Origin of the sequence: Halalkalibacter sp. AB-rgal2 (assembly GCF_041821005.1) — a bacterium.
Lineage (GTDB): Bacteria > Bacillota > Bacilli > Bacillales > Bacillaceae_D > Halalkalibacter.
Map to the genome: position 1 here is coordinate 1 of NZ_JBGUAV010000005.1, position 57,671 is coordinate 57,671.

At 37.8% G+C, this 57,671-nt stretch carries 50 protein-coding genes (1 of these 50 running past the window's edge); 44 read left to right on the forward strand and 6 right to left on the reverse strand.

The features are described from left to right. Positions 1-142 precede the first annotated feature (142 nt). Entirely contained in the window at positions 143-1,048 is a 906-nt protein-coding gene (locus ACERJO_RS05745) for a LysR family transcriptional regulator (RefSeq protein WP_247105787.1), read from the reverse strand. A 149-nt stretch (positions 1,049-1,197) separates the two neighbouring features. On the opposite strand from ACERJO_RS05745, the gene ACERJO_RS05750 reads away from it, so the two are divergent. From ACERJO_RS05750 to ACERJO_RS05765, 4 genes are read left to right on the forward strand one after another with little or no spacing between them, the layout of a single operon-like run. After that, on the forward strand, positions 1,198-2,313 hold the full coding sequence (locus ACERJO_RS05750) for an extracellular solute-binding protein (protein ID WP_373646859.1): 1,116 nt from the start codon (positions 1,198-1,200) through the stop codon (positions 2,311-2,313). A 21-nt stretch (positions 2,314-2,334) separates the two neighbouring features. Next, entirely contained in the window at positions 2,335-4,104 is a 1,770-nt protein-coding gene (locus tag ACERJO_RS05755) for an ABC transporter permease (protein ID WP_373646861.1), read from the forward strand. After that, complete coding sequence (locus tag ACERJO_RS05760; protein WP_373646863.1) at positions 4,088-5,179, forward strand: ABC transporter ATP-binding protein; 1,092 nt, start codon at positions 4,088-4,090, stop codon at positions 5,177-5,179. The genes ACERJO_RS05755 and ACERJO_RS05760 overlap by 17 nt, the downstream gene beginning before the upstream one ends. Beyond that, positions 5,176-5,802, forward strand: coding sequence for a metallophosphoesterase family protein (locus tag ACERJO_RS05765; RefSeq protein ID WP_247105783.1), 627 nt, complete (start codon positions 5,176-5,178; stop codon positions 5,800-5,802). The genes ACERJO_RS05760 and ACERJO_RS05765 overlap by 4 nt, the downstream gene beginning before the upstream one ends. A 90-nt stretch (positions 5,803-5,892) precedes the next feature. Here ACERJO_RS05765 and ACERJO_RS05770 read toward each other — a convergent pair whose 3' ends face one another. Next, positions 5,893-6,258 (reverse strand): DUF4870 domain-containing protein, encoded by a 366-nt coding sequence (locus tag ACERJO_RS05770; protein ID WP_373646865.1) that lies wholly within the window; start codon positions 6,256-6,258, stop codon positions 5,893-5,895. Positions 6,259-7,064: 806 nt separating this feature from the next. Between ACERJO_RS05770 and ACERJO_RS05775 the strand changes: the two genes are divergently transcribed. The 10 genes from ACERJO_RS05775 (at position 7,065) to ACERJO_RS05820 (ending at position 16,695) form a co-directional block, all read left to right on the forward strand. Next, positions 7,065-7,754, forward strand: a complete 690-nt coding sequence (locus ACERJO_RS05775; protein WP_373646866.1) for a PspA/IM30 family protein — start codon at positions 7,065-7,067, stop codon at positions 7,752-7,754. 288 nt (positions 7,755-8,042) lie between these two features. Continuing rightward, positions 8,043-9,068 (forward strand): TFIIB-type zinc ribbon-containing protein, encoded by a 1,026-nt coding sequence (locus ACERJO_RS05780; protein WP_247105780.1) that lies wholly within the window; start codon positions 8,043-8,045, stop codon positions 9,066-9,068. Then, positions 9,069-9,842 (forward strand): TPM domain-containing protein, encoded by a 774-nt coding sequence (locus ACERJO_RS05785; RefSeq protein WP_373646868.1) that lies wholly within the window; start codon positions 9,069-9,071, stop codon positions 9,840-9,842. It abuts the gene before it with no gap. 33 nt (positions 9,843-9,875) lie between these two features. Beyond that, the gene (locus ACERJO_RS05790; RefSeq protein WP_247105778.1) at positions 9,876-10,895 is read left to right on the forward strand and encodes an SPFH domain-containing protein; all 1,020 of its coding nucleotides are present in this window, start codon (positions 9,876-9,878) and stop codon (positions 10,893-10,895) included. A gap of 404 nt (positions 10,896-11,299) precedes the next feature. Beyond that, a complete protein-coding gene (locus tag ACERJO_RS05795) occupies positions 11,300-11,731 on the forward strand; it encodes an Rrf2 family transcriptional regulator (RefSeq protein ID WP_247105864.1) in 432 nt (143 codons plus the stop codon). 112 nt (positions 11,732-11,843) lie between these two features. Further along, complete coding sequence (locus ACERJO_RS05800) at positions 11,844-12,746, forward strand: NAD(P)/FAD-dependent oxidoreductase (protein ID WP_247105777.1); 903 nt, start codon at positions 11,844-11,846, stop codon at positions 12,744-12,746. Between the two features lie 82 nt (positions 12,747-12,828). Then, entirely contained in the window at positions 12,829-13,614 is a 786-nt protein-coding gene (locus ACERJO_RS05805) for a MerR family transcriptional regulator (protein WP_373646869.1), read from the forward strand. 277 nt (positions 13,615-13,891) lie between these two features. Next, positions 13,892-14,692 (forward strand): polysaccharide deacetylase family protein, encoded by an 801-nt coding sequence (locus ACERJO_RS05810; RefSeq protein ID WP_373646870.1) that lies wholly within the window; start codon positions 13,892-13,894, stop codon positions 14,690-14,692. A 193-nt stretch (positions 14,693-14,885) separates the two neighbouring features. After that, positions 14,886-15,125 (forward strand): glutaredoxin family protein, encoded by a 240-nt coding sequence (locus ACERJO_RS05815; RefSeq protein WP_247105774.1) that lies wholly within the window; start codon positions 14,886-14,888, stop codon positions 15,123-15,125. Between the two features lie 91 nt (positions 15,126-15,216). Next, complete coding sequence (locus ACERJO_RS05820) at positions 15,217-16,695, forward strand: family 43 glycosylhydrolase (protein WP_247105773.1); 1,479 nt, start codon at positions 15,217-15,219, stop codon at positions 16,693-16,695. 215 nt (positions 16,696-16,910) lie between these two features. On the opposite strand, the gene glf is transcribed toward ACERJO_RS05820, so the two are convergent. Then, a complete protein-coding gene (glf, locus tag ACERJO_RS05825) occupies positions 16,911-18,017 on the reverse strand; it encodes a UDP-galactopyranose mutase (RefSeq protein ID WP_247105863.1) in 1,107 nt (368 codons plus the stop codon). Positions 18,018-18,407: 390 nt separating this feature from the next. On the opposite strand from glf, the gene ACERJO_RS05830 reads away from it, so the two are divergent. The 6 genes from ACERJO_RS05830 (at position 18,408) to ACERJO_RS05855 (ending at position 24,379) form a co-directional block, all read left to right on the forward strand. Next, positions 18,408-19,424, forward strand: a complete 1,017-nt coding sequence (locus ACERJO_RS05830) for a glycosyltransferase family 2 protein (RefSeq protein ID WP_373646873.1) — start codon at positions 18,408-18,410, stop codon at positions 19,422-19,424. A 146-nt stretch (positions 19,425-19,570) separates the two neighbouring features. Continuing rightward, a complete protein-coding gene (locus tag ACERJO_RS05835; protein WP_247105771.1) occupies positions 19,571-19,747 on the forward strand; it encodes a hypothetical protein in 177 nt (58 codons plus the stop codon). 160 nt (positions 19,748-19,907) lie between these two features. Beyond that, positions 19,908-20,819 carry a DoxX-like family protein gene (locus tag ACERJO_RS05840; protein ID WP_373646875.1) on the forward strand — a complete coding sequence of 304 codons (912 nt, stop codon included), beginning with the start codon at positions 19,908-19,910 and terminating at the stop codon, positions 20,817-20,819. Between the two features lie 5 nt (positions 20,820-20,824). Further along, the gene (locus ACERJO_RS05845; protein WP_247105769.1) at positions 20,825-21,505 is read left to right on the forward strand and encodes a DUF4166 domain-containing protein; all 681 of its coding nucleotides are present in this window, start codon (positions 20,825-20,827) and stop codon (positions 21,503-21,505) included. 13 nt (positions 21,506-21,518) lie between these two features. Next, positions 21,519-23,213, forward strand: coding sequence for a YndJ family protein (locus tag ACERJO_RS05850; protein ID WP_373646876.1), 1,695 nt, complete (start codon positions 21,519-21,521; stop codon positions 23,211-23,213). A 242-nt stretch (positions 23,214-23,455) separates the two neighbouring features. Then, positions 23,456-24,379: an iron-hydroxamate ABC transporter substrate-binding protein gene (locus ACERJO_RS05855; RefSeq protein ID WP_247105767.1), complete on the forward strand. Its 924-nt coding sequence runs from the start codon at positions 23,456-23,458 to the stop codon at positions 24,377-24,379. Positions 24,380-24,457: 78 nt separating this feature from the next. Here the strand turns inward: ACERJO_RS05855 and ACERJO_RS05860 are convergent, their stop codons facing one another. Next, positions 24,458-25,189: a GntR family transcriptional regulator gene (locus ACERJO_RS05860; protein ID WP_373646877.1), complete on the reverse strand. Its 732-nt coding sequence runs from the start codon at positions 25,187-25,189 to the stop codon at positions 24,458-24,460. A 248-nt stretch (positions 25,190-25,437) separates the two neighbouring features. On the opposite strand from ACERJO_RS05860, the gene ACERJO_RS05865 reads away from it, so the two are divergent. From ACERJO_RS05865 to ACERJO_RS05955, 19 genes are all read left to right on the forward strand, one after another. Continuing rightward, complete coding sequence (locus tag ACERJO_RS05865) at positions 25,438-26,397, forward strand: ABC transporter permease (RefSeq protein WP_373646878.1); 960 nt, start codon at positions 25,438-25,440, stop codon at positions 26,395-26,397. Continuing rightward, a complete protein-coding gene (locus ACERJO_RS05870; protein WP_373646880.1) occupies positions 26,397-27,263 on the forward strand; it encodes a carbohydrate ABC transporter permease in 867 nt (288 codons plus the stop codon). The genes ACERJO_RS05865 and ACERJO_RS05870 overlap by 1 nt, the downstream gene beginning before the upstream one ends. Before the next feature lie 104 nt (positions 27,264-27,367). Then, complete coding sequence (locus ACERJO_RS05875) at positions 27,368-28,924, forward strand: type 2 periplasmic-binding domain-containing protein (protein ID WP_373646882.1); 1,557 nt, start codon at positions 27,368-27,370, stop codon at positions 28,922-28,924. 15 nt (positions 28,925-28,939) lie between these two features. Beyond that, a complete protein-coding gene (locus tag ACERJO_RS05880; RefSeq protein ID WP_373646883.1) occupies positions 28,940-29,692 on the forward strand; it encodes a PHP domain-containing protein in 753 nt (250 codons plus the stop codon). Beyond that, positions 29,692-31,080 (forward strand): sulfatase family protein, encoded by a 1,389-nt coding sequence (locus tag ACERJO_RS05885; RefSeq protein ID WP_373646884.1) that lies wholly within the window; start codon positions 29,692-29,694, stop codon positions 31,078-31,080. Before ACERJO_RS05880 ends, ACERJO_RS05885 begins: the two co-directional genes overlap by 1 nt. A 169-nt stretch (positions 31,081-31,249) precedes the next feature. After that, on the forward strand, positions 31,250-32,767 hold the full coding sequence (locus tag ACERJO_RS05890) for a glycoside hydrolase family 43 protein (protein ID WP_247105760.1): 1,518 nt from the start codon (positions 31,250-31,252) through the stop codon (positions 32,765-32,767). Positions 32,768-33,232: 465 nt separating this feature from the next. Next, positions 33,233-33,802 carry an RNA polymerase sigma factor gene (locus ACERJO_RS05895; RefSeq protein WP_373646885.1) on the forward strand — a complete coding sequence of 190 codons (570 nt, stop codon included), beginning with the start codon at positions 33,233-33,235 and terminating at the stop codon, positions 33,800-33,802. Beyond that, on the forward strand, positions 33,777-34,577 hold the full coding sequence (locus ACERJO_RS05900) for a hypothetical protein (RefSeq protein ID WP_247105758.1): 801 nt from the start codon (positions 33,777-33,779) through the stop codon (positions 34,575-34,577). Before ACERJO_RS05895 ends, ACERJO_RS05900 begins: the two co-directional genes overlap by 26 nt. After that, complete coding sequence (locus ACERJO_RS05905) at positions 34,561-35,439, forward strand: ABC transporter ATP-binding protein (RefSeq protein WP_373646886.1); 879 nt, start codon at positions 34,561-34,563, stop codon at positions 35,437-35,439. The genes ACERJO_RS05900 and ACERJO_RS05905 overlap by 17 nt, the downstream gene beginning before the upstream one ends. Continuing rightward, positions 35,432-36,577 carry a hypothetical protein gene (locus tag ACERJO_RS05910; RefSeq protein ID WP_373646887.1) on the forward strand — a complete coding sequence of 382 codons (1,146 nt, stop codon included), beginning with the start codon at positions 35,432-35,434 and terminating at the stop codon, positions 36,575-36,577. The genes ACERJO_RS05905 and ACERJO_RS05910 overlap by 8 nt, the downstream gene beginning before the upstream one ends. A 1,327-nt stretch (positions 36,578-37,904) precedes the next feature. After that, the gene (locus ACERJO_RS05915) at positions 37,905-39,266 is read left to right on the forward strand and encodes an ABC transporter substrate-binding protein (protein WP_373646888.1); all 1,362 of its coding nucleotides are present in this window, start codon (positions 37,905-37,907) and stop codon (positions 39,264-39,266) included. A 198-nt stretch (positions 39,267-39,464) separates the two neighbouring features. Further along, positions 39,465-42,392, forward strand: coding sequence for an extracellular solute-binding protein (locus ACERJO_RS05920; protein ID WP_373646889.1), 2,928 nt, complete (start codon positions 39,465-39,467; stop codon positions 42,390-42,392). A gap of 93 nt (positions 42,393-42,485) precedes the next feature. Beyond that, positions 42,486-43,379 (forward strand): carbohydrate ABC transporter permease, encoded by an 894-nt coding sequence (locus ACERJO_RS05925; RefSeq protein ID WP_373646890.1) that lies wholly within the window; start codon positions 42,486-42,488, stop codon positions 43,377-43,379. Positions 43,380-43,382: 3 nt separating this feature from the next. Further along, the gene (locus ACERJO_RS05930; RefSeq protein WP_247105752.1) at positions 43,383-44,258 is read left to right on the forward strand and encodes a carbohydrate ABC transporter permease; all 876 of its coding nucleotides are present in this window, start codon (positions 43,383-43,385) and stop codon (positions 44,256-44,258) included. 11 nt (positions 44,259-44,269) lie between these two features. Then, positions 44,270-45,739 carry a gluconolactonase gene (locus ACERJO_RS05935; protein WP_373646891.1) on the forward strand — a complete coding sequence of 490 codons (1,470 nt, stop codon included), beginning with the start codon at positions 44,270-44,272 and terminating at the stop codon, positions 45,737-45,739. Further along, on the forward strand, positions 45,726-46,349 hold the full coding sequence (locus ACERJO_RS05940; protein ID WP_373646892.1) for a Yip1 family protein: 624 nt from the start codon (positions 45,726-45,728) through the stop codon (positions 46,347-46,349). The genes ACERJO_RS05935 and ACERJO_RS05940 overlap by 14 nt, the downstream gene beginning before the upstream one ends. A 20-nt stretch (positions 46,350-46,369) precedes the next feature. After that, positions 46,370-49,021, forward strand: a complete 2,652-nt coding sequence (locus tag ACERJO_RS05945; RefSeq protein WP_373646893.1) for a DUF5696 domain-containing protein — start codon at positions 46,370-46,372, stop codon at positions 49,019-49,021. Then, a complete protein-coding gene (locus ACERJO_RS05950; RefSeq protein WP_247105749.1) occupies positions 49,005-49,904 on the forward strand; it encodes a carbohydrate ABC transporter permease in 900 nt (299 codons plus the stop codon). The genes ACERJO_RS05945 and ACERJO_RS05950 overlap by 17 nt, the downstream gene beginning before the upstream one ends. A gap of 117 nt (positions 49,905-50,021) precedes the next feature. Then, positions 50,022-50,933: a carbohydrate ABC transporter permease gene (locus tag ACERJO_RS05955; RefSeq protein ID WP_247105861.1), complete on the forward strand. Its 912-nt coding sequence runs from the start codon at positions 50,022-50,024 to the stop codon at positions 50,931-50,933. A 124-nt stretch (positions 50,934-51,057) separates the two neighbouring features. On the opposite strand, the gene ACERJO_RS05960 is transcribed toward ACERJO_RS05955, so the two are convergent. Together ACERJO_RS05960 and ACERJO_RS05965 are read right to left on the reverse strand one after the other, a co-directional pair. Beyond that, the gene (locus tag ACERJO_RS05960) at positions 51,058-51,651 is read right to left on the reverse strand and encodes a YesL family protein (RefSeq protein WP_373646894.1); all 594 of its coding nucleotides are present in this window, start codon (positions 51,649-51,651) and stop codon (positions 51,058-51,060) included. 47 nt (positions 51,652-51,698) lie between these two features. Then, positions 51,699-52,535 carry an AraC family transcriptional regulator gene (locus ACERJO_RS05965; protein ID WP_247105747.1) on the reverse strand — a complete coding sequence of 279 codons (837 nt, stop codon included), beginning with the start codon at positions 52,533-52,535 and terminating at the stop codon, positions 51,699-51,701. 168 nt (positions 52,536-52,703) lie between these two features. Here ACERJO_RS05965 and ACERJO_RS05970 point away from each other — a divergent pair, with 168 nt between their 5' ends. From ACERJO_RS05970 to cydD, 5 genes are all read left to right on the forward strand, one after another. After that, positions 52,704-54,164 carry a protein adenylyltransferase SelO gene (locus ACERJO_RS05970; protein ID WP_373646895.1) on the forward strand — a complete coding sequence of 487 codons (1,461 nt, stop codon included), beginning with the start codon at positions 52,704-52,706 and terminating at the stop codon, positions 54,162-54,164. A gap of 570 nt (positions 54,165-54,734) precedes the next feature. Beyond that, positions 54,735-56,075 (forward strand): cytochrome ubiquinol oxidase subunit I, encoded by a 1,341-nt coding sequence (locus ACERJO_RS05975; protein WP_373646896.1) that lies wholly within the window; start codon positions 54,735-54,737, stop codon positions 56,073-56,075. Then, entirely contained in the window at positions 56,072-57,088 is a 1,017-nt protein-coding gene (locus tag ACERJO_RS05980; RefSeq protein WP_373646897.1) for a cytochrome d ubiquinol oxidase subunit II, read from the forward strand. Before ACERJO_RS05975 ends, ACERJO_RS05980 begins: the two co-directional genes overlap by 4 nt. A 14-nt stretch (positions 57,089-57,102) precedes the next feature. Beyond that, on the forward strand, positions 57,103-57,204 hold the full coding sequence (gene cydS, locus ACERJO_RS05985; protein WP_373646898.1) for a cytochrome bd oxidase small subunit CydS family protein: 102 nt from the start codon (positions 57,103-57,105) through the stop codon (positions 57,202-57,204). A gap of 3 nt (positions 57,205-57,207) precedes the next feature. Further along, positions 57,208-57,671, forward strand: partial view of a thiol reductant ABC exporter subunit CydD gene (cydD, locus tag ACERJO_RS05990; protein ID WP_247105743.1) — the start only. Its footprint extends 1,252 nt past the window's final position; only the first 464 of its 1,716 coding nucleotides appear in the window; its start codon is at positions 57,208-57,210; the stop codon falls past the right edge of the window.

Here is a 57,671-nt window from a genome sequence, read left to right on the forward strand (position 1 = left end):
CTGTTTTCCTTTTTGAATGATCTCTAAGCAATGAGCGTAGTTACTACATCTTTTAAAAGTCTTGTGGTGAGTGGTTTTCTGATCACAAGACGTGTAACGAACGGAGCCATTGCGGTGTTTTTTTGGCACTTTTTGAACATAATCACTTGTGAGATGTCGTTCGAAAATATTGAATAGTTGTATCGATAAAATCTTGAATTAATGGTGTGATAACTCTATTTTTTTGATGGATAAGGTGAATAAAACGATCCTGCTGAAAGTATGGGATTTCTTTGTAAACTAACTCTCCTTGCTCGACTTCTCTTAATGAACATCTTTCTGATACGATCGCGACCCCCATATTTTTCTTTACTGCTTCCTTCATTGTTTCAGTCGCAGAAACCTCCATAACGATTGAAAGAGTAATGTCATGCTCATGTGCCCAATTATCGATGAGCAGTCTAGATGTTGACCCTTGTTCATGCATAATAAACGTTTCTTTTATTAAGTCGTCTATTTCGATGTTCATTTTAACTGCTAGAGGGTTATTGGGATGTAGGAGAAGCTTTAAATCATCTTTAAAAATCATACGAGAAGTGAAATGCTTTCCTGGAATAGATCCATACGAAATAATACCGATATCGAGCTCATAGTTTTTTATTTTTTCCATTATGATTGTTGCGGGTTTTACTTCTAGTGACAATGTTATTTCTTCATGCAATGATTTAAATGAGACAAGCTGTTCCGGTAAGAGGAAGGTTGCTGGAGTATAGGTAGAGCCAATGCGTAAAGTGCCGCGCTGCCTTTCATTAAAGCCGGCTATTGTAGACTCGATTTCTTCTGAAAGCATTGTAATTTGCATAGCAAGAGGGTAAAGAGATTCTCCTGCTTTTGTAAGTTTTAACGTCCTAAGAGAGGATGGTTTGAACAGCGGAATACCACATTCCTCTTCGAAACGCTGGAGGTGAAAGGTAACAGTGGGTTGTTTAATATTAAGACGTTCCGCAACAAGCTTTAGCTTTTGTAATTGTGCAGTTAGAACAAAAATTTTTAATTGCTGTAGATTCATTATGGATCATCCCTTCATGTCAATTTATTTATCAATTATAGATATCATCTATTTTATATTAAATAAAATAGATGATATTTAATATTTTCTTTAAGTTTGTAACAATCTGCATTTACAAAGCCCTGATACGATTTAAGTGAGAAAGAAATATGAAGAAAGAGGGTGAAGAGATGTTAAAAGAAAACCTGTTTAAGGATTTAATGTTTTTGGTTGTCTTTTTATTAGGTCTATTAATAATGTTTGGGTGTGGAAGTCAAGTGAATACGGATGAAGCTGTAGCAGAAAAGGAAGATTCCCCTAATATGAAAAGTAGTAGTGCTGAAAGTATCACTTCTGAAGAGCCTTTAATTGTCTATGCTAACGACTTTACAGATGAAATCGGTCCACTATTTGAAGAAGAAACTGGCTATCAAGTCGAAGTCATTCATGGTGGTGGTGGTGAAATTCTAGCAAGAGTAGAAGCGGAACAAGGCAATCCGCAATGGGATGTTATTTGGATGGATGGACATGCTTCATTACATAGTCTTGCTGATAGGGGAATGTTTCTAGAAGGCTGGGAGCCTGAGAATCTTTCGCAGCTTTCGACAGAAGGAGAGAGTTTCTTGCCTAGTACGAATGCTTATTTTCCAACAGGTATTCACGCTGCAGCAACGCTAGCTTATAACAAAGATGCGTTTACTGCGGAAACAGCACCGACAACATGGGAAGAGTTTTTCCAATTAAGTGACATAGTCGGTATGGCTGATCCTGGTGTGGCAGCACCAGCTTATCCAGTTGCTTCTTGGTTCTTCTATGATATGGGGATGGACGAGGCGAAAGCCATGTTTGATGAGATGTTTCAAGAGAATCGATTACGTGTTTATCCGAAAAATGGGCCACTCGGAAGTGCGCTAGTAAATGGGGAAATAAAAGCTGCTGCTCTGCAGGAACACAATTCCTATGGTTTAAAGCTAAATGGGGAAAATATTGAAATTATTTGGCCTGAAGAAGGAGTTCCAGGATCAGTTCGCGTTGCTGCAATTGGAGAGCATTCGGAAAACATCGAAATAGCGAAAGCGTTTGTTGAATTTCTATTAGATATGGAAACTCAAAATCAATTAACACAAATGGATGATACGGATAGTTTTTTTACGCCATTAGCAGAAGGGGCAACGGTTAGGCCTGATCGAGAAGTTAATCCTAACATTGTCGTTCCAGATGTCGAGTGGGCCTCAGAACATGAAGCAGAAATTAAACAATGGTTTGCTGATCGAGCTGTACAATAATGCTGGAAAGGGATTTATATGATGGATGAAAAGATACAAAATTTTAAAAGAGTGAAAAGCTGGACATCTCTTTTCCGAGCAAATTATTTAGGAGTAGGGGTAACCCTGCTTCTGTTTGTTCTCATCTTACTCCCGCTTATAGCGGTATTAATTCAAATTTTTCTACCGGGTGTTTTTTGGGGAGAAAGAGACTTTATTGGATTTTCAAGTGTTCTAGAAATTTTTGATCGGCCACTTTGGTTATATTCATTGAGGAATTCACTTGTTTTAGCATCAGGGACTGCCTTTTTTGCAACAATACTTGGCGGTTGCTTAGCTATAGTACGAACATTTTGGGCCTTTCCAACAGCGAGGCTGCTTGATATAGCCGTGTGGGCTTTGCTTATTACACCATCTTTTATTATCGCACAAGGATGGATCTTATTTGCAAATGGAAATGGATTGGCCTATCAATGGTTGGGCTGGGAGTGGGTGTCGGCTTTCGTGTTTCAACCATTTGGTCTCATAATTGTTATGACGCTAAGTAAGTTTTCTTTAGCATATTTAGCAGTGGCTGCAGCACTTGAATGGAATGTGAAGCGTTATGAGGATGCGGCAAGGCTATGTGGTGCAAATTCCTTTGTACTATGGCAGAAGGTCCATATTCCAATGATATTTCCCGCCTTTTTAGCAGGGTGGGCACTTGTTTTTATGGATACTATCGGGGATTTTGGCTTACCATCTGCATTAGCTACTGTTTATCGTTTTCCGACACTTCCTTATTCTATTTATACGGCGATTCATACGTCACCTACTCGATTTGATCAAGCTGGAGTATTGGCATTTTATTTAGTTGTAATCCTTATTTTGGCGCTGTTTTTTTTATTTCTTTTTATGAAAAAGGCAAGATTCGATTTTTTAAATGCTCAAGCTGTGAGGTTTCAACCGAGGAAATCGAAGCATGCTATGTGGTTAATGGCAGGGAATTTGCTGTTTCTTCTTATTATAATAGGGGTTCCCATCGGTTCGAGCTTTTTCATCTCAATAATGGATAGTATGAGTGGAGGCTTAGCTATTAATAATATTACATTTCATAACTATTATATGGTTCTTTTTGAGGATTCGCAGTTTCTAATGAGCTTAAAAAATTCCATATGGATTGCATTTGTCGCAGCGATCATAAGTGTGATCATTGGCTTTTTTGTTTCTTATGTTTTGTTTTTTACAAACTTTCGTTGGAAAGGATTTATCCAATCAGTATCACTAATCTCATTAGTAGTTCCGGGCGTCGTTTTAGGGATAGGATATATTTTTATTTGGAATCAGGCGTGGTTAGAAACAATTAATCTTCATCTATACGGTACACCATGGATTGTCGTATTAGCAGCTATTGCTGGAGCCATCCCATTTGCGGTTCGATTACAAGCTGGAGCTTTTGCAAAGGTACCTGCGAATATGATGCACGCAGCGGCCCTTCAAGGAACCTCGAAAGTGCAAAGGATGAGATTCATTATTTTACCGCTAGTACGTAGCTCCCTCATCGCAGCGGGATTAGCATCGTTTGGTACAAGTATATTTGATTTAGCCATAACGAAAATGCTATATCCACCAAATTATCAATTAATTCCGATCACAATTGATAAGTCGTTTGAACAGCTTAAGTATGGTTACAGTACAGCAGCAACGATTATTAGCGGAACGGTTGTTTTGTTATTAATCGTGCTTGCCGATCTTTTGTTGAAGAAATGGCTTGTAAAAGATATTGAAAGCCAAAAGACGAAAGGAGAACTTGAACATGACTATGCTTCTTAAAGTATCCAATCTTAAACAACGCTATGGTAATGTATATGCTTTAAATGATGTTACTTTTACTATTTCAGAAGGAGAAATTATTGCGATACTAGGTCCATCAGGTTGTGGGAAATCCACTTTGCTACAACAAATTGCAGGAATGCAACAACCATTTATGGGAGAAATAAAAATGGATGAAGTTGTGTTTGCAACGAATCAATATCAACTGGCATCAGAAAAAAGAAAGGTTAATATGGTCTTTCAAGATTATTCATTATGGCCACATATGACTGTTTTTGAGAATATTGCCTTTGGTTTAAAAAGAAAGAAGCTATCGAAAAAGGAAATAAGAGTTAGAGTGGAAGAGTTAGCTACTTTAATGAAGCTTGATGGATTGTTGGAAAGATTACCAGCTCATTTGTCAGGTGGACAACAACAGCGAGTAGGAATTGCACGTGCATTAGCTACAAAGCCTCGTCTCTTGCTTATGGATGAACCACTTTCGAATTTAGATGTTAAGCTTCGGATTGAAATGAGGCATGAACTCTCGTTTTTATTAAGAAAGTTAAATATTTCTGTACTTTATGTAACACATGATACGGATGAGGCCTTTGCGATTGCGGATCGAATGATGATACTTAAGGATGGTCAGATTGAACAGTTCGATACACCAAGAAACGTGTTTGAAGCACCAGCTTCACCTTGGGTAGCCCAGTTGTTGGGCTATATTAATGGTCTTCAAGGAGAAGTAGCTCCTGCTATTGAAGGGAAGGTGAGCTTGCTTGCCAAAGTGCATTCACAATTCGTTTCTGGTAATCAAATTGGGGATATCGAGCAGGGGGATGTTGAAATTTTCTTTCATCCAGAAGAAGTGAAGCTATATGCTGAGAAACCGAATGTAGATCCTGAATTAAATCTATTAATGGGCCAAGTACATCATGTTGTCTATGAAGGTTTGCGTTGGCGTGTGTTTGTGAAGGTTACGGAAGGACTAATCGTAACGGCACATTATGATACGCCTATAGACTCTAACACGGATGTATGGATGACTTTTCCTACAAATAGAACTTTTCTATATAGGAGCACATATATTTGAGCGGTCGTTTACTCGTTATGTCCGATATTCATGGGCATAAAACGATGCTACATCGGTTATTGCAACTAGCAAACTACGATCCTGTAGAGGATACTTTCGTGCTACTTGGAGATTATGTACATAAAGGCCCAGAATCATTAGAAACACTACATTACATTCGTCAATTAAAAGATAATGGTGCGATTGTTATAAGGGGAAACCATGAAGATAAGCTGATAAAAGGGATTAAAAATGAGCTTGAGTCCCCATTAAGTCCAGAGTGGTACCGCTTTTTATCTACTCTTCCATATTATTATGAAGACCGTCAATTCATCTATGTACATGCAGGTATACGGCCAGGGATTCCTTTAGAGTTTCAAGCAATTGAGGATTTGACAACGATTCGAGAGGATTTTTTCTTCAATAGAAGTAAATTACCGAAGCCTGTTATATTTGGTCATACACCAACGTATCGATTAGGGGCATCGATAGGTGAAATTTGGATTGATGAAAATAAAGTTGGAATTGACACGGGGGCTGGGGAAGGATTATTTTTATCATTAATTGATTTAACGTATCATGTGATCTATCAGGGTAATTTAGCAACTAAGCAAATCGTTAAAAATGCTATCACAATAGCTTAAGTCTTAGTCTTGAATGTGTAAAAAAAACTGATTAGGCATTTAAGTCTAATCAGCTTTTTTCTTCATCATTATGAATAGTCGATCATTCTACTACACTGACTTCTCAATTTGATCGTTAGCCATTTGTCCTACAAAAGGCAGTTGGAAGTCACTTCCTTGGTACGCCTTATACATGCAATAAAGCCAAAGGAATAAACAAAGGGGTGTGAAAAATATCGGTAAGATCACTCCTAGAATTGGAATCATCCCTACAACGAAGCCGAAAATGAATAAAATGGCCCATAAAAAAATAGATTGAAATGCATGGTAACGTATAAATTTGTTCTCTTTTTCAATGAATAAAAAAATAATTCCCGTAACAAAACCAGCTAGATAACATAGTGCACCAGATACATTTTGTGTCATACCTGTGGACGTCTTCTCTTCCTTGTCATTCATTTGTTTCTCTTCTTCCATTTTAATCCCTCCATAATTGAATGTTGAAGAATAAATAATAATGTTTAATCGGTGTGTCTGGAATGATTGTATATGTATCCATCACTCACCTATGTAAAACAATATTATGTAATGTTCTTCATAATAGTATGGTAGTGTATGTATTGTCAAATATCGCCTTAATCGTAAAAGAGGTGCAAATATGGTTCTTAAGTCCTGATTATTGGCGAATGTCTTAGCTGTCCATTCACGGAAAGATTACGATTTAATTTATTGAGTTCGATTCATTGAATAGTAGTTGTATTCACTGTTTGTGATTTTTTCCCATTAGAGGCTGTTCAATGCAATGTACGAAACCGTTATCTGTGTTGAAAGCTTGAGACGAGTGGATTTCTCGTATCAAGCACTCAACGAGTGAAGCCATTGCTAGTCTAAAAATGGATTTGTACTTTTTCAGTGGACTTCAGGTTTTCTTACACAAGACGCTTAGAGAACGGAGCCATTGTCACATTTTTTTGGTAGTTTTTGAACATACTCTATTCAAATGTTGAATGTTTGAGTTATGAAACCAGAACAAATTTGAAAACGTAAGAAATGATATAGGTATCTTGAGCATGAGCGAGCAAAAGGGAATCTGAGTGTGTAAAGGTAGACTGTTCGACCTAATGACTCTTTCTTAAATATGTTATACAATTTATCGAGTGGTGGTAATTGATAACAATGTCGCTTATATTTTGTGAATTGACTAGAATATAACATCTTTTAATGACTAGTTGTTGGCACGAATTGGTTCACTATGTCAATAAGATTATAGGGAGGTATGTTAAATGAATATTTTAGTGAGATTTCGGGAGATTATGGCAAGTAATATTCATGCAATGTTAGACAAAGCTGAAGATCCTGAAAAAATGATTGATCAATACTTACGTAACTTGAACAATGATTTAGGGAAAGTGAAGTCGGAAACTGCGACGATTATGGCTGAGGAGCAGCGCGTACAAAGAGACCTTGATGAGTGCGTCGCTGAAATGGATAAGATGCAAAGCTATGCTGTGAAAGCGTTGGAGGCAGGAAATGAAGACGATGCTAGAAAGTTTCTGGCTCGTAAATCTTCAATGTCCGTCCGGGAAACAGAGCTAAGAAATGCTCATGCTGCAGCTGCTTCTAATGTTGTCAAGATGCGCGAAATGCATGATAAGTTAATAGCAGATGTGAAGGAATTAGAAGAGCGCAAAACATTAATTAAAGGAAAGCTTGCAGTTGCAAAGGCACAAGAAAGAATCAATAATATACATTCTTCAGCAGGAAGTGCCAATCGCTCAATCTCTGCCTTTGAACGAATGGAGCAAAAAGCCAATGCAGCATATGATAAGGCTAATGCGATGGCTGAGTTGAATGTCCAGCCAAAGGATGACATCGATGATTTAATGGCTAAGTATAGTACCGGTAGTACAGGGTCAGGATCTGGTGTAGATGATGAACTTGAAGCGTTAAAAAGAAGTTTAGATGATAAATAGATAGAAGGTAATGAGAAGAGGCTGGGACAAAAGTGGTTTAACTAAAAGAAAAGCCGAACAATGATAGATGGAGGACGTAAACCGCTCCTGAAATATACTTCGCTTTCCGCGGGAAGCCGGTGAGCCTCCTCGTGCTTCGCACTGCGGGGTCTCACCCTTGGCTTTTCATCCCGCAGGAGTCTACGTATATTTCATCCGCTACGTTCATCTTTTGTTCGGGTTTCCAGATAGACACTTTAGTTATGTCCCAGCCTCTTCTTCTGAAATGGCTGAAGAGGAAGTGAAAGAATGGTTATACATTATAAGTGTCCTAGCTGTGGTGCAGATATGAAGTTCGATAGTGCATCAGGGAAGTTATCATGTGGAAGCTGTGGAAGGCATGATGACATTGAGTCGTTTCCAAAAGAAAACGTGTTACATAAGTTTGAAGAAGGGGAAGCGATTCAATATCATTGTAAGAATTGTGGTGCTGATATTTTGACAGATTCAGATACAACAGCGACGACATGCTGCTTTTGTGGGGCGGGTGTTGTGCTCGCTGATCGTCTATCGGGTGATCTGGCACCAGCGTTCGTGATTCCATTTCAAATTAATAAAGATGAGGCGAAGGAAGCTTTTAAGAAATGGTGCAAGAAGGGCAAGTTAACACCTAAAGGCTTTATGACAGCAGACCGTATTAAAAACATTACGGGTATGTATGTACCTTTTTGGCTGTATGATTTAAATAGTAAAGGCGATGTTGACGCGGTTTGTACGAAGGTACGTAGGTATACAAGAGGAGACTATATTTATACAGAGACAAGATATTTCGATGTGTCTCGTAGTGTGGATCTCCAATATGTCAAAGTTCCAGTAGATGCTTCTGAGAAAATGGATGATGAATTAATGGATAAGCTTGAGCCCTACAATTATAGCAATCTTAAAGAGTTTAATACCCCTTATTTGGCTGGCTATATTGCTGAGAAATATAATTATGATGACAAAGAGCTACTACCTCGTGTGCAAGCAAGGGTAGAGAATTATGTAGATACGTATATCAAATCAACAACTTCTGCATATCATACGACAACGATTAAGAGAAAACGCTTGGATACGAAGCAGAATCAAGCCTATTATACCCTTATTCCGGTATGGATGGTCTATTATGATTACGGAAACAAGGAGCATATTTTTGCGATGAACGGACAGACGGGTAAGGTAGTTGGAAAGCCACCGATTAGCTTTGGTAAAGTTACTGCATGGTTCTCAGGGATCGCTGCAAGCACTTTTATTGTGTTAAGGACGCTTGCATGGCTTATGGGAGGCGACGTTTAAATGAAAAGGTCTTTTTTAATCGTTATTTCTATCGTGCTATTATTTATGTTTATCCCTTTATATCCTATTTTTGCTGAAACGGAGCAAAAGCTCTATGACTTTGCCGAGTTGTTAAATAACGAGGAAGCTGCTCAAATTGAGGCGCTTGCTGATCAGTATAGTGATAAAAATGAAGTCGACATATTGATCGTAACGACGAACGATACGGAAGGTAAGGGTGTGACTCGATATGCGGATGATTTCTATGACGAACATAGTCCAGGATATAACCAACCGAACGGTGATACGGCCCTATTAACGGTGGACCTTGAGGGGCGTGAACTTCAGATTCAAGGTTATTATCGAACTGAAGAGTATATTGATGATCATCGTGCGACGTTAATTCGTGAGGAGATTACACCTAATTTGTCAGACGGCAATTATTTCGATGCTTTTTCGATGTATATCGAATTAGTCGATCGGTATTTGAATATAGAACCGGATTCGGATTATGAGGAAGCTACTTTCTTTTCAGCTTGGTGGTTCCATTTGATCGTTTCGTTAGGAGTAGCGGGACTTGTTGTTTTTATCATGGCCTATAATGCTGGGGGGAGGAAGACGACGAATGATAAAACCTACCTCGATGCTAATAGTTTAGGTGTCACTCATAGGAAGGATCGTTTTGTTAGAAAATCTGTGACGAAGACGAAGAAGCCGAGCAAGAATAATAGTAGTGGTGGTGGCGGTCGGACAGCAGGTGGACATTCTCGTAGTGGAAGCCGAGGAAGCTTCTAAAGTGTACAGCTTATTTAAAGAGAGGGGAATTCGATGTTTTTTCGAAATCAATTTGCTAATGTGGTCGAGTGGGAAGAATTTCGTGATGATATGATTTTTTGGAAGTGGAGTAACAAAGAAATTAAGAAAGGAAGTAAGTTAATAATTAGACCAGGACAGGATGCGATTTTTTTACATTCTGGACGAATTGAAGGGATTTTCAAAGATGAAGGAAGCTATGATATCGAGTCAGAAATCATCCCGTTTTTGTCAACGTTAAAAGGGTTTAAGTTCGGTTTTAATAGTGGGATGCGTGCTGAGGTTCTATTCGTTAATACGAAAGAATTTACGGTGAAGTGGGGAACGAGAAATGCGATTAATTTGCCACATTCGCAGTTACCTGGTGGGCTACCGATCCGCGCAAATGGGACATTTAATTTCAAAGTCAACAACTATATTGATTTAATAGATAAAATAGCTGGAGTGAAAAGTAGCTATCACGTTGAAGACGTGAAGCTCCGAATTACTTCTGTATTGGATCAATATTTAATGAAATGGATTAGCCGTGAAGGGAAGGATATGTTTAACCTTCAAGCGAATGCCTCTGATATTTCCAAGGGGATCAAAGAAGATTTAGATATGAATATTATTGAAGATGGTATGACGATTACGCGTTTCAATGTGAGGAGCTTTAACTATCCAGAGGAAATCCAGCAACGTATTACGAAATCAGCCTCTCATTCTATGATTGGCGACCTAGGTAAGTACCAGCAAGTCGAAATGGTTGATGGCATGGCTTCTGGGAAAGTTCAAGGTGGTGGTACAGCCTCTGATATGACTGGTATGATGATGGGAATGAATGTAGCGAATGAAATGATGAAGAATATGAATCAACATCAGCAACCTTCTCAACAACCCCAGCAAATTAATCAGCAACAGGCGCAACCACAACAGACATCATCTAATGATCAACCACAAGCAGGAGCAACTGAAAAGCCCAACTTCTGCCCGAACTGTGGGACGAAAGCAGCAGGCGGAAACTTCTGTACAAATTGTGGATTTAAGCTAGTATAAGGTTTTATCAGCAGTGAGGCTGGGACATAACTAAAGTGTCTATCTGGAAACCCGAACAAAAGATGAACGTAGCGGATGAAATATACGTAGACTCCTGTGGGATGAAAAGCCAAGGGTGAGACCCCACAGTGCGAAGCACGAGGAGGCTCACCGGCTTCCCGCGGAAAGCGAAGTATATTTCAGGAGCGGTTTATGTCCACCATCTATCATTGTTCGGCTTTTCTTTTAGTTAAACCACTTTTGTCCCAGCCTCTTTACGGAGTTATTGCGAATCTAATTCAGAGGTCTAAGATTTGAACAATAAATTAGGGCAAAACAAAAAACTTGAAACGAAGTTTATGATCAAATATAATCAATTAAAGATATTAAAGATCTGTAATAGTCCTAGTTATGAGGTGACAACTATGAAATATTCAAAAGCGACTAATTATGCTCTACACACGATGGTTTACTTGACGTTAGCTCCGAAAGGGAAATCTGTTGGAGTTGAGCAGCTAGCAACTGTTCAAAATCTTTCAGCAACTTATTTGTCTAAAATATTGACCAAGCTCGTGAAAGCAGGGCTCATTGAATCGACTCCAGGGGTGAAAGGTGGGTATAGTCTTGTCAAAAGGTCTAGTGAAATTTCCTTTTTAGATGTCATTTATGCGATTGAGGGAAATACGACTTTGTTTACTTGTTCGTTAGAGCATGAAACGTGGTCTAGGAATGAAGCCTGCGTAATTGAAAATGTGATGATAGAAGCAGAAACAAAAATGAAGGATGAACTAAGTAAAAAGAAAATTGTCGATATTGCGAATAAGATCGCTGTTAAGACGAAGCACTATGCTACTTGAACATTATCGTAAAGTGGCTCATCATGTGATTGATACTTAAGGATCAAAAAAATTTAGGTTAATTGCAGATATTAAAACTCTATAATAGATTTAATAATGAGGAGGAATAAGTATGTTATTAGATTGTGTCATTATTGGTGGTGGGGCAGCTGGTTTAAATGCTGCACTTGTACTTGGAAGAGCGAGAAAGGATATCGTTCTCATTGATGAGGATAAGCCTAGAAATGCAGTTACACAAGAATCGCATGGGTTTATTACGAGAGATGGAATTCATCCATCTGATTTTAAAAAGATAGGAAAAGAAGATTTAAGTAAGTATACGAATGTTAAGATTCTAAATAATCGAGTGATCGATATTAAGAATGATAATCAAGCGTTTTTGATTGAGACAACAGCAGGCGAACCTCTCCGTTCTCGGAAGGTAATATTGGCTACGGGTCTTAAAGATATTCTACCTACTATAGAAGGAATTGAACAATTCTATGGTAGTAGCTTATTTAGCTGTCCATTTTGTGATGGATGGGAGTTAAAGGATCGTGCATTAGTTGTCATAGCAGAAAATGATCATGCCTTTCATATGATAAAGATGATTTATAACTGGAGTGAAGACTTAGTTATTTGTACGAATGGGAAAGATATTTTAACACAAGAGCAAAAGGAGCAACTAGAAACGAAGAATATTCAATTAATAGAGAATGAGATTGTAGCTTTACGAGGAAGCAATGGTCAGTTAAAAACGGTACAATTTAAAAATGGTCGTGAAATAAAAAGGGAAGGTGGGTTTGTTGTCACTGGATTAAAGCAATCGTCAGCATTAGTAGAAGCGCTAGGCTGTAAAATGAATGATAGAGGTGGGGTGGAAGTCGACCCATTTGGACGAACGAATATTGAAGGTGTGTATGCATGTGGAGACATGACAATTTCAAATCCTGCACAATTAATTATTGCTGCAAGTGCAGGGAGTAAAACGGCTAGTGGTGGTGTTGTTGCTGATTTGGTGAATGAAGATTTTTAAGTTTTTTGTTTTGTGCTCTTGCGCCTTCCGTTACGTTCCATGCTAATCTTGAATTATGACATGGAGAAAGGGTGTAATTATGATGAATGAAGAGCAGACTTTTACGATTAGTGAGTTTGGACGGCGTGCGAGAATTACAGTGAGGACGTTACGATTTTATGAAGAGTTAGGTTTACTTGTTCCGACTAAGCAAAATCATTCGGGTCATCGATTGTATGGTATGGAAGAGTTAGCGAGACTACAGCAGATTCAGTCGTTAAAATTTTTAGGCTACTCTTTACAGGATATTAAGAGTATTCTAACGGATGAAACGATTTCTGAAATAGAAGAGTCTTTACCGTTACAGCATAAGCTATTAGTCGAAAAAAGAGATGAATTAAACCGAGCGATTGAAGCAGTGGAACGAGTTCAATCCTTAATTGAAGAAGAAAAGCCTATTACGCCAACTGTTCTCACTTCATTATTGTATCAAATCGAGCACGAGGATGATCAAAAAGAATGGATCAAAGAAAACTTTTCAGATGATGTGGCTGATCGATATTTATCTCTTTCGAAGGAGCAACGAAATCAAATGGATACGGAGATGTTAGATGTACTAGCATCCATTAAGAAATTGATAAAAGACGGTATCGCTCCACAATCACAAGAGGCATTTGATGTTCTAATTAAGTTAACAGATGTAGCAACAAAGCATGTAGAAGATAAAGAGGAGCTTGCTTTGCAGCTTGAACAAATCGAAGACTTAACGGAATCGGACATGATAGATTTTCAATTCCCTAGCTTTTGGACAAAAGAAGAAGAGGCTTATTTAATGGAGATTGGAAAGGCGATGGAAGCTATGTATCGTGAGAAAGGTGGAGAAGTTTAGAGTTCAGTTATTTTAAAAGGTAATAATGTAATGAATTAGGCTCGTTACACGTTCCACTACTTAAAAAACTTAAAAACGCTGTAAAGGCTCCGCGCAATGCTTATAAGAAAAGGCCGCTACGAGGTTGACTAGCAATGGCTTCGCTCATTGCTCTCATGATACGAGAATCAAATTTTTTTAGTTCTCATGATAGGAAGTTTTTCTTATATAAGCAGGGAAATGAGAGAACTCTATCGAATAGTTTGATGCATGTTTATTAACAATCGAGGTGATCTCTATGCCGAAAGTAATGTTGGTATTTCCAGAAGGGAAGCATAAAGTGTTAACGATAAGCTATGATGATGGGAAGGGGGCTGATCGAAGGCTCGTTTCACTATTTAATCAATATGGACTAAAAGGAACGTTTCACCTGAACTCAGGTTTAATGGGTATTGATGATCGAATTGCAATAGATGAAGTAACTGAACTTTATGAAGGCCACGAGATATCGGCACACACGGTGACTCATCCTACTATTGCTAGATCTCCGAAAGAGCAGCTTATAGAAGAAGTCATGAATGATCGTAAAGCGTTAGAGACTGTTACCGGCTATACGGTTAGAGGGTTGTCATATCCAAATGGGTCGTATAATCAAATGATTAAAGAATTATTGCCGCATCTAGGGATTGAATATGCCCGTACAGTTCATAGTACGGGTACATTTTCGATGCCTGATGATTTCCTCGAATGGAATCCAACCTGTCATCACAATCATCATTTAATGAAGTTTGCTAAAGAATTTATAAGCCTTCATAAGCAACAATATTTGTATATGTTATATGTTTGGGGTCATAGCTATGAGTTTGATAACGATAAGAATTGGGATATGATTGAATCGTTCTGTAAGCTGATTGGCGGACGTGAGGACATTTGGTATGCAACAAATATTGACATTATTGACTATTTAAAAGCTTTTCGGAATCTGAAATTTTCAGCTGGTAGTCAATTTGTCTTTAATCCTAATGCACGGTCTGTGTGGTTGAATGTTGACAGCACCATTTATGAGATAAAAGGCGGGGAACAAGTAAGGTTAAATTAGTTGCGAATATTTATAAAAAGTGATCAATCCATTTAGGATAGTTGAATCCTAAGAAAGGCACTGAAAAAATTGGGGTTTCAACTTTTTTGCTGATCTTAGCCTAAGAGCTTCTTCTGTGAGCACTAGGATTAACATTCTTTGATTCGTTCCTGTATAATACTCACTACATAACAAAAGAGAGGTGGCAGTTTAAGTGAGTAAACAAGTGATCGTCTATTCAGCTGATGGCTGTGTAGAATGTACGTATGTGAAACAAATGCTAGAGAATGAAGGGATCGCTTTTGAAGTAAGGGATGTACTAAAGAATCGTGAGTATCAAAAGGAAGTTGAAAAGTTTGGGTTTATGGGAATCCCTGTTACGGTGTTGGGTGATAGAGCAGTGAAAGGGTTTAATCCTGAATTAAAGGAAATTGTAGAGTTAGCTAAAGGATAAAGACACTTATTAGTATGTTACATGGCCCTTCATGTAAGGTAGTCCCTTTCATGAAGGGTTTAAAGTGATGGAGAAAAGGTGGTGAGGAGAAATGAAGAAACGTCAGGCGTTTAATCCATATTTACCGAGCTTTGAGTATATTCCAGATGGTGAACCTTATGTATTTAATGACCGACTGTATGTTTATGGATCACATGATCGGTTTAATGGGAAGCTTTTCTGTTTAAATGATTATGTTTGCTGGTCTGCACCTGTAGATGATTTAAGTGCTTGGCGATATGAAGGGACAATTTATCGAAAAAAACAAGACCCGATGAATCGACTAGGCTTGTATCAAATGTTTGCACCTGATGTAGCGAGAGGGGCAGATGGAAGGTATTACTTATATTATACGTTAGGTTTTCGAAGTGTGATTGGGGTAGCTGTGTGTGATGAGCCTGCTGGTGAGTACGAGTTTTATGGGTATGTCAGCCATAGAACCGATGGTCGGAAATTATCAGAAGAGTGGGGAGCTCCTTATTTGTTTGATCCTGCTATCTTTGTTGATGATGATGGGAGAGTCTACTTATATTATGGTTTTGCACCGAAGAAGCCTGTTCCGTTTTTTCTTACAGGCTGGAAGAAGAAGGTCTTTAATGGAGGATATGTTATTGAGCTTGATTCTGATATGAAAACTGCTATATCGGAGCCTAAATTAATTTTTTCAAAAGTCGGTCATGCAGACGGTACGGGATTTGAAGGACATGAATTTTTTGAAGCAAGTTCAATGAGGAAAATAAACGATACGTACTATTTTATTTATTCCTCGATAAATGGTCATGAGCTTTGTTATGCAACGAGTAAAAGTCCAACTCGTGATTTTGTTTATGGGGGAACGATTATTAGTAATGGCGATTTATACATTAATGGCTCAAAGAAGGACCAAGACGCGTTAAATTATATCGGGAATAACCATGGAAGTATTGTTGAAGTTGAAGGGCAATGGTATGTATTTTATCATCGACAAACGAATCGTCATCATTATTCAAGGCAAGCGGCTGCGGAACGTATTGAAATAGAAGATGATGGTTCTATTGAGCAAGTAGAAATGACAAGTTGTGGCCTGAATCAAGGTCCTTTACGTGGGGAAGGTAAATATGAGGCAAGGATAGCTTGTCACTTAATGTCTCGTAATGGAGCAGGTCGGTATGGCGTTTATTTTGGTCATGTGACTTTTAAAGACCACCCTTATTTTACCCAAAGTGGTAAGGATCGTGAAAGTCGGCCAACACAATATATAGCAAATATGAGAGATGGTGCGAAAGCAGGGTTTAAATATTTTCAACTAGATCATTTAAAAGGAATCTCTGTAAAGGTTTGTGGTCAGGCAGTTGGATTTATATATGTGTCAGATTCAATGGATGGGGAACCATTTGCGAAAATAGAAATTGAACCAAGTAAAGAATATCGCCAATTTCGTACGAATACAAAAGTTGAAAATGGAGTGAAGGCGCTGTATTTTACCTTCAAAGGAGAAGGTGCGCTCGACTTTTATTCATTTGAGTTAATAGCATTGGAGGCCTCCTGCTAGGTCTCATCAAGAGAAGAAAGACGAGATAACGTAAAAGCGAGGCTGGGACAAAACAAAAGTGTTTAGCTGAGAATCCGAACATTTAGATAACGTAGCGAAGTATATTTCAGGAGCGGTGAATGTGCTCCACTCTAGATTTATTCGGTATCTCACTTATGAAAATACTTTTGTCCCAGCCCCATTTGTTTTTCCTTTTCGATCTTACCTTCATCTTGTTAATCAGTGATAAATTCCTTTTGTACGGTAGTTAAAGCAGCAGCGATCACTTGATGCATGTCATAGTATTTATAGGTCGCGAGTCGACCACCGAAAATAACGTTTGCTTCTTTGTCAGCTAATGCTTTGTATTTTCGGTATATCTCGTTATTACGGGCATTATTAATGGGGTAGTAAGGTGTATCACCAGGCTCCCATTCTTTCGGGTATTCCTCTGTAATGACAGTTGTGCTTTGTGTGCCAAATTCAAAATGCTTATGCTCAATAATTCTTGTATAAGGTGTTTCTCTATCTGTGTAATTAACGACGGCATTCCCCTGATAATTCTCTACATCCTTTAACACTCTCGTTTCAAAGTGCAAGCTACGGTAGTCTAAGATACCATATTGGTAGTCATAATATTGGTCAATCATGCCAGTAAAGACGACTTTATGTGCTAATGATTCTAATTCATCTCGAGTTTGAAAAAAATCGATGTTTAATTTAACGTCGATTCCTTTTAACATTTTTTCAATGATAGAAGTGTAGCCTCCGATAGGAATTCCTTGAAAGCGATCATTGAAATAATTATTGTCATACGTAAAGCGAACAGGAAGCCTTTTAATGATAAAGGCGGGGAGCTCAGTCGCAGCTCGTCCCCATTGCTTTTCCGTGTAGCCTTTAATGAGCTTTTTATAAATGTCCGTACCGACTAAAGAAATGGCTTGTTCTTCTAAATTGCTAGGCTCTGTTATGTTAGCAGCTTCCCGTTGCTCCTTGATTTTACGTTTTGCTTCAGCAGGAGTCGTTACACCCCAAAGCTTATTAAATGTATTCATATTAAAAGGGAGATTGTACAATTCCCCTTTGTAATTTGCGATCGGAGAATTGGTGTAGCGATTAAATTCAGCGAATTGATTAATGTACTCCCAAGTGGCTTTGTCATTTGTATGGAAAATATGTGCTCCGTACTTATGTACGTGAATATCCTCGATTTCCTCTGTATACACATTACCTCCAATATGATCACGCTTGTCTATGACAAGGCATGATTTTCCTTTCTTTGTAGCTTCGTATGCGAATACGGAGCCGAATAGTCCAGCTCCGATAATTAAATAATCATACATGCGAATGTCCCCTTTATTTTCTGGTTGAATGTCTGCATTTGTTTGCACATCTTCATTTCTTTCTTATTATATCAAATATCCTTTTGTTTAAAATAGCAAGCTTATTTATGTTTAACAGGTTATACAATCTAATACGTACCAAGCTTTCAAGCGTACATATGAGAAATGAGTCAGTGATTATGATAGAATCGCCATCATACGGCTTTTTTAATCTTAATAATGTCTTAAGTTTGTTATGAATTTGTAAAAAAGGTGGTTATTAAACATAAAAAACTAAGAAAGCCTCTATCTTAAGTGATAAAGGGGTTGTAAAATGAATGAAGAAGTTGTAGAAATTTTTCTTAGTTTAGCTAGAGCCTGAAAAGGACGAAATGTAAAGGTAGTGTGCATATGAAACTATTATCAGTAGTTATACCGTGCTATAATTCAGCAGAGTATATGAGGCATTGTATTGAATCTCTATTGCCTGGAGGAGAATATGTAGAGATACTGATAGTGAATGATGGCTCAGTGGATCAAACGGCTGCGATTGCAGATGAGTATGCGAAACGACATCCAACGATCATCAAAACAATACATCAGGAAAATGGTGGGCATGGTGAGGCTGTTAATACCGGTATTAGACATGCAACTGGGGTGTACTTTAAAGTGGTTGATAGTGATGATTGGGTTGATATTAGAGCCTATTTGAAGTTACTAGACACACTTCACAGTCTTGTAGAAAAAGAGAAGCAAGTTGATATGATTGTCAGTAACTTTGTTTACGAAAAGGAAGGTGCCACTTATAAAAAAGTTATTAAATATGATAAGGTACTTCCAGAAGGTAGAGTGTTTACTTGGAATGAAATGAAGAAGTTTCCAAAAGGGAAATATATCTTGATGCATTCCGTAATCTATCGAACTCAGCTGTTACGAGAGTGTGGATTAGAGCTACCTAAGCATACTTTTTACGTAGACAATTTATATGTGTATACACCACTTCCATATGTGAAGACTATGTATTATGTGAATGTTGATTTCTATCGATACTATATTGGTCGGGAAGGACAATCTATTCAGGAAAGCATCATGATTAAAAGGGTGGACCAACATATTAAGGTGAATAAGCTTCTTATTGAGACCGTGCAAATCGATGAAATTAAAGACGAGAACCTCCGACATTATCTGTTAAAGCATTTAGAAATTGTAACGGTCATTTCAACCTTCCTGTTAATTAAGTCGGGAACAAAGGAAAACCTTCGTAAGAAAAAGGAGCTTTGGAAGTATATTAAAAATAATGATGCTCATTTGTATGGTTTTTTAAAATATGGTTTATTAGGGCCAATTGTTCATCTACCTGGTCGCCCAGGTCGGATGGTTTCAGTTGGGGTTTATAAAGTCTCGCAGAAATTAATTGGATTTAATTAATGAAGATTTTGTACTTTACCGGCTACGATCGATGAAATTTGCCGAAATGATCAGTTACAGGGTAAAACCGTATTGAAACCACGCACTGTTGTTTTCATAAGCGCCTCCTAGTACGTCAAATGTTCAAATGAAGGAGGTGCTTACCTATGTCAGAAACTCCATTAACCATTGTACCTTTCCAACTTCATAAAGAAGCTTCTTCATATTTGCTATCTGCTTTACAGATGTTTGCATATTGTCTTAATCAAGAAGGTGATAACGTATTTGCTGAGTATCCTAGTATTTATACGGCTCTTGGGATGATTTTATTAAATGAGCGGTAATGTCACTTTGTTCGTTTATACGGTGATTGATATCCGGTCTGTTATTCTATAGTTCGGTTGTGGGTTACGGATGTATAAGCGTATTCAGTCAATGAAAAGAATGTATGTTACAATCGCACTAACAAATAATCCTTTTTGATTATTTAATAAGGAGATGGATATGTCAAAGTCAAAGCCAATTTATGTGGAGACACTTATTAATACTGAAATGGAGAAATTGTGGGACTATACACAAAAACCGGATGTACATCAGCAGTGGGATTTGCGTTTTACGAACATCACCTATTTACCGAAAGAAAATGAAGGTGACCCGCAGCATTTTCTATATCAAACGAATATAGGCTGCGGATTAACGATTAATGGAACAGGTGAAAGTGTTAAAACAGTTATGAAAAAAAATGAGCGCGTTTCATCATTGAAATTTTGGGCGAATCATCCGCTTTCTTTAATTGTGGAAGGGAGTGGCTATTGGAAATATACACAAACGAGTGATGGGATTGTTTTTCTTACGCAATATGATTATGCTACTCGTTTTGGCTATTTGGGTAAATTAATGAATGTTGTATTTAAACCCCTTATGGGATGGGCGACTGCTTGGAGCTTTGACTGTTTACGATTGTGGCTGGAGAAGGGGATTTCGCCACAAATGTCGATGATGAGAAGTCTTTTTCATATCATTGCTAGCTTTGTGCTTGCTTTTATTTGGATATACCAAGGGTTAGTACCGAAAGTATTGTTTCAAGATGCGGGAGAGTTAGAGCTGTTACAAGGTACTGGTTTGTTTCAAGGACAAGAGGAGTTGTTCCTCTATATATTAGGAGTGCTACAAATAGGTTTCGGGTTATCGTTTTTATGGTTAGGTCGGTATTGGTGGTTGCATGTTATTAATATTGTAGCGCTGATTTGTTTAGGAGTAGGTGCTCTAACGAGCAGTGCTTATCTGTTGGCGGCGCCATTCAATCCGCTAACATTAACAATGGCTATGATTGGATACTCAATACTAATGATTTTGAATCTGAAGGATTTGCCGAGTGCTGATCATTGTAAGAGAAAACGAGATCGTAGTAGGTGAAGAAAATGCCATCAATCTATGAAAGAGCTTTGGGAGAAGATTACCAATACTTACATCCGAAAATTCAGCGTAAGTTTGCATTGTCGAGTGGACAAGCTGTGGCAAGCAGAGCCGAGGGAGTCATGAATGAAATATGGGGTGGCCGCTTCTGGATGCGCCCATTTCTTCATTTTGGGGGAATGAAACATTTGACTTTCTCAGAACGTGGACAAAATATTCCATTTTCCTTAGAGAATTATGCATATATGAACTCATTTGGACAGGACTGCATGTCTTGGATACGAAGATTTCATTTTAAGCAAATTAGACATTTTGACGCAACGATGGTTTATAGTGAAAAGCAGAAGAAGGTTATAGATTACTTAGGTTCTGATCAGGACTTAGTTACAAAACTTGATATAGACGTTTTGTCAAATGGAGGAATAAAGCTCGTATCTGGGCCACTGTTTATTAATAGAGAGCAAAAAATTTTGAAACTTCCAAGTCTTTTCTCAGCAAAAGCAACTGCGAAGGAATGGTTTAATGATGAACAAAATAGGTATCACATTGAAGTGGATGTGAAAAATCGTTATTTCGGAACGATTTTTGGCTATAAAGGAACGTTTACGGTTCAATATTATGACTTTAATGGGAATCTTCCGAGTGAGGTGAAACCACGTAAAGAAAAACCATTGAACTTGCTTTAAAAAGGAGAGAACGATGACAATAACGATCATGATACAAGCAATAGCTGGACTTGCCGTTTGGCTTGCGTCTTTTTTTATTGTTGATATCGGACTAATTGAACGACTGTTATTATTTTCCATTCTTGTGCTCGTACCGTTGATTCTTTACTTGACAGAAACGAAGGATCGTCATGGCGAATACTTTAAAACGTACAGAATCGCTGTTCATTTATTTCCGGTTGGTTCACTAATGGCATTTATATCTTTTTTCTTTTCACCAGGGGTACTAGCTGGGATGGTATCTGTTGGTTGGTTATTGTGGACAGGTATAGTGTTTGTCTATGGATTCATTAGGTTGGCGGCAAGGGGATTGGCACTTCTTGAGGAGATGAGTATTGACATTGGCTTAATGTATCTCTTGCTCGGCGGTGGCTGGTTTACGTTGTCTCAATTTGGAATCGATGTGATGAATTTTGGTTCATTAATTATCCTATTAACAGCCATTCATTTTCATTATTCAGCCTTTGTGACTCCTATTTTTCTTGGGTTGTTAGGAAGAGTGCTTAGGGAGAATGAGTATATGCCTATAACCTATCGGCTGGCAACGATCGGGGTCATGATTAGCCCGATAGGTGTGGCAGTTGGTATTACATACTCTCGTTTGGTTGAATTTACTTTTGTTGTATTGTTTGTACTATGTTTATGGATGTATACACTTCTCGTTATTAAATATGTACGAAAGAAACAAGCACATTTGGTCGGGTATCTTTTAATTAGTTTATCGGGTTTGATTCTTCTGTTTACGATGTTTCTTGCCTTTTATTATGGACTTGGTCGCTTATTGCGAGTTGACCTGATCCTTATCCCTGATATGGTGACATTACACGGAATTGGTAATGCGTTTGGCTTTGTGTTAATTGGTGTATTAGGCTGGCTAATAATCTTGCCTAAAATGTCTATGAACATATATGGAATCCCATTTAGCCACATCACAGGAAAGTGGAAAATAGGAGCAAATTTTTTTGAGAGGAATCAATTAAAAGCTGATAGTCGTTACCAAGGGCTAATGGATGATTTAAGTTTATTCGATCAATATGATTTTGATCCTCATCGAGTGAATGATGAGATTAGACAGTTCTATGAGAATCCCCTTTCCTTCAAGCTAGTATCAAAAACATATTGGCATAAGGGATTTCGATTGTTATCGAAGCTATATAAATGGATCAGTAGAAAAATGGAGCAAATTGATTTGCCATTACATGATCAAAAGGAAGAGCTTGAAGTAAACAGTAAGCTGATTGCGATAGATCCTAATGAAGATGGAAGAGAGCGACCTCGCGCGTGGATACGAACTGATAAAGAGTCGGGAAAGGCTGTTTTTGTAGCCTCATACTCTTATCATACTTATGGAGAGAAAAAATATTTAAACATCGCACTGCCTCTTCCACTCGGCCAAATGACAGCCGTTCTTCGCTTTGAAAATAACGAGTTTGAACACGGAGACGATGGTCTTGTGTTGACGAGTCAACCGAATAAATTTGGGAATGGTGATGAAGGCATTTATTATGTCACAAAATGGTTTGTGATTCGCTTGCCTCTTGATGAACGTTTTCAGTTAAGGGTGGAAGACGGTAGTGAGTCGATATTGAAAGCGAACCATCGTATGTGGTTGTGTGGAAAACATTTTTTAACGATTGATTATTGGATTAGTAGAAATAAATATGAATAATGTCTGTTCCTCAATTGTTAGTAGCAGCTAACGATTGAGGTTTTTTTATAAATAGAAACTATAAAGATCAGAGGAGTTTTAAGTCTGATGATGAGAAGAAAGCTATTTATTTTTCAAAGATTCAATTGACAATGATTCTCATTGTTATATACTATATGAAGCTCTTATCATAGATATTGATGATCATCGATATCTATTCGATAGATGACAAACGATTAAAATTATAAAAAGGGGAAGTACAAATGAAAAAGCTATTAATTTCATTGTTGTTAATTTTCATACTCGTTCTAAGTGCTTGTGGAAGTGACGAGTCAACAGATGTAAGTAATTCGAAAGAAAGTGATCCAGAGGCTGATGCTGAAATGATAACGTATGAGTCAGAGCTAGGACCAGTTGAGGTTCCTGCTAATCCGCAGAGAATAGTTGCCCTTACTAACGGACCGAATGTTCTTGCATTAGATGGAAACATCGTCGGAATTGATGAATGGACAGAAGCTAATCCTCTATTTACAGAACGACTTAAAGGCGTTGAAATCGTATCAGATGCAACCTTGGAGAAAATTCAGGAACTAAATCCGGATTTAATTATTGCCGGATCTTGGCAAGAGAATCTTGATAGCCTAAGTAAAATTGCACCGACTGTTGTTTACACTTGGGGTGCATTAGACTATTTATCGCAGCAGCTTGACATTGGGAAGCTCTTGAATAAAGAAGAAGAAGCGGCAGCATGGATAGAGGATTTTCAAAATCGCGCTCAATCAACTGGAGATGAGGTTAGAGCGCTAATCGGTGAGGATGCGACTGTTTCTGTTTTTGAAAATGGAAATGATGAGCTTTATGTATTTGGAGATGATTATGCACGTGGGACAGAAATTCTTTATCAAGAAATGAAACTGAACATGCCTGAACAAGTAGAAGAAATGGCTCTGGAATCGGGTGTTTATACACTCTCTTTAGAAGCTGTTCCTGAGTTTGCTGGAGATTATATAGTCTTAAGTAAAAATCCGGATGCTGATGATTCAATGTTTGAACTGAATACATGGCAGAACGTGCCGGCTGTTCAAAACGATCAAGTCATTGAAATTAATAGTAAAGCATCGACCTATAGTGACCCGATCACACTTGAGTATTTACTTGATATATTTGAAGGTTACTTTTTAGATTAAAAAAGCATCAAGCATTAGTATTAATACCCTCAACTGTTAGTGATTCTAATAGTTGAGGGTATTTCATTCCTAATGGTCTTAACGCGTTCTTCTAATCCTGAATTTGAAAATGTCATTGCGCAAGTAGTCGTAGCTCAGCATTACTGGTCTGTTTAGCTCATCGTAATGTAACTGTATCATTTGCATAACCGTCGTATGAGGGTGGATGAGTAGCTTTTGACAATAGCGGTCAATATGAAGAGGGACGGTTAGCTCAGTATCGCTACGTACGGTTCTAATGTGACAGTTATTCTCTAGGAACTCTGTTAAGGAACCATGTAGCTCCTCTTGTTCGAATACATTTCCTACAATGGATTTTGGCATAAGGTTCAATGAGCAGACGACAGGTTCGCCGTTTGCAGTACGAATACGTTCATGTTGGACAATGGGTTCTCCCTCATTAATAGATAAATAGTCTGCCCATTCTCTTGTAGCCGGTACGACATCGGAATACTCCTTTTTTTCTCCTTCGATTAATCCTGCTGACTGGATTAATTCTCCGATCTTCGTTAGTTTTTCTAAACTGTTATCAATGTTTGGTAGAGGTGTTGTAACAAATGTACCAACGCCATGCTTCACATTTACTTTTCCTTCTTGTTCTAATAACTTTATCGCGGAACGAAACGTTTCTCTGCTAACGTGAAAGGATTTGGCCATTTGCATTTCTGAGGGTAGTTTTCCCCCAATTGCTAATTGGCCAGATGTGATCATGTCTTCTATCTGTTCTTTAATCACTAAATAACTAGGTTTGTCTAATGTTTTCTTTGACATTTTATCCACCTCTAGACCTCTTTTTATTTTGAGTATACCATTCTTTGAACTATTAAATGATTTTAATTTATAGAAAGAGATTATTTTTTTATATCGAAATCGGTATAATGCAAGGGTTTAATGCTATTTGTAAAAAGTGTATTAAGAAAATTTCATAGAAAATTTACACGTTTTAAACAATAGCTTAATGAAAGTCTAGTACGATCAAATCACGAAGACGTCTATACAACATAAATGAGGAGGTCTGTATGTCTCAAGCAAACACAGAATTACATAGCAATAAACATGTAAGAATAAATAAGAAGAACGAACGAATCAGATTGATAAAAAGAGGGATTCCTCTTTATATCATGATGTTACCTGGTGTACTGTTCTTCCTCTTGTTTAAATATGGACCGATGGTTGGCTTGTCCGTTGCCTTTATGGAATATGATCCGTTTAAAGGCTTCTTCCAAAGTGAGTGGGTAGGAATTGAACATTTTATTCGACTGTTTGAAGAGCGTGTTTTCTTAAGTTTATTATGGAATACATTTGTGTTGAGTATTTATGATATTATCTTTTATTTTCCTGCACCTATTCTATTAGCTCTACTATTAAATGAAATTCGGTTACGTTTTTTTCGGACAACCATTCAAACGATTTTATACACACCGCACTTTGTATCATGGGTTGTTATCGTTGGGATCACCGTTATGATGTTCTCGACACAAAATGGAAGCATCAATAACCTGCTTGTTGATCTTGGATTTGATCGGATTGAACTTATGACAGATCCAGGTTATTTTCGACCGTTATGGGTCATTCATAATATTTGGAATGGGATGGGTTGGGATGCGATCGTTTATTTGGCGGCGATGTCTTCTATTAATCCACAGTTGTATGAAGCTGCTAGGGTGGATGGGGCAACTAGATTGCAAATGATTTGGTATATTACACTTCCTTCAATTATGTATTTAATTGTGATTATGTTGATCTTACGCTTTGGTGGGTTTATGGATTTAAGCTTTACTCATATTTACTTACTTCAAAATTCCTTGAACATGAGTGTTTCAGATGTATTTGATACATATGTGTATCGTGCAGGTGTTATTGGTGGGCAATTTAGCTATACGACTGCAGTTGGTTTATTTAAATCAGTGATAGCACTTAGTATGGTCATGGTCGCAAATACGATTGCAAAGAAGATGGGGAAGGAAGGGGTTTATTAATGAGGAAGCTTAAGCTAACAGAGGATAAACTATTCGATCTTATTGTCTATACGATGATCTCTCTCATTACATTAACAGTTCTATTACCGTTGCTCTATGTGTACGGTAGTTCAATCGCAGAACGAAGTGAATTTGTAACTAGAGGCTTTTTTATCATACCGAGAGAGCTTACGTTTGATGCTTATATCTATTTAATGAATAACAAGGAGTTTCTAAATGCCTTTAAAAACGCGGTAGTGATTACAGTGGTAGGGACGTTTTTGAATGTTTTACTCACTACGTTGATGGCATATGGCCTATCAAAAAAATGGCTACCAGGACGCACAGTGATCAATTTTATGGTTTTATTTACAATGCTTTTTAGTGGTGGGATGATTCCACTTTACTTAATTGTAAATAGCTTAGGGCTGCTTGATTCGTATTGGGCGATCTGGTTAACGAGTGCGATTTCTCCGTTTTATTTAATCGTTATGCGTGGCTTGTTTGGTAATATTCCACGTGAGTTAGAGGATGCAGCAAGAATTGATGGTTGTGGGGAGTGGCGTTTACTACTGACGGTTGCCTTACCATTAGCGAAGCCGGCGATTGCAACCTTTACGATTTTTTATATGGTTGCGCATTGGAACTCTTATTTTGAAGCAATTTTGTATTTACATGATCAAAGTCTAATGCCGTTACAAGTCATGCTTAGGCGGTTGATCATACAGGATGAAGAATTATTAGGAAGTGAAACAGCAGACATTTTATTTAGTCCAGCTGTTCCGATGGCTGCGATTGTGATTACGATTACGCCTCTTATTATCGTGTTTCCTTTCTTTCAGAAGTATTTTAATAAAGGTTTTTTATTAGGGTCTGTGAAGGAGTAGGAGGAGAAAATGAACAGAAAGGAGTTGGTTGATGAACCGTTTGTTATTCATAAGATTATGGTGATGTTTGTCTAAGGTAGTTAAAAAAGGAGGATGGAATAAGAATGAAGAAATATGGATGGTTTGTATTGTTATTGCTGTTCGTTTTAGTTGTCGTAGGTTGTGCTACTAATAGTGAAGAGACTATGCAAACAGAGGAAAATAAAGAATTATTAGATGCAGAGGTAGTAGATGACTTTGAACCATATAACTTTGATGAACATTTAACGATTTCGATGCTAACAACTGGTTCACCCATTCAATATGAAGGTAACGCAGTATTTGAATACATTGAAGAAAAATTTAATGTCACGTTTGATATCCACTATTATGATCGTGATGATTTTGATACGTATTTAAGTACTCTTGCAGCAAGTGGTGATTTACCAGATATTTGGCGCTTCGGTTATAATGATCCACGAATGTTTAATGATTGGGCAGAACGCGGTGCTTATTATGATGTGAAACCTTTGCTTGAATACCATCCGGAGCTTGAAGCTGGAATACCGACGTGGGCATGGGAAGTGTTAAATCCACCAGGGCACTATTTTGGGGTGCCTGAATACCGCTTGCAAACAAGAAATGTACTTGCGATCCGTCAAGATTGGCTCGATAATCTTGGATTAGACGTACCGGATACATTGGAAGAATTTTATGAGGTGGCTCATGCGTTCGCTAATCAAGATCCAAATGGGACTGGTCGGAATGATACAATCGGCTTTTCTGCTCTAGGCTTGTTTGCAGAAGAAGGAACAGCATGGAGAGGCGGAGCATTCGGGCTTGCGCGAGAATGGAAAGAAATTGACGGTGAGCTTGTGCCATATCAAGCGCAATTGGATGAGTTAACAGAATATATTACATTTATGAGGAAGGCTTATGAGGAGGATGTGTTAGATAAGGATTTCATGCTGCATAGCGATTGGCGTGATGCTAATGAACGCTTGAGTGAAGGAATTGCTGGTATTGAATACGTGAATCCAAATAGTGTTCATAGGAAAGAAGCAGAGGATATTAAAGCTCATGATCCGGATGCGGCGTTGACGTTCCTTCCCCCTCCAGCTGGTCCAGATGGGGAAAGAACGACACCGACAAGGCCTAGTTATTTTAAAAAGGTGATTAATGCTAATGTTACTCAGGAAAAGGCGCATCGAATTCTAGCGATCTATGAATGGAACATAACTGAAGGCTATGAAATTACGCGTCATGGTTTAGAGGATATTCATTATACGGTTCATGAAGATGGTACGGTTGAACAATTAGATGCATGGGAAGAGCATGAGCCGGCATCAATTGGAACGGATATATTAAGAGCATGGAATCCGTTGCATCGTGCTTACTGGTGGTTAGGTGAAGAGTTTGAGCAAGAGTTAGCTGCTCAATATGAAATGAATGAAAAGTATATTTGGGAGGATGATAACCCCGGATTAGTCTCGGACAAAAATGTTGAAATCGGTGCGCAGCTAAATGCGGAGTTCGAGCAAATGTTAACAGAGGTTGTGGTCGGTAGAAGAGGGATGGAGGCTGTTCAATTAGCTGTTGAACAATGGCTTGAGAATGGTGGACAAGAAATCATCGATGAAGTGAATCAATTATATTTTGAATATAACACTGCGCGTCAATGAAAATGGAGGTATATAATGAAGATTGATTTGCATACACATGGAAAGTTGAGTAAAAAAGCAGAATTTACGTTAGATGGGTTTCGTGAGCATGTTCTACAAGCGAAAGAAATTGGTTTAAGTGGCTTTGCGTTAACAGAGCATTTTAATACGATTAACTTTGAATTTATCTATGATACATTAGATGCCCATTATTCTTATATGAATGACTACTATGATGTGGAGGGCTTGCGAGTATTTCCTGGGATGGAGGTTGATATTCAAGAGGTCGGTCATATTCTCCTCATCGGAAAACGTCAAGACATGAAAGAGATAAATGAATTCTTAGTTCCGTATCGTGCAAAAGAGAGCTTTATTCCTTTTGATAGCTTATTAGCATTCGTTCGTCCTTATCATGTCTTGAAAATCGGTGCACATCCATTTAGAGAATCCAAAGGGCTAGCTCATCTTGATAAGGGGCGTTTAAAGCAATTAGATGCTTTAGATTTAAATGCGACAGATTTATACCATCAAGGCCTGAAAATGAGAATGGAATTAGTTATTTTTGCAAATGAATTACAGCTTCCTGTTGTTGCGGGAAGTGACACTCATCACTCTCTTCAATTTGGTAGTGTTTATAATGATTTGAGAGAAGAAGTCTCTACTATTCAAGAATTGAAAGATGTGATTATGAGAAATGCTTATGATATCGAGATTTCACCATGTTTAAAGGAAAAGGTAAAGGCAGCCCGTTTAGTTAAAAAAACATTAAAGAAAAGTTTGAGTGTTTAATGAGTAGTAAGGAGAGACGGCCGAATATTTTACTCATTTTACTTGATCAATTGCGGGCTGATTACCTTGGGTATGCACAAACGGTTGTGCATACCCCACATATTAATCGCTTGGCGAAGCGGGGCGTGACATTTACTCAGGCAGTTTGTAATAGCCCAGCGTGTGTTCCTAGTCGCGCATCAATGATGAGTGGTCGATATCCGCATCGGATCAATGTGTTAAGTAATGATCAGCATTTTCCTTTAAATCAGAAAACGTATATGCAGGAATTACGCCAGGCTGGTTATCAAGTTGCGGGAATTGGAAAGCTTGAGTTACATAAATCAGACCTTCAATATGGAGAAAAAGGAAATAAACCGATTAATTATCATTTTGGATATACACATCCATTTGAAACGGAAGGGAAGATGAGCTCAGCGAAATCTCATATAAAAAATGGTCAAGGACAGTTGTTGACAGGACCATATCAATATTACCTTGAAGAAAAAGGGTTGCTGCAAACCTACATAGAAGACTATCGTGGCAGAGAACGACGGCCACCGTGGTATTCGTCCTGTTCTATCCTAGAAGAACAAGATCGTATTGATTCTTTTGTGGGGAGGCAGGCGTGCTCCTTTATAGAAGAGGCTTCATCTGAGAATCCGTGGTTTTGTAGTGTGAACTTCTTAAGCCCTCACGATCCGTGGGATGCACCAAAGCGTTATTATGATATGTATAAGGATACTCTGTTCCCTCTATCTATTCCTAAAAAACAAACAGGTAAGCCGTCTTGGATTATTAGAAGACAAAAGGATCATAGTGCGAATCTGACAGAAGAGGCATTAAATGAAGTGAAAAGGCATTATGTAGCAATGATTACACATTTAGATGAATGGGTAGGAGCATTGGTTGATCGTATAAATGAACGCCATGAGGAACGAGAGACGATTGTTCTATTTGCTTCTGATCATGGCGAAATGCTAGGTGATCATGGATTGTTTAGAAAAAATGTGATGTATGAAGGAGCTGTACGTGTTCCGTTAATTATTTCAGATCCAACTGAAAATCATATTGCTGGAACGAAGAATGACGAATTAGTGGAACTGATCGACTTGTTTCCGACCATTTTGGAAATGGCTGGTATTGATTGTACCTCACATAATATAGATGGAAAAACATTGTATCCGATCATTAAAGGGCAAGCAAGAGGCAATCATAAAGCATTTCAATATGCTCAATGGAATCAAATTAAAATGGTTCGTACTCATCAATATAAATTGATAGAACATGGTGAACAGGGAATGGAATTATACGACCTACAAGCGGATCGTAAGGAACTGAATAATCTAGTCAATGAGAAAGAAGATATTGTCTACTCATTGACTCAATTGTTAAACCAACTAGCATAAATATAAAAAATCCTATGACGAATTCAATTGAATTCGTCATAGGATTTTTTACGTATAATGATAATATAATTATGAAATAATTAATAGTTATATTTCTATTTTGTGTTTATTTTGTTATAGTGTTAAATAAAAGGTTTATCAATACAGGTGAAAAAGGGAGATAGATCGTATGACAAAAACAATGATAAGGAACCCCATATACTGGGCTGATATTCCCGATGTTGATGTGATTCGGGTTGACTCTGTTTATTATATGGTGAGTACGAGTATGCATACAGTACCAGGCTGTCCGATTATGAAGTCAGAAAATTTGGCTGATTGGGAGATAGTTGGTTATGTGTTTGATACGTTAGAGGACAATGATGCTCATTGTCTGTTAGATGAGAAAGGAATTTATGGACAAGGGTCGTGGGCGGCTAGCTTACGCCATCATAATGGAACATTCTATGTTTGCTTCTCTAGTAATGATATGAATCAATTTTACATTTATCAGACTAAAGATATTGAAAAAGGTGAGTGGGAGCGTTCAACGATTGAAGGCATTTACCATGATCCCGCTCTGTTATTAGATGAGGAGCGCGTCTATGTGATCTATGGCTGTGGTGATATCCGAATGACAGAGCTAACAGAGGATGTAAAAGCAGTCAAAGAGGGTGGAGTGAACGAGCTGCTGCTAGAAACTGAAAAGGAAGGGATCGGTCTTCGATGCGAAGGGTGCCATGCTTACAAACTGAACGGTTACTACTACTTACTATTTATTGAATGGCCAACAGGAGGAAATCAGAGAAGACGGCAAATCGCATATCGTTCTAAGGAGCTACTTGGAGAATATGAACGTAAAGTTATTTTGGATGACGATATGGGATATTTTAATAAAGGGATTGCTCAAGGTGCTATTTTCGATACACCGACTAATGAGTGGTTTGCGATGTTGTTTCAAGACCATGATGCGGTTGGAAGAATTCCATACATACTGCCTGTAAGCTGGGAAGATGATTGGCCGATGATTGGAATCGATGGAAAGGCACCGGAAGAGTTTGAAATCGATTTGCAAACAACGACAATGAAAAAGCCTCTTGTCATAAGTGATGAATTCTTTTATGAAGACAATGAACTAGCATTGAATTGGCAGTGGAATCATAATCCTGATCATGATAAATGGTCTGTGAAAAAGCGTCCAGGTTATTTGCGGCTAGAAACGTGTCAGCTAGTAAGTAGTGTGTTACAGGCACGAAATACGTTAACACAACGGACAGAAGGGCCAAAATGCTCGGCTTCAATTAAGCTTGAGCTAGCTCATATGGAGGCAGGTGACCATGCAGGGATGGTTGCTCTTCAAAGTCATTTCGGTACGGTTGGTGTTAAGGCTTTGGGTCGTAACGACTATCGTGTTGTGATGACGATGAACGAAGACGGACATAATGAAAGAGAAATCGAAAATATCCCATATGAACAGGAAGTAATCGATCTCAAAGTTGATTTCAACTTTATTGATAGTCAAGATTTAGCGACATTTTATTATTCATATAACGGACAAGAATGGAATCAAATCGGGGAGCCTTTACGGATGAAATATACGTTAGATCATTTTATGGGCTATCGAATTGGAATCTTTAATTATCCGACAAAGAGAACCGGTGGGTATGTAGATGTTGATTATTTTCATTATGAAAAAATTAAACGATAAGTGTGCTTGTAATAGAATGTTCTAAAGGGTAAAGACCTTTTAGGGCATTCTTTTTTGAAGAAGTATGAGGAGTAGTCAAGTTGGGTGTGTAAGCCGGTTCAGGGGTGGCGTCGGCTTCATACGTTACATGTTAGTCTGAAAGAAGGATCCCTTCAGATTAACTCAAGCACTTGTAACGATTACGACGTAATTAAGAAAAGACTGTTGCTCAGCTTTCCTTATTGTATAGCTAGAATGTCATCATTATTCAGAACGTAGACAAAAAAATTCTCAAAGGCATTTTTACGTTACTTCTTCTATTCAAAGCGTGCCCCCATTCCAGTCAAAGCGACGTATCGTAGCAACGAATCAAAAAGCCTGTCGACTGTTTCGATTTTGCGAGACAGTTGACAGGCTGAATGATTATGAATATGTTAAATCCTTATTTCTTTTTATTTCGTTATGATAAGTAGAGGTGGTGAGAGAATGCCGACTGATCAAGAATTAATAGAGGAAATTATAAATGGTAGTCAAGCTGCGATGGAAGTACTAGTCAAAAGACATTATAAGCTTATTTTTTCATACGTTTATCGAAAAGTTGGCGACTATCATCTCGCATATGATATGACGCAAGAAGTGTTTATTAAGCTGATGAAATCAATTACCAGCTATCACAATAGTGGAGAGTTTAAGCATTGGCTGCTTAAAATTGCGGTTAATCAGTGTCGTGATTATTTTCGAAGTAGCGCTTATAAGAAGAGAGCTGGTGAAGAAGAGTTGGGTACTCATGTGCCAAGTCATCAGGAGTCAGTATGGGATTTAGTTAGCAAAAAGGCTGATAGTGAAAAAGTAAAGGCAGCCGTTGCGCAGTTACCTGATTACCAGAGAGAGGCCATTATTTTACGGTTCTATCACGGTTTGAAGGTGAAGGAGATTTCTGAAGTAACCAATAGTAAGGAAGCAACGGTAAAATCAAGGGTCAAGCAAGGAGTAGACAAGCTCAGAAGATGGTTAAAAGGAGGGGACGAGAGTGAAGAAAAACGAACATTTCGATAAGTTTAAGAAATTACAGGATGAATTAGATTGTTATATTGTGAAATTTCCCAATGATGAGATGATTGAGTCAACTGTTGATTCATTAAGGCAATATGTTCCTCAGAAAGAAACGCAGGCTAGTTCAAAAATCGAGAAGATGAGAGCGTTGGTTTCTCGGGCAGGAAGGGAGATAGCGTTTATTCATAAAGGGTTTTGGGCTATAAGTTGTTTTCTATTATTTATTGGTTACTATATCTCGAATGTGACGATGACAAACCCACTCTTTATTCTTATTTTATTAGCTCCTCTTCCCTTTGCATTAGGGCTATTAGAAGTGTTTCGTGCACGAGATAAAGGACTACTTGAGATGGAGATGGCATGTAAACATTCTGTTTATGAAGTCGTTCTTTCAAGACTTTTCATCATTTCTGTCTATAACATCATCCTAATGGTTGGTGTGACGATTTTAGTCATGCCGAATCTTCCTCATTATTCTCTTTGGGAGGTTTCGTTAACTTGGATGACACCTTTTACATGGTTTGTGGCTCTTGCTTTATTTATTAGCGTACATGTTCGTGGATTGGTGTTTGTCCCTTTATTTATGGCGTTATGGGCCATGTTTAGCTTTCTTTTGTTCTCACAACATTCATGGGTAGAGGTTATCACTCATGTGAATCTTGTTCTACACGTCGTGTTCTTACTAGTAGGAGCCACTCTATGTGTCATTCAGCTTAAGCGCACGGTAAGGAAATATTCATCATATGAAAGGGTGGGAATCGGTGAAGCTAGTTTTTGATAACGTTGCGAAGAAGTTTAAGGATACATGGGCGGTGGAGCTCTTTTCGGCAGAACTAACAGAGGGTGTCTATGCGTTGTTAGGGCCAAATGGTTCAGGGAAGACAACGTTGATGAGAATGACTGCACATATTTTAAAACCAACTTCAGGTAGAATCTTGTTAGATGGGAAGGATATATCGTTGTTGGATGAAAAGTATCGAGATTTATTAGGGTATTTGCCACAAGACTTTGGCATGTATCCTCATTTTACGGCTGAACGTTTTCTTAATTATTTTGCTAGCTTAAAAGGGCTCGATAAGCAGCAGACAAAAGAGAAGGTAACTGAAGTATTGAAGATTGTCCATCTAGAGGAGAGTCGGAAAAAGAAGGTGAGGACATTTTCAGGTGGGATGAAACGACGCCTTGGAATTGCACAAGCATTATTAAATGATCCACGTATCGTAGTTGTCGATGAACCAACGGCTGGACTTGATCCGAAAGAACGAATTCGATTTCGGAATTTATTATCAGATATTTCTCAGGAAAGAATTGTATTATTATCTACACATATTGTTTCTGACATTGAATATATCGCAAAAGAAATATTCATCATGGAAAATGGAAGCTTGAAGCAAACGAGCAATGTAGACGGTCTACTAGCTGAAATGGATGGTAAGGTGTGGAAGGTGCTCATGAAACAAGAAGAATTGCACTTGGTACAAACTCATTATAAAGTCGGTAATATTCAGAGAAAAGAGCACGAAGTCGAAGTTCGCATTGTCAGTGATGAACAGCCGTTTGATCATGCAAAGGCAGTGCCCCCTACATTAGAGGATGTGTATTTGTACCATTTCTATGAGGAGGTTCAGGAGAATGTATAAGCATGAATGCTATAAGATATTTACACGTAAAAGTAGTTACGTCGTGTTTGCTCTTGTGCTTGCTTTAATGGTTTATGCAGAGAGAGTGCCTGCTGATTGGAACATGGCAAGTGACATATACGAGGAGTTATATGAAGAACTAGGTGGACCGGTATCTGAAGAGAAGGAGTCGTATGTTCGTGAACAAATGGAGGCTTCAGATGCCCAGGAACTAGGTATTTATACAGAAGAGGATAGAATAGCTGGAGAAGTCTATTACTTAGTGTCTCTAGCAGGACTAGGGTTACAAGAGAATACGGCTCGTCAGAATGAACTGAAGGAACAAATGGACAGGTTAAGTGCTAGTCGTTATGACTATAGAGTAGCTGAAAAGGAACTTGGGATGCTAAAGGAAGTTGAGAGTTCCTATGGCTTTTATATTGTTCAAGCGTGGTTAGGAATGTTTCATTTCATCGAGCCGTTTTTTTCTGTTATTTTATTAGCCATTTTAATTTTGATTGGCTTATCTCCTGTTTTTGCAGATGAATTTACTCAAAGGACAACAGGGCTCATTTTAGCGACGAAGAATGGAAAGCGTCATTTGGTGACCGCGAAATTAATGGCAGCTGTTACTTATATCGTTACAATATTTCTATCGTTGCATGTCTTTAATTTTATTTTACAGCTTAATAAGTATGGTGGGATACAAGGGTGGAATGCGCCGATTCAAAGCTTGAAAACGGCGTCTCCGTATTCAAATTATTTTAACTCTCCATTTGCATGGGAGGTTTGGCAATTTTATGCTGTTACATTAAGTGTGCAATTTTTTGGAAGTGTTGCTTTCGCATTAGTCGTTCTTAGCGCCTCCGTTTTTACGAGAAATGCACTCGTTACGTTTTTTGTTTCTGGCGTGGTTTTAGGTTTACCTCGCGTAATGAATGTGATCGGTTCAGAATATCAATGGGCACACTTTCTAACGTCTTTTAGTTATATGGAAACGTTACGAATCGAGAGGTTATTTTCATCATTCAATGCTTATAACGTGCTAGGGCAACCGATTTTATACCCCGTCTTGCAAGTGATCATATATACGATTATTTCCGTTTGCTTGATTGGGTTCATTTATCGTGTGTTTCGTAAGCATCAGGTAAGTTATTAAAAGGAAGAATGTGCTGGCTGATCGTTTGCAGTCAGCTCTTTTTATTCATAGTGAGTAATGTACAGATAAGCCGAATGGTTGAGCAGATTATAATGATCGAAAACGTAATAAGTAATAAAACTGGATGTGAAACAGTGTCGTAAATGGTGAGAAGATAAAGTAAGCAAATGAGAGATATACCAACTAGAATAAAGTCTAGTGCAAGTAATAAAATCGATTTCCGTGTGTTATGTGTATTAGGATTAGCCATAGTTGCATCTCCTTTTTCCATGTTAGGTATATATTAACATAAGAATGGGTCTGAGTAGAGTGACTTTTTTAAGATTTTGGTTTACGTGAGTATCACTTGATTTTTTGTTTGTGATGTAACGTTAGTAAACAAGAGGAGAATAGTTAGTAGTGTATGTTGGAAAAATCGGTTAGCTAAAACATTACTTGTTTTTATTGAGATGCATTTATGGGCTTAGGTAAAAGGCGATTAGTAAAGTAGTCCCTTTTTTTAAAGAAATAAGTGTAAAACTATTAAAAGAAAAAGCTAAGATAGCCAATTTTTTAATAAGTGTTGTGATTAGCTTGTATTAAGTTAACGATAAATATAGTAAGTCTCTCAACAGAGATAAAAATTACATTTTCTAAGTGAACTGATAATGCAGAGTAGATCGTTTGAGCCGTGTTACTGTTTTAAAAACATTGAATAATAAAGTGGGTATTAGAGGGGACTAAAATATAAATGTATGTATGTGGATATTAGAATGAAGATGCTAAAAGGGGTTGTTTTAAAAGGTGTGTTTATTGATCTTTTAAGACAACATCTTTCTTAAAAGAGAATAAATTGTATAGGGGATGCGGAGGAAATGCAAGCTGATTGGTGGAAAAATGCTAGCTCCTAGTATAGGAGAACTACATGTTCATTCAAGATATACACAAGGCATCAGAACTTACACAATAAAAAAATCAATCATGAATCCATGTTTAAGACACATAAATCTATATACTTAAAAATAAACTAATTATAATATATTTATTAAGTAATGTAAGCGCATACGTAATCTTTGAGTGATTAGCGAACTAGTGTTAAACAAATATTTTTTTACGTTTTGTCATAATGAAGGTCAGACATCTAGTATTGGCTCATAATTTATTTCGAGTTATCCATTAGTTTATTAAACCTCTGTATCATTTGTTTTTCATTGGTGTCAATGTAAACATTTACGGGGGAAAACTCAAAATTATCGAAGGAGGTGGTGTATGTCTAAAGTCAATTCTGATAGTGGTGAAAGTGGAAAGGAAGCATGATCAAAAAGACCAATACGAGGGGGTTGTTTTTATGAAAGCGCTTAAATTATCAATGCTTTTATGTATCGTTCTAATGATGTTCGTTGGATTAATCGCATGCAGTAGCGATGGAACTGGAACAACTGATGAAGCAGAAATAAATAGTGATGAAGAAATAAATAGTGATGAAGAAGGAAATGGTGATGAAGAAGGTAACGAAGGTGAAGAGGTGGAACAAAATCAAGCCGTAGATCTTGATGGTCGTGTGATTCGCATTGCTAATCACTGGGATATGACACCACCTGGGGGAACTGAACTAAGAGATATGATCGTTGATCGACATGCTGAAGTTGAAGAGAAGTACAATATTACTATTGAATATGTTGAAGTAACATACGATGAGAAAGTAAGTACGTTAACAAACTCGATTTTGGCGAATGATCCGTTTGCAGATTTAGTTAGTCTTTCAACTGCTCAGACTGCTGCATTAGTTAAGGAAGAGTATTTAATCCCAGTAAATGAATTTGCTGATTTAAATGAAATTGCTGTTCCTAAAATATCTCAAGAACTAGGAACGATGGATGATCAATTTTATATGATTGGAAGTACGGTGAATCATAGTGGTGGTTTGTTCTATAACAAAACGATGTTTGAACAAGCAGGTTTGCCTGACCCTTATGAACTACAAGAAAAAGGGGAATGGACATGGGACGCAATGCTTGAAGCTGCAAAAGAATTAACATCAGGAGAACAATTTGGAATGAGTGCTGACCATAACGCACTTCCTTTATTTTTAATCTCGTCAAACGATGAAGATATCTTAGATATTTCTAATTTAGAAGTGAAAATTGATTCTCCGAAAGCGACCGAAGCACTTGAATTTATGGCAGCGCTTTATAATGAGCATCGTGTTATTAAGCCGAATGAAGGTGATAACTATGAAGATCCAAAGCGTTACTTTACAGAAGGACTTACCGGAATGGTCATAGGTTATAGTTGGGAAATGGAAGGACGTGCTGATCTTCCATTTGATTGGGGCTATGTTTACTTTCCGAAAGGACCACAAGCTGATGACTATATAGTGCCAGTTAATAGCTACGAAGGGTTAACGATACCTATCGGGGTTGAAGATCCTGAAATTGTATATCAAATCTGGGAGGATCTACAAGTATGGGAGATTTTAGAGGATGAACGAAATGAGTGGTTTGAAATTATTTCTCCTAATATGGAAACATATAACACGCTAATTGATATGCAGAATAATGTCATTCCGAATTATTGGCCCGCTTATGGACTTGAAGAAGCATTTTATGAAATGAATGAGAATATTGCAGAGGGGGTTGAATCGCCTTCCCAAGCAGTTGCAAAAGTGAAAGGTGAAGCGCAGTCATTAGTAGATGAATTTACGAAATAATTCAATTGTAGCATTAAGTAATGACTCCATTTTATGTGTTTTTGTATGATCAATAATGAAATAGGTAGCTGACCAGCTACCTTCAGTTTAACACATATAGAGAGATTAAATAAAACAATGAACCCCTTGATATAAATGATTGATACAGGGGGTTTAGTTAATTAGTAAGATTATTAAATGAGTAGGAGGGGGCTTGATTTGTTGCTTCAACATGCATTAAAAATATCGATCTATGTAAGTTTAGCGCTTCTTCTAATTGTTTTTAATATTCTACCATGGTTTGGCTCTGTTCACGTTTATGCAGAGGAGGATCTAAATGGAGAGGAGTCAGTGAGTGAGTTAGAGAGAAGCGATATAACTATACGTGATGACCTCTATTCTAACTATATTGAGCGCTACCAAGGTTTTTCTCGACCTAATCAGGAGATCATTATTCAGGCAGAGGATTATACAAAGATAGAAGATATGGATATTGAGGTTACTGAGATCGATCAAGGTGAGGCTGTGAAAACAGATGAGATAGGTATGGTTGAATGGGAAGTGGATGTCCCGGAAGAGGGATTGTACAACATTGGTATCCGCTATTTTCCTATTGAAGGTAAAAGCTCTTCTATTGAACGAGAATTATTGATTAATGGAGAGCTACCATTTCAAGGTGCAGCCACATTGACCTTTCCACGGACTTGGACTAACGAATTAGATGAAATTGAACAAGATAACCGTGGAAATGATTTAAGACCCAGGCAAGTAGAGCAGCCGATATGGCAAGAAGTGAATTTAAAAGACTCTGAAGGGTATTACACGGAACCGTACTTATTTTATTTTCATGAAGGTATCAATACTTTACGGTTTGTTTCGTCTCGTGAGCCGATGTTAATTGATTATATTAAGATTTATCAGATTGAGGAGATTCCTGAATATAAGGAAATTCAGCAATATTATGATGAGATGGGATACAAAGAAACAAGTGGGCACATGATTAAAGTACAAGGGGAGCATGCAACCTTGAAATCAGATCCGACACTGTATGCGACCAATGATCGTAGTAGTCCATCTACAGAGCCATATGATGTATCTAAAATACGAATGAACACGATAGGAGGGTACAATTGGCGCTGGCCGGGTCAATGGATCACTTGGGAAATGACTGTTCCAGAAGATGGATTATATAAGATTGGTGTGAAAAATCGGCAAAATATGCTACGCGGAATCTATTCGACGAGAACAATAATGATTAATGACGAAATTCCGTTTCGAGAGATGGAGCAAGTGTCTTTTTATTATGATAACAATTGGAAAATGGAAGTATTTGGTGATGATGAACCCTTTTTATTTTATTTAACTGAGGGAACTCATGAGCTCAAAATGGAAGTCACACTTGGGAATATGGCGCCATTGTTACGTACTGTGGAGGCGAGTGTTCTTGAGTTAAATGAAATTTACCGAAAAATTATCATGATTACAGGTACAGTTCCTGATCCATATCGCGACTATGAACTAGAAAAGAATATACCAGAAATGACAGAGGTGTTCGCTAGACAAAGTCAGATATTATCAGAAGTTGCTGATGAATTGGCTGATTTAACAGGAGAAACAAGTGATCAAACGGCCATTTTAAATACTATGGCCTATCAGTTAAGTGACTTTGTTCAAAGACCAGAAACGATTCAGCGTAGACTTGATTCATACAAAATCAATGTCGGTGGTCTAGGGACATGGATTTTAACCGTTCGTGAACAACCATTGGAAATTGATTATCTCATTATTGCATCCCCTGAACAGGAAATGCCTGAAGCAGATGCACCCTTTCATAGCAAAGTTAAACACGAAATAGGTGCTTTTGCTCACTCTTTCTTTGAGGATTATAACAGCATTGGGAATGTGACGGAGGGTGATGGAGATGATGCGATTACAGTTTGGATTGGAACTGGTCGTGACCAAGCACAGGTTTTGAAAGCTTTGATTGATGAGTCATTTACTCCAGAAACAGGAATCCATGTCAATTTACAGCTAGTACAAATGGAAAATTTACTACCAGCTACACTTGCCAATCAAGGACCTGATGTCGCTATGCAGGTTGGTAATGAAATTCCTGTTAATTATGCAATGCGAAATGCTGTGGTTGATGTAACTCAATTTTCTGATTTTGAGGAGATAGAACCTAGATTTCGAGATAGTGCTGTTTTGCCTTATCGATTTAATGATGGTGTCTTTGGCTTACCTGAACAACAAATGTTCAGCATGCTCTTTTATAGAAAAGATATTTTAGAAGAGCTGGGTATTGACGTTCCGCAAACATGGCAAGACGTTTTAGAAATGATCCCAGTTTTACAGAGAAATCATATGGATTTAGCTCTGCCATTACTACAAGACCCAGAAAATCCTGGTGATGTACAAAACCTAATTCCAAATCAAACGTTTACAATGATGCTCTATCAGGAAGACGGTGAACTGTATAAAAATGATGCGAAGGTAAGTGCTCTTGATTCTGCTATTGCCATGAGTGTATTTAATCGCTGGAGCAGCCTTTATACAAATTATAAACTGCCTCTAAAGTTTGACTTTCCAAACCGATTCCGTACAGGGGAAATGCCAATTGGCATTGATGATTATACATTTTATAATCATCTTTCAGTATCTGCACCAGAAATTCGAGGATTGTGGGAGTTTGCGCCAATTCCAGGTACAGAGCAACTTGATGGCTCCATTCGCCGCGATGTAGGGAGTACTGGAACAGCTGCAATCATAATGGAAAAAGCCGAAAATAAAGATGCAAGTTGGGAATTTTTAAAATGGTGGACTAGTAAAGAAATTCAAGTTCGTTTCGGAAGAGAAATGGAAGGTCTGATGGGGGCAGCAGCTCGTTACCCAACAGCTAATATTGAAGCTTTACAAGAGTTACCATGGCCAGTTAAAGATTACGAAAGATTAGAGGAACAGTGGCAATGGGTGCAAGGGGTGCCTGAAGTTCCGGGTGGTTATTTTACAGGAAGGCATTTAGACAACGCTTTCAGAGAAGTAGTAAACAATGGAACGAACCCTCGTGAAGCTTTAAGTGATTATATTATTTACATTAATGATGAAATTAGAATAAAGCGTACAGAGTTTGACCTGCCGCTGGAATAGGAGGGGTTACATATTTTAAAGGGTGAAAAACATTCAGAGAATCTAGCGGTTGAGAAGTCAGGGCAACTAGTCTCGTATCAAAAACCTAAAAGGTTGCAAGGATTAAAAAGAAATTTAAAGCTTCATAAGCATTCTTACATCTTAATGGCGCCTTATTTCCTTTTATTCTTTCTCTTTACGATATTGCCTGTACTGATATCAATCGTCGTAAGCTTTACCTATTTTAATATGTTGGAATTTCCGCGTTGGGTCGGTTGGCAAAATTACGCAAGACTATTTTTAGAGGATGATGTCTTTTTAATAGCTTTAAAAAATACGATGTTGTTTGCAGCTGTTACTGGTCCAATTAGTTACGTAGCTTGTTTCATTTTTGCTTGGTTAATTAATGAATTTAATTCAAAGTTGAGAGCGTTTCTTACACTAATCTTTTTCGCTCCTTCTATTTCCGGGAACATCTTCTTTATTTGGTTAATTATTTTTTCTGGAGACAGCTATGGCTACGCCAACGGCTTTCTAATGAAAATAGGCATTATTTATGAACCAATTCAGTGGCTACAGGATCCAACTTATATTCTGGCAATTATCATGCTCGTGCAATTATGGCTCAGTCTTGGAACTAGTTTCCTTGCGTTCATTGCTGGTTTGCAAAATGTTGATCGCACGATGTATGAGGCTGGTGCGATTGATGGGATTCGTAATCGCTGGCAAGAACTATGGTTTTTAACGCTTCCAGCGATGCGACCGCAATTAATGTTTGGCGCGGTTATTCAAATAACAATGACGTTTGCAGTTGCGGATGTATCAATGGCTTTAGCAGGCTTTCCGAGCGTTCAATATGCTGGTCATACAATTGTTACCCACTTAATTGACTACGGTACTATTCGTTTTGAAATGGGCTATGCCTCAGCTATCGCGACGATATTATTTATCATTATGATGACAACAAACCTAATTATACAAAAGCTCCTGAGAAAGGTGGGGGAATAGTTAATGGCGTTGACCTTAAGATTGAAGTACAAAAAAAAGAAAAAGCTAAATCGATCATGGTGGGGAACGCTTGGACTATTTGCTTTTATCGGGCTTTTTGGTGCTTTTATGGCATTACCACTCGTGTATACGATTAATAATGCATTTAAACCGCTAGATGAAATTTTCTTATTTCCACCAAGATTTTTTGTGAGAAATCCAACCTTTAATAATTTTGTTGATCTTGTCCATTTAATGGCAGACTCATGGGTTCCGTTCTCGCGATATGTTTTTAACACGTTTTTTATTACGATTGTTGGAACTGCAGGACATATTATTTTTTCCGCAGCTGCTGCTTATCCATTAGCGAAGCATAAATTTCCAGGAATGAATATTTTGTTCACGCTTGTTGTTTTATCGTTAATGTTTTCTCCACACGTTACGGCAATTCCAAACTACATGACGATGTCAGTGCTTGGCTGGGTGGATAGCTATTGGGCGATTATCGTTCCGTCATTTGCATTTCCACTTGGGTTGTATTTGATGAAACAATTCATGGAACAACTTCCTGATAGTTTGTTGGAAGCGGCAAGGATTGATGGGGCAAGTGAATACAGAATTTTTTGGCAAATTGTGATGCCGTTAGTGAAACCGGCATGGCTGACATTGATGATTCTTTTGTTCCAACAATTGTGGGGTACAGATGGAGGAAATTTTATTTATAGTGAAGAGTTGAAAACAATGAACTATGCAATGGGACAAATTATTCAAGGTGGGATTGCCCGTGCTGGAGCCGCAGCTGCTGTGGCATTTATGCTGATGTCCGTTCCTATCATTGTATTTCTATTTTCACAGGCTAGTATTATTCAGACGATGTCATCTTCAGGGATGAAGGAATAGGAGGGAGTCAATTGAAACGATTCAATGTGAAATGTGGAACGCTACTGTTGCTCCTCTTACTCTTTTCTACAATGCTAGCACCATTGGGAGCAGCTGCAAATGCACCGTATCCTGGCTATAACTATTCATATTGGGAAAATACAAACCCTTCGGCAATTCCATACTTACCAGGGGAAATTTTAGATGGAATAGATGAAGAATATGGCCGTTTACGCTCACCTGAGGATGTTTTCGTTACGCAGGATCATGACATTTACTTACTAGACTCAGGCAATAATCGAATTCTTGTGTTTGATGAGGGCTTTACGTTCATTCGATCGATTGAGGAGTTTAAAAATGGATCGGAAATAGACCAATTTAATCATCCACAAGGGATTTTTGTCACTGATGATGGATTTATTTATGTGGCAGATACGAATAATCAGCGGGTTGTTGAACTTACAAAAGACGGAGAGTTTATTAGAGAAATTGGTAAACCAGAATCAGATGTGATTCGTGCCGGCTTTGAGTACTATCCGGTAAAAATTGCAGTAGATCAAGCAAAGAGAATCTATGTGATTGGACGTGGCATTTATGATGGAATAATCGAATTTGATTCCGATGGCCATTTTTCAGGTTTCACGGGCGCAAATCGAGTCACCTTTAACCCAATCGAATATGTATGGAGAGTGTTTGCTACACGTGAACAGCGTGCTCAAATGTCCCTATTTATCCCAATTGAGTTTAATAATCTGGCGCTGGATGATGAAGGGTTTATTTATACAACCAATTCAGAACGGAATACGAATACTCCGATCCAACGATTGAACCCAACAGGAGAGGACGTGCTTAGAAAACAAGGGTATCACGATCCAATCGGAGATTTAGAGATCGCACATGTTGGTCATTACGCAGGGAGTTCAACCTTTATAGATATTGATGTGAATGATTATGGGGTATATAGCGCTCTAGATCTGAATAGAGGGCGTGTATTTACCTATGATGAAGATGGTAATTTACTTTATGTTTTTGGCCAACTTGGTGAGCAACGAGGGACGTTTCGTAATCCAGTAGCGATCGCACGATTAGGGGAGGATGTTCTCGTTCTTGATAAAGGTTTCAATCGAATAACTCGGTTTGAAGCGACGGAATTTGGCAGTCTTGTCAACCAGGCTGTTATGCATTACCACAAAGGGAACGATCAAGAATCAGCGAACTATTGGCATGAGGTTTTAAAGTTAAATACCAATTACGAAGTTGCATATGTCGGAATTGGAAAAGCGTTGTTAATGGAAGGACAAAATAGAGAAGCGATGGTTTATTTTGAAAATGGGAATAGTCGTCAGTACTATTCTAAAGCTTTTAAACGATACCGCCAAGAAGTGATGCGTGAGCATTTTGGTACGGTAATGACGGGAGTATTTGCGCTTGCCTTATTTTACGTCGTATTCCGAACATATCGAAGGATTAGGAGAGGAGGAGAACGTGTTGCTGCGAAATGAACTGATTCGATATCCAATTTACCTTTGTATTCACCCGTTTAAGGGATATTGGGACGTGAAGTATGAAGGGAAGGGTCGACTGAACATTGCTCTAACCATTCTTCTCATGTTGACTGTTGCCATTATTATTAAACGACAATATGCAGGATTTATAGTTAACTTTAATAACCCAAATGAACTAAATAGTCTTGATGAGCTTATGTTCATTGTATTGCCATTTTTTATTTGGTGTGTGGCAAATTGGTCGATAACGACGCTAATGGATGGTGAGGGGAAATTTAAAGAAATTATTATTGTTACAGCATATGCTTTAGTACCGATGATCCTCATCTATCTATTTACAACAATGATGAGTCAGGTTATTACCCTTGAGGAAGCTGTTTTTTATTTCTTTCTGGATGGGGTAGCGACTATTTGGTTTATCTATTTGTTATTTGTAGGAATTATGACCGTCCATCAATATACGGCAACAAAAACGATTGTAACGATCTTTTTAACGGTCATGGTTATGGGAATTCTAATTTTTTTAGGTCTACTTTCCTTTAGTTTATTCCAACAAATTTATTCTTTTGTTGAGACAATATTTAAAGAGCTGGCATATCGAACCTAAAGGTGGAGAGGAGGACTGACATGATTAGCAGCTGTAAACGAGGTTTCTATTTTTTACTTGTCATTGCAATCATCCTTCCACTTGTTTTCGAGCAAAAAGTTGTAGTTGCTGTGGAAAATGAAGAATCAACTGAGTTCGTAGAGGAAGAAGCTGAGATAGATGTACCTGTAATGGATGATTCAATAGTTGAGGCAGAATTGGAAGTAGAGGAAGTAGAGCTTAGTGAACGGGATGATGTTACAGAAGAAGACATAGAAGCTCATTTAGATGAGATGCAATTGATGTCAGAAAACAGCGAATTAGAATTATATTTTCATCGTACAACTGCAGAAATAGCAGTTAAAGTAAAAAAAAGTGGTCAGGTTTGGTTCTCTAACCCAATTGATCGTCAAACAGATACGGTTGCATCTGGTGAAAACAAGACGATTCTTCATTCGCAGTTATCATTAACTTATTTTCATCCTACTGGCCAAACGAGTCGGATGCATAGTAATGAAAGTGTTAGAGATGGACAATTTGAATCCGAAACGATTGAAAATGGCGTCAAAGTAATCTATACATTGGGAGACACTTCAAAAGGAATTGAAATGATTCCTGAACGAATTAGCAGAGAACGATTTGAAACATTAATTTTAAATAAAATTGAAGATGAAGATACGAGAGCTGATTTAGAAAGTCGTTTTCAATACATTCAGGAAGAGGACATTTATGAACGACGGGAGGTTTCCTTCGATTCAAAAATTGTTTTAAATCGGACAATTGAGCTTTTTGAAGAAATTGGTTATACAGAAGAAGATATAGCGATTGATAATGCAGGTGGAAGTGAACTAGCAGAAGAAGGATATGGAAAACCGAATTTTGTTGTTCCTATTCAATACGAATTAGATGGAGATCATTTAATTGTTACGGTCGTAGGTGAAGAACTTGAACAAAATGAATCCTTCCCTATTAGTGAAGTGAAAGTACTTGAATTTTTTGGAGCTGCAAATGAATTTAGAGAAGGTTATACATTTGTTCCTGATGGCTCAGGTGCGCTTATTCATTTAAATAATGAAAAGGTAAATTTTCAACCTTACCTCGATAGAGTATATGGAGAGGATAAGGCTACATTTGTCAGAGAACAAATGGAGATTAGTGAAAAGATTCGTTTGCCAGTGTTTGGTATGAAACAAGAGGAACAAGCATTTATCGCCATCATTGAGCAAGGAGATGCGATTTCTTCAATTGGAGCAGATGTGGCTGGAAGATTGAATTCTTATAATACGGTGAACAGTCGCTTCAATTTGAGAGAGGGGGCACAGATCACGCTAACTGGTGGTGAAAGAGCTAGTACAATCACTATGTTTCAACAAGATGGCTATCAAGATAATATGAGAATACGTTACAAGTTTTTAGATAGTGAAAAAGCAAGCTACTCTGGGATGGCTGAGTATTATCGCAATTATTTATTAGAAAGTACTCATTTATCTCCTTTAGAACCAACAGAGGAGCTCCCATTTTATTTAGAACTCGTGGGTTCCATTGTGAAAAGAAAAGCATTCCTTGGTGTGCCTTACCAATCAGTTGAAAGTGTAACGACTTTTGAAGAGGCAGAAGAAATCGTGAATGAGCTCAATGATGCCGGTGTTCATAATATTAAGCTGAGATATTCAGGATGGTTTAACGGTGGCTTGAAGCATAAGGCACCAAAGAGTGTGAAGGTTGATTCGCAAATAGGTGGAAAAAAAGGACTAGAAGAATTTCATTCCTTTTTGCAGAGCAAACAAATTGATCTTTATCCAGATGTCACGTTTTTAAATGTTCAACGTAATTCGTTTACATTCAATCCTTCTCGTGAAGCATCAAGATATGTGAATCGTCAGCCAGCTATTCAATATCCATTTAATCCAGCCAGTTTTAGAAGAGATCGTAACAAATTACCATATTATGTCCTTTCTCCTGTAAAGCTGCCTGATTACGTCGAAGGCTTCTCTAATGATTTTGCAAAATTAAATATAAAAGGTTTGTCTTTAAGGGATATGGGAGACGAATTGAATTCAGACTTTCGTGATAAAAACGTTATTAATCGTGAACAAGCTAAAAGAATGATTCAGGAGCAATTTAGTGAATTGGATAATCAATTTACCAATTTGCTAGTAGAAGGAGGCAACCTAATTGCTCTTCAACATGCGAACCATATCTTACACGCACCAACTTATAGTTCTGGATTTAATATTACAGATGAAAGTGTCCCTTTCTATCAAATGGTTATCCACGGTTCAATTGATTATACGGGAGTGCCCGTCAATTTAAGTGCTAACCAAAATATTAACGATCAATTGTTGAAAGCGCTTGAAACAGGGTCAAATGTCTATTTTAAATGGTTCTATGAAGATTCATCAATTGTCAAAGAAACGGAGTTTGATGATCTTTTCTCGATGAATTATCAAGTTTGGTTGGATGATGCTATTGAAATGTATCAGGAAGTGAATCAAGTATTAAATGAAGTTCGTACAGAAGTAATCACCACACATGAAAAAGTGGCTGAGGGAGTCTATCAAACAACTTATAGTAATGATGTAAACATTCTTGTAAATTATAATGACGATTCGGTCTCGGTAAATGGTGTTGCTATTGAAGCGGGGAGCTATGCAGTCATTCGAGGGGGGATAGCAAATGTTTCAGAAAAGTAAGATGACCCTTGAGCAGAAAAAGGGTAATTGGGGCTGGCTATTTATAGCCCCGTGGCTCATAGGCTTTATCACCTTATTTGCTGTTCCTTTATTTCAGTCACTTCGATATAGCTTGAGTGAATTGAGTTTAACACCTTCGGGCATATCGTTGGATTCGGTAGGAATGTCAAACTATCAACAAGCGTTAACTTATCATGTTGACTACAACCGAACCTTGATTGAAGCATTATTAGATATGGTCGTGAATGTTCCGTTAATCGTTATTTTTAGTTTATTAGTTGCCACTTTACTTAATCAGAAGTTTAAAGGGAGAATGGTAGCAAGAGCTATATTCTTCTTGCCAGTTATATTGGCTTCTGGAGTTATAGCTTCTATTGAAAGTGGGGATTTTCTTCAGAGTATGATGCAGCAAGGAGGCCCAAGTTCGCTTGAAGATACGGGTGGCATGAGGAGCTCACAGCTAGAGAGAATGCTAATAGGTTCGGGGATGAATGAGGTTCTTATTAGCTACTTAACAGGAGCGGTTGATCGAATCTATGACATTATTAGTGCTTCTGGTGTGCAAATCATTATTTTTTTAGCTGGCTTGCAGGCTATTCCATCTCATCTATATGAGGTATCAAATATTGAAGGAGCTACATCTTATGAAGCATTTTGGAAAATAACGTTTCCGATGATTAGTCCGCTTATTTTAACAAATGTGATTTACTCAGTCATCGATTCGTTTACAGGTAATGATATGACGACGTTAATTCAGCAGACAGCTTTCCAACAATTTAATTTTGGTTTGAGTGCTGCAATGTCATGGATTTACTTTCTAATTATTGCCGTAACGTTAGCGATTGTAACGTATTTTATTTCTAAGAAAGTGTTCTATCAATGATGGCGCTAACAAGGAGGGGTAAATTTGCCTATTCCAATAAGTAAATTAACAAAGAAAAAGCCTAACACTTTGATTAACAAAGAGCGGATAAATGTAAGCTTTGAAAAGCTAAAGAATATGGCGATGGTTTTATTTAGAACGATTCTTATTATTGGCTTATCCTTTGTTATTTTATATCCAATAATTATAAAAGTGTCTATTGCTTTTAAGCATAAGTCAGATTTATATGATCCTACAGTTGTATTTATTCCGAAAAATTTTACGTTAGAGAATTTTCAATATGTTATCGAAACAATGAATTATTTTCAAACGATGTTAAATTCATTTGTGTTATCTAGTGGAACAATGTTGTTGACAACTATGTCTTGTGCATTAGCAGGGTATGGGTTTGCTCGATTTAAATTTAAAGGAAGAAATGTTTTGTTTGCCCTTGTCATTTTAACGATCCTTGTACCGCCGCAAACGATTATGGTACCAACGTATCTTCAATATCGAAACTTTGATATTTTAGGGGTCATTGCGCTGTTTAACGATGGGAATGGAATCAATTTATTAGGGAGTTATTGGCCGTTTTTAATTTCTTCTGTTACGGGGATGGGCTTAAAAGCAGGTTTGTTTATTTTTATTTTCCGTCAATTTTTTAAAGGATTTCCTAGAGAAATTGAAGAAGCAGCTCTTGTTGATGGGGCAGGAGTCATAAGGACGTTTTACAAAATTATGTTGCCGAATGCTGTACCGGCAATTATTACTGTCATGCTATTTGCGTTTGTTTGGCAATGGAACGATATTTTCTTCACAACCATGTTTCTTGATAACGCAAATGTTATGTCAGCTAAATTGCAGTCTGTAGGTTCTAATATTGCGCACAGGTTGACAGCTGGTGATGGAGCAGGTAGTGTAGATCCATCTTATTTATCGATGCTTGTTAATACAGGTGTATTACTTTCGATGCTGCCGTTAATTATATTGTATATTTTTGTTCAAAGGCATTTTGTGGAAAGTGTTGAGCGGACAGGAGTGGTTGGATAAAGGTAGCAGATGTATTACATGATTTGAAGTGGACGCGTTAACCGTGTCCACTTTTTGGTAGTGTTTTTTATTTTGTGATCATTTAGAGTACCGGAAGTAATAGTAATGTGTGCTGTTCTAGCTTTTATACTTTCCCCACTTTTTCAAAGGTCCGGTAACATAGCCGAAATACCACATAACTACCAATACTAAAGATAACGAATAATAATGCTGGTAAGTACAGCACTAAAATCACCATCCCAACAATAATAAACAAGCAAAGCAATGTTGTTGGAAAATACATTATCGAAAATAAAAAGGCATGTTTAATGTGTCCCCAAAACGATAATTTAAAATGCACCATAACTGGAATGATAAAAGCTGTATTAAAAGCAACTAATAATCCAATTACGAACAATAAGGACGTCATTAGTAAATTGGCGGTCGATTCAAATTCAGCGATGATAGCAAGATCAATATAAAAGATAAATAAGCAAATCCCCCATAATATCCCATATGCGAAGCTGTGCTTGAAGTTCACTTTGAAATATTGAAAAAATGGTTGAATAACACCACTGTCTTTTCCTTGAACCCAGTCCCTTATTACAGCATACATTGCAGCAGTTGCAGGAAATAAAGTTATGATTGGGAGTGAAAACAATAACCAAATTAGATTCAATAAAAAGAAATTTGTCATTTTTTCTAGGAAATAATATAATTTACTATTAACAATATTCACAAGGACACCTCTGTCATCGATTCTAAATGTAAGCGTTGCCATAAAAATCAAAATAAAGATTTATAACGATATTCTTTTGGTGCAACTTTTTTAATTTTTTTAAATGTTCTTGAAAATAAAAATGGGTCTTGATAACCGACAGCTTTAGCAATATTGCCAATCGAAAGGTCACTATTATTTAACAAAGTACATGCCTTATTAATTCTAAGCTGGATTAAATATTCTTGTATGCTACAATGAATATTTTTTTTGAAAATAGAACATAGATAACTACGATCAAGTCCAATGAAATCTGCAATTTCAGATACAGTAATCTTGTTCATATAGTTCTGCTCAATAAAATCAACCACTTTTCTAACATAGTCTGCTTGATTACTAGTTTTTTTATAGTGATTTTTTTTCTGAGTATGCGTATTTGCTTGAATTAGGAGAGATAATATTGAATAAAGTTGTCCAGTTCGTTTTAACTCAGCAGCCATATTACTATCATTTTCACTAATTAGTTCAATAAAATGCTGAATCAGTAGTTGGTCTTTATCGTAATTAAAGATTGGATGACTTGCACTTAAATTGGCAAGACGGAGGAATGATTCTGCATGTACTCCATGGAAGCCCACCCAGTAATAATGCCAAGGGTCATGACTATCTGCTTTATAATATGAAACCATTTTTGGGCAGATAAGAAATCCGTTGCCTTGTTCTAAGTGATACGTTTTACCATCAATAATGAATATACCCTTCCCGGAAAAGACATAGTGGATTAAGTAATCTTCTCTAGCTTTAGGACCTTGAAAATGATCAGGGCAGCAAAGCTCAGAACCATATTGATTTAAATATAGATCATTGTATGGAATACTATTAGTAACATACTTGAGTATTTGCATCGCATCCCCCCCTAAAAACTAATAGTCGTTTGTAAGCATTATATCATAGGGAAGTTGGAAAGATGACGTATAATTTTTATATGAAATGTTCGCGTATAATAAAGGGCATTCTACAATTGCAAAGATCATACTTTAATGATCAATTTCATGAAGCTGAAAGGAGTCGTTATGACTATCGAACATGGTTGGAACCTAGATCACAGCTATACAAAGTTACCAAATTCATTTTATTCACATCAAAAGCCAACACCCGTCCCGTCACCTGAATTAGTAATCGTAAATGAACGTCTGTCTGAAGAATTAAGGTTAGAGGCTAGCGAATTAAAAGGGGAAGAAGCTGCACAAATATTCGCAGGGAATCAATTTCCACCGGGGTCTGACCCCATTGCACAAGCCTATGCAGGTCACCAATTCGGGCATTTCACAATGCTTGGAGATGGTCGGGCGATTCTCTTAGGTGAACAAGTGACACCAACTGGAGAACGAGTAGATATTCAACTGAAGGGAGCTGGGCGGACACCATATTCACGTGGAGGTGATGGTCGAGCTTCACTAGGTCCGATGTTACGTGAATATATGATAAGTGAAGCGATGTACGCATTAGGTATTCCGACAAGTCGCAGCTTAGCTGTTGTGAAGACGGGGGAACTAGTATATCGCGAAACGGAGTTAGATGGAGCCATTTTAACAAGAGTTGCAGCTAGTCATATTCGTGTAGGAACCTTTCAATATATTGCTCAGTTTGGTGAGAAGAATGATCTGCAAGCTTTAGCGGACTATACAATTGATCGGCATTTTGCTTATATTGCTGATAATCATCAACGTTATTTGCGTTTATTAGAAGAAGTTATAAAAAAACAGGCAAGTTTAGTTGCAAAATGGCAGCTCGTTGGATTTGTGCATGGTGTGATGAATACGGATAACGTGGCGATAAGCGGTGAGACGATTGATTATGGACCATGCGCATTTATTGATAAGTATGACCCTACGACTGTATATAGTTCGATTGATCGACAAGGGCGTTATGCATATGGAAATCAACCATATATGGCTGCCTGGGGTTTGGCAAGGTTGGCAGAAGCGATCCTCCCTTTGTTACATGAGGACAAGGAGCAAGCAGTTAAGCTAGCGGAAGGGGCGATTGCGACATTCTCAGAATCCTTTCAAGAAGAATGGTTAACTGGAATGAGAAAGAAGCTAGGGTTGGTAGATGGAGAAGATGGCGATCAAGAGCTTATTAACAGTCTTTTGAAAATGATGGATACCCATGAAGCTGATTATACGAATACATTTAGAGCGCTAACATTGGGTCAATTAGATGAAGAAGCATTATTCGAAACGAAGTCCTTCCAAGCATGGCATAAGCAATGGATGGAGCGGTTAGCTAAACAAGGTCATTCTGAGGAAATCGTTCAGGAACGAATGCAAAAGTCCAACCCTGTGGTCATCCCACGTAATCATCGTGTAGAGGAAGCGTTGGCAGCGGCTGTAGAAGATGATGATTATGATGTTATGAAACAGCTTCTTCATGTATTAGAGAAACCATATGATTATTCTATGGAATTAACGAAATATTGTCAGCCACCAGCACCATCGGATCGTCCATATCAGACTTTATGTGGAACTTAATTGATATAGTGTGGTTAGAAAGACATGTTAACGGGTAAATGGTTAACATGTCTTTCTGTATTAAGAAAAGACGCTATCGTGCTTTTCTTACATAATCAAAATTTATAAAATTCATGGAAGGAATTGTGAGAATAACCGAAGGAGCTATCGGAACCACTCAGTGAAGAAGCGGGGGGCAAAGGTCACGTGCTCTATGCGGTTCCTCATTCCTCTATTTAAGATAAATGAGTCCAAAAGGAGCCATAAAAGCCAAAATAGCGGAATGAGGGCTACATTTTCTTTTCAGGAAATGTTTTTTCTCTTATTTAGAGGAATGAGGATTAACTTTGTTGGTTGTCCCTATGCAAGTAGGTTCGCAAAAGTAGTGATCACGCATTGATGAGCTACACCCTATGAACGGCTCGGCACAACACTTATAAGAAAAGATGCTATCGCAGTTTTCTTATGTCATAAATTCATCACTCCTTTGTAACAAAATTGTTTGATTTGTGATATTTTTCACATACATTTCCGTTATACAATAGGTAGTATCTTCTGCTTATGAAAGGGAGAGGACAAGGAGGAGAGAAGATGGATTCAGTTGAATTTAGTCGATATTTAACGATGATGACATTGTCAGTACATGTCATCTATGCAACTCTCGGTGTGGGTGTACCAATTTTGATACTTATTGCTCACTGGCTCGGCTTAAAGAGGAATGATGAGCATTATTTGCTTATGGCAAAACGCTGGGCACGAGGGTATGTGATTACAGTTGCGGTTGGGGTTGTGACCGGAACGGCGATTGCTCTCCAGTTAGCGCTTTTATGGCCTAGCTTTATGGAATTTGCTGGTCAGCTTATTGCGTTACCATTATTTATGGAGACTTTTGCGTTTTTCTTTGAAGCCATTTTCTTAGGAATTTACTTATATACGTGGGACCGTTTTAAAAATCCATTTAAACATTTTATGCTCTTAATTCCAGTATTAATCGGCGGAGCGATGTCGGCATTATTTATTACGTCTGTTAATGCCTTTATGAATACGCCACAAGGCTTTGCGTTAGTTGATGGACAATTGACCAATATTCAGCCGTTTTTGGCGATGTTTAATCCAGCGATGCCAACGAAGGTTGGACATGTGCTCACATCAGCATATATGACTACTGCCTTTGTTCTAGCCTCAATTGCCGCTTATCATCTATTAAAGGGAAATCGTCACGAGTATCACCGTAAAGGACTTGCGTTAACGATGAAAGTGGCTCTTATCTTTTCGATCGCGACAGCCGTTGTTGGTGACTTTTCAGGGAAGTTCTTAGCTGAGTATCAACCTGAGAAGCTTGCTGCTGCGGAATGGCACTTTGAGACAGAAGAAGAAGCTCCACTCGTGCTGTATGGGGTGTTGACGGAAACGAATGAAGTTAAATATGCGATTCGTATTCCATATGCGCTAAGCTTTTTAGTGCATAGTAACTTTACAGGTGAAGTGGTCGGCCTTGATCAGTTTCCAGAGGAATATCATCCTCCGTATATCGTGCATTACTTTTTTGACATGATGATTACGATTGGAATAGGGTTAACGGCGTTGGCACTTTTCTATATAGTGGCCCTTTATCGCAACTGGTCGTTTATTAAGACGAAATTATTCCGACGGTTGCTTGTTGCCTCAGGTCCATTGGCGATGCTTGCCATTCAAGCAGGGTGGTGGTTTGCTGAAATGGGTCGACAGCCGTGGATTATGAGAGGATATATGACAACGGCCGAAGGGGCAACTGATTCACCATATGTATGGGTGATGTTTATTGCTTTTGCCGTGCTTTACCTTATTTTAGTTGTGGGTACGGGTGTTGTATTATCGAGAATGTTTAAAAATAACCCAGTTGAAAAAGAATTAGAAAGGCAGACTGACGCCAAGGGAGGTATTGCAAAATGACCGTTGAAATTATAGGGATTTCCGTCTTGTGGCTATTCCTTTTTGGCTATGTCATTATTGCTTCCATTGACTTTGGAGCAGGCTTCTTTAATGCATTTACGATTGTGACGAAGAAGAACCATATTGTGAATACGGTCATTCAACGTTACTTATCCCCTGTTTGGGAGATTACAAATGTCTTTCTTGTGTTTTTCTTTGTTGGGATGATCGGTTTTTTTCCAAGTACAGCTTACTATTTTGGTACAGTTCTCTTAATTCCAATTAGTATATCGATTATTTTATTGGCGCTACGTGGTAGCTATTATGCATTTGGCACGTATGGGACAAAGAAAGGTCATGTCGGATATACACTTATGTATGGTATAACTGGTGTCCTTATTCCGGCGTCTTTAACGACAGCGTTAATTGTGTCCCAAGGTGGTTTTATTCATACAACGTCATCAGGGCGGATTGAGCTCGATTATATTGGGTTATTTACAAGCCCGTTTGCATGGTCGATTATTGTTCTAAGTCTTGTCAGTGTTTTGTTTATTTCTGCTAGCTTTCTAGCTTATTATTCATCTGTTGCAAAAGATAGGAAAGCTTTGAACCTCTTTCGAAAGTATACGTGGATTTGGAGCTTTCCGACGATTGTAACGGCATTAGGCATTATTATTGAAATGAGGTGGCATAATCCTTCCCATTATGAAGGGTTACTATCTTTATGGTGGTTGTTTGCTCTTTCGTTTGTCTGTTTCATCGTCAGCCTATGGTTATTAAGGAAGCAGTTATACGGTAAGTCGTTTATCTTTGTTGTATTACAATTTGCGATTGCCTTTTATGCATACGGAGTTTCACGATATCCATATTTATTATATCCAGATGTAACGATTTATGATGGGTTTACAAATGAAACGATGGCGTATACATTAATTGTCGTCTTTATTTTAGGGTTCATGCTGTTGATTCCATCGCTATATTTAGTGTTTAAATTATTCATTATGAACAAACCATATATCCAAAAAGGGAAATAAGGAGGAACGATAAGATGTACAACTTTCTATTGTTTTATGCTCCTCTTCTTGTCGCCGGGCTTGCGATTGTGCTTTCCTTTGTTATGGCACATAAAAGTACGAAATATGAGGATTAGCTGATGAAAATTTTGCAAAGGTTAGCAACGGCTGAAAGGAAACCATATTCCTTGTTATATGTTGTAGCAATTGCTTTTGGAGTAGTCGTTATCGCTCAAGCGTATTTGATTGTAACGATTGTAAATGACGTGTTCCTACGAAATGTAGCGTTTGAACACGTCATTGTTCTATTATTTGTGCTACTAGGTGTGTTATTAATGAGAGCATTGCTTTCATATTGGAGCAACCGATTAGGTGTCAGCATGGCGACAAAGATTAAAGAGGATATTCGGAAACGTTTATTGCAGGCATATGGAAATGAATCATTATCAATGTCTTATCAAGGACAATCTGGTGCAAAGGTTAGTGTCATGCTTGATACTGTTGATGAAATAGATAGCTTCTTTCGTCAATATGTGCCCCAACGAATGGTTTCGACGATTGCACCAGTGATGATCTTAATTGTGATTTTTAGTCAACATGTATA

Excerpts from the sequence above, each read along its gene's own strand:
- ACERJO_RS05745 (WP_247105787.1), bottom strand. The coding sequence starts at position 1,048 with ATGAATCTACAGCAATTAAAAATTTTTGTTCTAACTGCACAATTACAA.
- ACERJO_RS05750 (WP_373646859.1), top strand. The coding sequence starts at position 1,198 with ATGAAGAAAGAGGGTGAAGAGATGTTAAAAGAAAACCTGTTTAAGGAT.
- ACERJO_RS05755 (WP_373646861.1), top strand. The coding sequence starts at position 2,335 with ATGGATGAAAAGATACAAAATTTTAAAAGAGTGAAAAGCTGGACATCT.
- ACERJO_RS05760 (WP_373646863.1), top strand. The coding sequence starts at position 4,088 with ATGACTATGCTTCTTAAAGTATCCAATCTTAAACAACGCTATGGTAAT.
- ACERJO_RS05770 (WP_373646865.1), bottom strand. The coding sequence starts at position 6,258 with ATGGAAGAAGAGAAACAAATGAATGACAAGGAAGAGAAGACGTCCACA.
- ACERJO_RS05775 (WP_373646866.1), top strand. The coding sequence starts at position 7,065 with ATGAATATTTTAGTGAGATTTCGGGAGATTATGGCAAGTAATATTCAT.
- ACERJO_RS05780 (WP_247105780.1), top strand. The coding sequence starts at position 8,043 with ATGGTTATACATTATAAGTGTCCTAGCTGTGGTGCAGATATGAAGTTC.
- ACERJO_RS05785 (WP_373646868.1), top strand. The coding sequence starts at position 9,069 with ATGAAAAGGTCTTTTTTAATCGTTATTTCTATCGTGCTATTATTTATG.
- ACERJO_RS05790 (WP_247105778.1), top strand. The coding sequence starts at position 9,876 with ATGTTTTTTCGAAATCAATTTGCTAATGTGGTCGAGTGGGAAGAATTT.
- ACERJO_RS05795 (WP_247105864.1), top strand. The coding sequence starts at position 11,300 with ATGAAATATTCAAAAGCGACTAATTATGCTCTACACACGATGGTTTAC.
- ACERJO_RS05800 (WP_247105777.1), top strand. The coding sequence starts at position 11,844 with ATGTTATTAGATTGTGTCATTATTGGTGGTGGGGCAGCTGGTTTAAAT.
- ACERJO_RS05805 (WP_373646869.1), top strand. The coding sequence starts at position 12,829 with ATGAATGAAGAGCAGACTTTTACGATTAGTGAGTTTGGACGGCGTGCG.
- ACERJO_RS05810 (WP_373646870.1), top strand. The coding sequence starts at position 13,892 with ATGCCGAAAGTAATGTTGGTATTTCCAGAAGGGAAGCATAAAGTGTTA.
- ACERJO_RS05820 (WP_247105773.1), top strand. The coding sequence starts at position 15,217 with ATGAAGAAACGTCAGGCGTTTAATCCATATTTACCGAGCTTTGAGTAT.
- glf (WP_247105863.1), bottom strand. The coding sequence starts at position 18,017 with ATGTATGATTATTTAATTATCGGAGCTGGACTATTCGGCTCCGTATTC.
- ACERJO_RS05830 (WP_373646873.1), top strand. The coding sequence starts at position 18,408 with ATGAAACTATTATCAGTAGTTATACCGTGCTATAATTCAGCAGAGTAT.
- ACERJO_RS05835 (WP_247105771.1), top strand. The coding sequence starts at position 19,571 with ATGTCAGAAACTCCATTAACCATTGTACCTTTCCAACTTCATAAAGAA.
- ACERJO_RS05840 (WP_373646875.1), top strand. The coding sequence starts at position 19,908 with ATGTCAAAGTCAAAGCCAATTTATGTGGAGACACTTATTAATACTGAA.
- ACERJO_RS05845 (WP_247105769.1), top strand. The coding sequence starts at position 20,825 with ATGCCATCAATCTATGAAAGAGCTTTGGGAGAAGATTACCAATACTTA.
- ACERJO_RS05850 (WP_373646876.1), top strand. The coding sequence starts at position 21,519 with ATGACAATAACGATCATGATACAAGCAATAGCTGGACTTGCCGTTTGG.
- ACERJO_RS05855 (WP_247105767.1), top strand. The coding sequence starts at position 23,456 with ATGAAAAAGCTATTAATTTCATTGTTGTTAATTTTCATACTCGTTCTA.
- ACERJO_RS05860 (WP_373646877.1), bottom strand. The coding sequence starts at position 25,189 with ATGTCAAAGAAAACATTAGACAAACCTAGTTATTTAGTGATTAAAGAA.
- ACERJO_RS05865 (WP_373646878.1), top strand. The coding sequence starts at position 25,438 with ATGTCTCAAGCAAACACAGAATTACATAGCAATAAACATGTAAGAATA.
- ACERJO_RS05870 (WP_373646880.1), top strand. The coding sequence starts at position 26,397 with ATGAGGAAGCTTAAGCTAACAGAGGATAAACTATTCGATCTTATTGTC.
- ACERJO_RS05875 (WP_373646882.1), top strand. The coding sequence starts at position 27,368 with ATGAAGAAATATGGATGGTTTGTATTGTTATTGCTGTTCGTTTTAGTT.
- ACERJO_RS05880 (WP_373646883.1), top strand. The coding sequence starts at position 28,940 with ATGAAGATTGATTTGCATACACATGGAAAGTTGAGTAAAAAAGCAGAA.
- ACERJO_RS05885 (WP_373646884.1), top strand. The coding sequence starts at position 29,692 with ATGAGTAGTAAGGAGAGACGGCCGAATATTTTACTCATTTTACTTGAT.
- ACERJO_RS05890 (WP_247105760.1), top strand. The coding sequence starts at position 31,250 with ATGACAAAAACAATGATAAGGAACCCCATATACTGGGCTGATATTCCC.
- ACERJO_RS05895 (WP_373646885.1), top strand. The coding sequence starts at position 33,233 with ATGCCGACTGATCAAGAATTAATAGAGGAAATTATAAATGGTAGTCAA.
- ACERJO_RS05910 (WP_373646887.1), top strand. The coding sequence starts at position 35,432 with ATGTATAAGCATGAATGCTATAAGATATTTACACGTAAAAGTAGTTAC.
- ACERJO_RS05915 (WP_373646888.1), top strand. The coding sequence starts at position 37,905 with ATGAAAGCGCTTAAATTATCAATGCTTTTATGTATCGTTCTAATGATG.
- ACERJO_RS05930 (WP_247105752.1), top strand. The coding sequence starts at position 43,383 with ATGGCGTTGACCTTAAGATTGAAGTACAAAAAAAAGAAAAAGCTAAAT.
- ACERJO_RS05945 (WP_373646893.1), top strand. The coding sequence starts at position 46,370 with ATGATTAGCAGCTGTAAACGAGGTTTCTATTTTTTACTTGTCATTGCA.
- ACERJO_RS05950 (WP_247105749.1), top strand. The coding sequence starts at position 49,005 with ATGTTTCAGAAAAGTAAGATGACCCTTGAGCAGAAAAAGGGTAATTGG.
- ACERJO_RS05955 (WP_247105861.1), top strand. The coding sequence starts at position 50,022 with ATGGCGATGGTTTTATTTAGAACGATTCTTATTATTGGCTTATCCTTT.
- ACERJO_RS05965 (WP_247105747.1), bottom strand. The coding sequence starts at position 52,535 with ATGCAAATACTCAAGTATGTTACTAATAGTATTCCATACAATGATCTA.
- ACERJO_RS05970 (WP_373646895.1), top strand. The coding sequence starts at position 52,704 with ATGACTATCGAACATGGTTGGAACCTAGATCACAGCTATACAAAGTTA.
- ACERJO_RS05975 (WP_373646896.1), top strand. The coding sequence starts at position 54,735 with ATGGATTCAGTTGAATTTAGTCGATATTTAACGATGATGACATTGTCA.
- ACERJO_RS05980 (WP_373646897.1), top strand. The coding sequence starts at position 56,072 with ATGACCGTTGAAATTATAGGGATTTCCGTCTTGTGGCTATTCCTTTTT.
- cydS (WP_373646898.1), top strand. The coding sequence starts at position 57,103 with ATGTACAACTTTCTATTGTTTTATGCTCCTCTTCTTGTCGCCGGGCTT.